Source organism: Odoribacter sp. AF15-53, from assembly GCF_003479425.1.
Taxonomy (GTDB): Bacteria; Bacteroidota; Bacteroidia; order Bacteroidales; family Marinifilaceae; genus Butyricimonas.
On sequence record NZ_QUHC01000003.1, the window covers coordinates 1 to 57,671 of the forward strand.

Annotated in this window: 45 protein-coding genes and 1 tRNA gene (1 of these 46 running past the window's edge); 19 read left to right on the top strand and 27 right to left on the bottom strand. The window is 42.7% G+C overall.

Annotated elements, in window-relative coordinates; genetic code table 11:
* Positions 1-273: arginase family protein (locus DWW52_RS08150; RefSeq protein ID WP_199691973.1), on the top strand; the 273-nt coding region annotated here is incomplete at its 5' end.
* A gap of 151 nt (positions 274-424) precedes the next feature.
* Entirely contained in the window at positions 425-1,447 is a 1,023-nt protein-coding gene (locus DWW52_RS08155; RefSeq protein ID WP_118715003.1) for a deoxyhypusine synthase, read from the top strand.
* A 66-nt stretch (positions 1,448-1,513) separates the two neighbouring features.
* On the opposite strand, the gene DWW52_RS08160 is transcribed toward DWW52_RS08155, so the two are convergent.
* Positions 1,514-1,807: a threonine/serine exporter family protein gene (locus DWW52_RS08160; RefSeq protein ID WP_370449499.1), complete on the bottom strand. Its 294-nt coding sequence runs from the start codon at positions 1,805-1,807 to the stop codon at positions 1,514-1,516.
* Between the two features lie 19 nt (positions 1,808-1,826).
* On the opposite strand from DWW52_RS08160, the gene dinB reads away from it, so the two are divergent.
* Entirely contained in the window at positions 1,827-2,903 is a 1,077-nt protein-coding gene (gene dinB / locus DWW52_RS08165; RefSeq protein WP_118715333.1) for a DNA polymerase IV, read from the top strand.
* A 224-nt stretch (positions 2,904-3,127) separates the two neighbouring features.
* On the opposite strand, the gene DWW52_RS08170 is transcribed toward dinB, so the two are convergent.
* From DWW52_RS08170 to DWW52_RS08185, 4 genes are all read right to left on the bottom strand, one after another.
* The gene (locus DWW52_RS08170; protein WP_118715004.1) at positions 3,128-3,673 is read right to left on the bottom strand and encodes an NADPH-dependent FMN reductase; all 546 of its coding nucleotides are present in this window, start codon (positions 3,671-3,673) and stop codon (positions 3,128-3,130) included.
* A 1,051-nt stretch (positions 3,674-4,724) separates the two neighbouring features.
* The gene (speA, locus tag DWW52_RS08175) at positions 4,725-6,617 is read right to left on the bottom strand and encodes a biosynthetic arginine decarboxylase (protein ID WP_118715005.1); all 1,893 of its coding nucleotides are present in this window, start codon (positions 6,615-6,617) and stop codon (positions 4,725-4,727) included.
* Positions 6,618-6,766: 149 nt separating this feature from the next.
* A complete protein-coding gene (locus DWW52_RS08180; protein ID WP_118715006.1) occupies positions 6,767-8,230 on the bottom strand; it encodes a hypothetical protein in 1,464 nt (487 codons plus the stop codon).
* A 196-nt stretch (positions 8,231-8,426) separates the two neighbouring features.
* Positions 8,427-8,499 (bottom strand) — tRNA-Pro (locus DWW52_RS08185).
* Positions 8,500-8,591: 92 nt separating this feature from the next.
* Between DWW52_RS08185 and rbfA the strand changes: the two genes are divergently transcribed.
* The 9 genes from rbfA (at position 8,592) to DWW52_RS08230 (ending at position 16,698) form a co-directional block, all read left to right on the top strand.
* Positions 8,592-8,930, top strand: a complete 339-nt coding sequence (rbfA, locus tag DWW52_RS08190) for a 30S ribosome-binding factor RbfA (protein ID WP_118715007.1) — start codon at positions 8,592-8,594, stop codon at positions 8,928-8,930.
* Positions 8,931-8,942: 12 nt separating this feature from the next.
* Entirely contained in the window at positions 8,943-10,151 is a 1,209-nt protein-coding gene (locus tag DWW52_RS08195; protein WP_118715008.1) for an FtsX-like permease family protein, read from the top strand.
* A 13-nt stretch (positions 10,152-10,164) separates the two neighbouring features.
* On the top strand, positions 10,165-10,989 hold the full coding sequence (locus DWW52_RS08200) for a peptidylprolyl isomerase (RefSeq protein WP_118715334.1): 825 nt from the start codon (positions 10,165-10,167) through the stop codon (positions 10,987-10,989).
* Position 10,990: 1 nt separating this feature from the next.
* On the top strand, positions 10,991-11,407 hold the full coding sequence (locus DWW52_RS08205; RefSeq protein WP_118715009.1) for a VanZ family protein: 417 nt from the start codon (positions 10,991-10,993) through the stop codon (positions 11,405-11,407).
* Between the two features lie 62 nt (positions 11,408-11,469).
* A complete protein-coding gene (locus DWW52_RS08210) occupies positions 11,470-12,411 on the top strand; it encodes an aldo/keto reductase (RefSeq protein ID WP_118715010.1) in 942 nt (313 codons plus the stop codon).
* A gap of 74 nt (positions 12,412-12,485) precedes the next feature.
* On the top strand, positions 12,486-13,508 hold the full coding sequence (pheS, locus tag DWW52_RS08215) for a phenylalanine--tRNA ligase subunit alpha (protein ID WP_118715011.1): 1,023 nt from the start codon (positions 12,486-12,488) through the stop codon (positions 13,506-13,508).
* A gap of 79 nt (positions 13,509-13,587) precedes the next feature.
* Complete coding sequence (locus DWW52_RS08220) at positions 13,588-14,448, top strand: N-acetylmuramoyl-L-alanine amidase-like domain-containing protein (protein ID WP_118715012.1); 861 nt, start codon at positions 13,588-13,590, stop codon at positions 14,446-14,448.
* A gap of 112 nt (positions 14,449-14,560) precedes the next feature.
* Positions 14,561-15,157, top strand: a complete 597-nt coding sequence (locus DWW52_RS08225) for a penicillin-binding protein activator LpoB (RefSeq protein WP_118715013.1) — start codon at positions 14,561-14,563, stop codon at positions 15,155-15,157.
* A gap of 71 nt (positions 15,158-15,228) precedes the next feature.
* Positions 15,229-16,698, top strand: coding sequence for a COG3014 family protein (locus DWW52_RS08230; RefSeq protein WP_118715014.1), 1,470 nt, complete (start codon positions 15,229-15,231; stop codon positions 16,696-16,698).
* 113 nt (positions 16,699-16,811) lie between these two features.
* On the opposite strand, the gene DWW52_RS08235 is transcribed toward DWW52_RS08230, so the two are convergent.
* The 6 genes from DWW52_RS08235 to DWW52_RS08260 form a co-directional block, all read right to left on the bottom strand.
* On the bottom strand, positions 16,812-18,422 hold the full coding sequence (locus DWW52_RS08235) for a PKD-like family lipoprotein (protein WP_118715015.1): 1,611 nt from the start codon (positions 18,420-18,422) through the stop codon (positions 16,812-16,814).
* Positions 18,423-18,433: 11 nt separating this feature from the next.
* The gene (locus tag DWW52_RS08240; protein WP_118715016.1) at positions 18,434-19,117 is read right to left on the bottom strand and encodes a DUF4843 domain-containing protein; all 684 of its coding nucleotides are present in this window, start codon (positions 19,115-19,117) and stop codon (positions 18,434-18,436) included.
* A gap of 3 nt (positions 19,118-19,120) precedes the next feature.
* Positions 19,121-20,644: a RagB/SusD family nutrient uptake outer membrane protein gene (locus tag DWW52_RS08245; protein WP_118715017.1), complete on the bottom strand. Its 1,524-nt coding sequence runs from the start codon at positions 20,642-20,644 to the stop codon at positions 19,121-19,123.
* 18 nt (positions 20,645-20,662) lie between these two features.
* On the bottom strand, positions 20,663-24,064 hold the full coding sequence (locus DWW52_RS08250) for a SusC/RagA family TonB-linked outer membrane protein (RefSeq protein ID WP_118715018.1): 3,402 nt from the start codon (positions 24,062-24,064) through the stop codon (positions 20,663-20,665).
* Positions 24,065-24,561: 497 nt separating this feature from the next.
* Positions 24,562-25,533, bottom strand: coding sequence for a hypothetical protein (locus DWW52_RS08255; protein WP_118715019.1), 972 nt, complete (start codon positions 25,531-25,533; stop codon positions 24,562-24,564).
* A 232-nt stretch (positions 25,534-25,765) separates the two neighbouring features.
* A complete protein-coding gene (locus DWW52_RS08260) occupies positions 25,766-27,139 on the bottom strand; it encodes a dipeptidase (RefSeq protein WP_118715020.1) in 1,374 nt (457 codons plus the stop codon).
* A 297-nt stretch (positions 27,140-27,436) separates the two neighbouring features.
* On the opposite strand from DWW52_RS08260, the gene DWW52_RS08265 reads away from it, so the two are divergent.
* On the top strand, positions 27,437-28,375 hold the full coding sequence (locus DWW52_RS08265; RefSeq protein WP_118715021.1) for a ribose-phosphate pyrophosphokinase: 939 nt from the start codon (positions 27,437-27,439) through the stop codon (positions 28,373-28,375).
* 66 nt (positions 28,376-28,441) lie between these two features.
* Here DWW52_RS08265 and DWW52_RS08270 read toward each other — a convergent pair whose 3' ends face one another.
* Positions 28,442-29,053 carry a DUF6266 family protein gene (locus DWW52_RS08270; protein WP_118715022.1) on the bottom strand — a complete coding sequence of 204 codons (612 nt, stop codon included), beginning with the start codon at positions 29,051-29,053 and terminating at the stop codon, positions 28,442-28,444.
* Between the two features lie 4 nt (positions 29,054-29,057).
* Positions 29,058-29,384, bottom strand: a complete 327-nt coding sequence (locus DWW52_RS08275) for a hypothetical protein (protein ID WP_118715023.1) — start codon at positions 29,382-29,384, stop codon at positions 29,058-29,060.
* Positions 29,385-29,891: 507 nt separating this feature from the next.
* Here DWW52_RS08275 and DWW52_RS08280 point away from each other — a divergent pair.
* From DWW52_RS08280 to DWW52_RS08300, 5 genes are all read left to right on the top strand, one after another.
* A complete protein-coding gene (locus tag DWW52_RS08280) occupies positions 29,892-30,584 on the top strand; it encodes a hypothetical protein (protein ID WP_118715024.1) in 693 nt (230 codons plus the stop codon).
* A 33-nt stretch (positions 30,585-30,617) separates the two neighbouring features.
* Complete coding sequence (locus DWW52_RS08285) at positions 30,618-31,073, top strand: hypothetical protein (RefSeq protein WP_118715025.1); 456 nt, start codon at positions 30,618-30,620, stop codon at positions 31,071-31,073.
* Between the two features lie 145 nt (positions 31,074-31,218).
* Entirely contained in the window at positions 31,219-32,067 is an 849-nt protein-coding gene (locus tag DWW52_RS08290) for an O-antigen ligase (protein ID WP_118715026.1), read from the top strand.
* Between the two features lie 293 nt (positions 32,068-32,360).
* Positions 32,361-32,702: a hypothetical protein gene (locus DWW52_RS08295; RefSeq protein ID WP_118715027.1), complete on the top strand. Its 342-nt coding sequence runs from the start codon at positions 32,361-32,363 to the stop codon at positions 32,700-32,702.
* 507 nt (positions 32,703-33,209) lie between these two features.
* The gene (locus DWW52_RS08300; RefSeq protein WP_118715028.1) at positions 33,210-33,929 is read left to right on the top strand and encodes a pirin family protein; all 720 of its coding nucleotides are present in this window, start codon (positions 33,210-33,212) and stop codon (positions 33,927-33,929) included.
* A gap of 65 nt (positions 33,930-33,994) precedes the next feature.
* On the opposite strand, the gene DWW52_RS08305 is transcribed toward DWW52_RS08300, so the two are convergent.
* The 14 genes from DWW52_RS08305 to DWW52_RS08370 form a co-directional block, all read right to left on the bottom strand.
* Entirely contained in the window at positions 33,995-35,455 is a 1,461-nt protein-coding gene (locus DWW52_RS08305) for a DUF3868 domain-containing protein (RefSeq protein WP_158582527.1), read from the bottom strand.
* 10 nt (positions 35,456-35,465) lie between these two features.
* Positions 35,466-36,047: a DUF3575 domain-containing protein gene (locus DWW52_RS08310; protein ID WP_118715030.1), complete on the bottom strand. Its 582-nt coding sequence runs from the start codon at positions 36,045-36,047 to the stop codon at positions 35,466-35,468.
* A 12-nt stretch (positions 36,048-36,059) separates the two neighbouring features.
* On the bottom strand, positions 36,060-38,213 hold the full coding sequence (locus DWW52_RS08315) for a hypothetical protein (protein ID WP_118715031.1): 2,154 nt from the start codon (positions 38,211-38,213) through the stop codon (positions 36,060-36,062).
* An 8-nt stretch (positions 38,214-38,221) separates the two neighbouring features.
* Complete coding sequence (locus tag DWW52_RS08320) at positions 38,222-40,168, bottom strand: fimbrial protein (RefSeq protein WP_118715032.1); 1,947 nt, start codon at positions 40,166-40,168, stop codon at positions 38,222-38,224.
* A gap of 10 nt (positions 40,169-40,178) precedes the next feature.
* Positions 40,179-41,624 (bottom strand): DUF4906 domain-containing protein, encoded by a 1,446-nt coding sequence (locus DWW52_RS08325; RefSeq protein WP_118715033.1) that lies wholly within the window; start codon positions 41,622-41,624, stop codon positions 40,179-40,181.
* Positions 41,625-41,630: 6 nt separating this feature from the next.
* Positions 41,631-42,497 (bottom strand): FimB/Mfa2 family fimbrial subunit, encoded by an 867-nt coding sequence (locus tag DWW52_RS08330; protein WP_118715034.1) that lies wholly within the window; start codon positions 42,495-42,497, stop codon positions 41,631-41,633.
* A gap of 117 nt (positions 42,498-42,614) precedes the next feature.
* The gene (locus DWW52_RS08335; protein WP_118715035.1) at positions 42,615-43,811 is read right to left on the bottom strand and encodes a hypothetical protein; all 1,197 of its coding nucleotides are present in this window, start codon (positions 43,809-43,811) and stop codon (positions 42,615-42,617) included.
* Between the two features lie 354 nt (positions 43,812-44,165).
* On the bottom strand, positions 44,166-45,608 hold the full coding sequence (locus DWW52_RS08340; protein ID WP_118715036.1) for a sodium:solute symporter: 1,443 nt from the start codon (positions 45,606-45,608) through the stop codon (positions 44,166-44,168).
* A gap of 92 nt (positions 45,609-45,700) precedes the next feature.
* Positions 45,701-46,024 (bottom strand): DUF2149 domain-containing protein, encoded by a 324-nt coding sequence (locus DWW52_RS08345; protein WP_118715037.1) that lies wholly within the window; start codon positions 46,022-46,024, stop codon positions 45,701-45,703.
* The gene (locus DWW52_RS08350; protein ID WP_118715038.1) at positions 46,024-46,623 is read right to left on the bottom strand and encodes a MotA/TolQ/ExbB proton channel family protein; all 600 of its coding nucleotides are present in this window, start codon (positions 46,621-46,623) and stop codon (positions 46,024-46,026) included. Before DWW52_RS08350 ends, DWW52_RS08345 begins: the two co-directional genes overlap by 1 nt.
* A complete protein-coding gene (locus DWW52_RS08355; RefSeq protein ID WP_118715039.1) occupies positions 46,623-47,321 on the bottom strand; it encodes a hypothetical protein in 699 nt (232 codons plus the stop codon). Before DWW52_RS08355 ends, DWW52_RS08350 begins: the two co-directional genes overlap by 1 nt.
* A gap of 2 nt (positions 47,322-47,323) precedes the next feature.
* Positions 47,324-51,793 (bottom strand): cobaltochelatase subunit CobN, encoded by a 4,470-nt coding sequence (locus tag DWW52_RS08360; RefSeq protein WP_118715040.1) that lies wholly within the window; start codon positions 51,791-51,793, stop codon positions 47,324-47,326.
* A gap of 13 nt (positions 51,794-51,806) precedes the next feature.
* Entirely contained in the window at positions 51,807-54,038 is a 2,232-nt protein-coding gene (locus DWW52_RS08365; protein ID WP_118715041.1) for a TonB-dependent receptor, read from the bottom strand.
* A gap of 72 nt (positions 54,039-54,110) precedes the next feature.
* Entirely contained in the window at positions 54,111-55,139 is a 1,029-nt protein-coding gene (locus tag DWW52_RS08370; protein ID WP_158582528.1) for an HmuY family protein, read from the bottom strand.
* 384 nt (positions 55,140-55,523) lie between these two features.
* On the opposite strand from DWW52_RS08370, the gene leuS reads away from it, so the two are divergent.
* Positions 55,524-57,671: the 5' portion of a leucine--tRNA ligase gene (gene leuS / locus DWW52_RS08375; RefSeq protein WP_118715043.1), read on the top strand. 624 nt of this gene lie beyond the right edge of the window; the window shows 2,148 of its 2,772 coding nt (coding positions 1-2,148); its start codon is at positions 55,524-55,526; its stop codon lies off the right edge, out of view.

Genomic DNA, 57,671 nt, shown 5'->3' on the forward strand with positions numbered 1-57,671 from the left:
TACATGGTATCCCAGAAACTGCACGACAACGTGTATATCACCATAGACCTAGACGTTTTCGACCCGGCAATCCTTCCGTCTACCGGGACCCCGGAACCAGACGGACTCTATTACAGAGAAGTATTAAACTTCCTCAAACTAATCAACGAACGTCACAATATTATCGGTTTGGATGTAGTAGAACTTTGCCCCAACGAGATCAACAAATCATCCGATTTTCTCGCCAGCAAACTGATCTACCAAATCCTGAGCATGAGATATCAAAATCAATGATACATTTTAGATTGATGATTTACGATTGATGATTCAAAAAACGTCAGCCTTGTGCGGCGGGAATTTAAAATCTAAAATCTAAAATCTAAAATCAAGAAATTGAGTCAATAAGGTCCTCATATTGTACCTTATAATTATTAAGATCATTAAAATGGAAAAGAAAGACTTATTAAAAGACACTATCAAACACATCGACATCAAGTCGTATGACTCAACCCAATTAATCGACGCGATGCGCGATATGTCATTCACCTCTCGCGATACCGCCAGAGCAACCGATATCCTAATGATGATGGTTGGAGAGAAAGAGTGTACTAATATTCTTACCATTGCCGGAAGTACAAGTGCTGCCGGATGTATGCAGGTTTACGTGGACATGGTTCGTAACAAAATGGTTGACGTGGTGGTTTCTACCGGAGCGTCTATCATCGACATGGACTTGTTCGAGGCCCTAGGCTACAAACACTACAAAGGACACCAGGATGTGCCTGACATGCAATTGAGAAACCTTTACATTGACCGTATTTACGATACGTTCATTGACGAGGAGGAATTACAAGCTTGCGACCACACGACCTACGAGATTGCAAACAGCTTGGAACCCCGTCCCTATTCATCGCGTGAATTTATCTGGGAAATCGGGAAATGGTTACATGAAGGACACGCCGTGAAAAAAGACAGCTTGATCCAAACTTGCTATGAATGTGGTGTGCCCATTTTCTGCCCGGCATTCTCTGATTGTAGCGCGGGATTCGGTATCGGTAAACACCAATGGGATCACCCCGACAAACACGTGTCTATTGATTCTGTAAAAGACTTCATCGAACTGACCCAAATCAAAATCAAGGCAGGAACTACCGGATTATTCATGGTTGGTGGAGGTACCCCAAAGAACTTCGCACAAGACACTGTTGTTTGCGCAGAAATCTTAGGTTACGACGTGCCGATGCACAAATACGCTATCCAGATCACCGTGGCAGACGTTCGCGACGGAGCTTGCTCTTCTTCAACTTTGAAAGAAGCTTGTTCTTGGGGTAAAGTTGACGTTACCTACGAGCAAATGGTTTACGCCGAAGGAACCACTGTTATTCCCGCTATCGCAAGTTACGTTTATCACAACGGACCTTGGAAAGAAAGAGAATACAAGAATTGGAACAAATTATTCCAGAAATAACAGAAAGGGCTGCTTGACAGCCCTTTTTTATTACCCGTCACTTTTGACTCCTTCGTAAAAAACGCGTCATCGAAATTGACTGTTTATGGAATATAAACAACGGTAATGCCCCCCGATCACCAAAACAGCCAAAACAAAGAAAATCGTCAACCCGTTGCGGAAAATCTCTACAATCAAGTTGGGGAGAATTTCCTCATCTCCCGTCTGCATAAAACAAATCAAAGCCAAAATAGTCTTGTAAGCATACATTCCCGGGATCATCGGCAACAAAGAGGAAAATGAAAAGACTTCTGCCGGACAGTGAATTAGCCGGGCAAAATAAATACCATATACATCAAAATTCGAGAGAATATTGTATATTTACTCATTGAAACAAGAGATGGAAAACAGAAAAATCATTCATATCGACATGGACGCCTTTTACGCCTCCATCGAGCAACGTGATCATCCGGAATACCGGGGGAAACCGCTTGCCGTGGGAAGGCCGGAAAAGAGGGGTGTCGTGGCTGCAGCCAGCTACGAAGCCCGTCGTTATGGTGTACGCTCTGCCATGTCCTCCATGAAGGCCAAACAACTGTGTCCGGATTTGATTTTCGCCTCTTCTCGCATGGAATACTACAAATCCGTATCCATGCAAATCCACGAAATCTTCCACGAATACACCGATATCATCGAGCCTCTCGCCCTTGACGAAGCTTTTCTGGATGTTACCGAGAACAAAAAAGACATCCCGTTAGCCGTTGACATCGCCAAGGAAATCAAGAAAGAGATAAAAGAAAAATTAGGTCTTATCGCGTCTGCCGGGGTTTCCTATAACAAATTCTTGGCAAAGATCGCTTCCGACTACAAAAAACCGAACGGTCTTTACACCATACATCCCGACCGGGCCCCCGCATTTATCGCCAAACTCCCGATCGAGGCTTTCTGGGGTATCGGCAAAGTTACAGCCCGTAAAATGCATACCTTGGGGATACACACGGGCGCCGACCTCAAAAAATGTACGCTAGCCTTCCTTACCCGGAATTTCGGGAAAGCCGGAACCCTTTACCATGATTTCGCCAACGGCATAGACCCTAGAATCGTCACCCCCGAACGCATTCGTAAATCCGTTGGTTGTGAAAGTACCTTTGAAAACGACTTGGTAAACTATATATCCGTCATCATCGAATTATACCACGTGACGACAGAATTAATCAATCGTATCGAAAAGTCTGATTTTAAAGGCCATACCTTAACACTAAAAATCAAATTCCACGATTTTACCCAGAAGACACGTAGTGTCACCATGGCACACGAGCTACGTACTCTCAATGAAATCCTTCCCCTAGCAAAAAAATTACTCAAAGACTTAGAGTTAACACAATTCCGTATTCGACTATTAGGGCTCTCTGTATCAAATCCTTTTGAGGAATTAACCACTGACGGTCCTTTACAATTAAGCATTAATTTTGATTAATTATGAAACCTTTATGGTTTATTGCCGTATATAGGCATGTATTTTGAATATAAATATGATGTAACCGAAACTTAATAGATAAGTGACACGGTTACCATAAAAAACCGATACATTTGTATCGGAATTCAAAAGAGAGACTTCGATTTTTTTTCATAAATTTGTTATTGGTATTTTGGGTCCCCGCTGAGACAGCGCGGACCATTTTTATTTTAAGACGGTCTCTCCTAGTCCTTGCCGATTAACCCGATTAATTCATTGATCATCGGCTTCGCTAATTTTTCACTTTGTTCTTTATTCACGGGTATTCCGGATTCCTCGAACTCTTTCGCGGCATTCACGACAGTATACACTACCGGAGCCACCAACGCTCCCAACTTCAATAATAATGTTTGCACGCGCTGCACGGTTGCTATTCCCGGAGTCATCCCTGAAGTCACGGATACGACTCCAACAGGCTTATGTACCCACTCCTTATAATAAAGATCGATCACGTTCTTCAATGCTGCCGGGAAATCGGCATTATATACAGGAGAAACAATAACCAAACCGTCAGCTTTTTTAAAACGTTCGGTAAAATCCACCAATTCCGAAGACGGACTTTTCTGAAAAGCAAAACGCTCGTTGAAAAGGGGGAAATTATACTCTTTCAAATCAAGCACCTCCACCGTTAGCGGATAATTTGCCGGAATGAATTGCTCCAAGAATAACGCAACCCGGTGACTCAGTCTCCCATCCCTAACGCTAGAAGAAATAATGGCGATATGTTTCATGATCCGTCTTGTAAATGTTAAAATCGACCTGTAATCTGAGTACCAATTTAGGAAAACTTTATAAAACAAAAAAATATTTCTCGTTATAAATACCCCAAATTAACACTCCAAACCTCACAATTTTCATACAAATCAAACGAAACGCATCAAAACTCCCTACACGAGCCTCATATGACTCAAAGGCAATATTTCAAGTAATTTATATATACACCAAAAATAAACCTAGGGATATTATTCCCTAGATTTACTATAGTATTACCACGAATTTTCATTATTTGTATTCGAACACATATTTTCAAGCTGAAACTATTCATCCGTATCTCTAACTGCTCCATTAGAATTAGGCATAAACTCTTCACGAAAAATTATTCACCGAATTTTAAAAGACATTCGAAAAAAAATCAGGATTCCCTTATAAAATTTGATCTATTATAAAACCTTTACGATTTCACACCGTATACTCAGGTACATTTTGCAAACAATTCCGAGTAACCGAAAGTTAACAAATAAATAACACGGTTATAAAGAAAAAACCGATACCTTTGTATCGGGTTTCAAAAGAGACTTCGATTTTTTTTCATAAATTTGTTATTGGTATTTGGGTTCCCGCTGAGACAGCGCGAACCATTTTTTATACCGAGAGCTAAGATAGAAAACGTTTGCAATCCAAAAAAGGATTTTCTCAACTTTAATATTGTTAAATTTTAATCTCCATCCGAATTAACACTTTCGATTATCCATATTTCAACTATCAGATTTTTCATTTCGTCACGAACACAAACTGAAAGCACAGCCAAACAAAATCCATTTATTACTTAAATACAACAACTTAATCATCTTCAAGCAACAACAAATCTATATCTAAAGACTTCGTGACAACACTTGAAGTGTAATAAATATATAATCTTTTTTCTTTCACCTTACTTTTTCCTCATTTTTTCACTTTTAACAAAATTCCGATAAAAGCACAATCAATGTCACACGTATTTCTCAAAATAAAAAAGCCGTTTCCGGAGTGGAAACGGCCTTACATTTATACTCATATATCATATCACTCCAAATAAGTGTACCCGTACAAACCGGAACGATAATTCGAAAGGAATTCCCGTCCCTCTTCAGCCGAGATAATACCCTTCTTCACGGAAGAAGTTACCCAGACTTCCACCGTACGGGCCATCTTCTTCGGCATAAATTGCACGTATTCAAGCACATCAGCCACGGTCTCTCCCTCAATCACCTTATCAATCATATACTCGTCACCCTTCACCTTGATATGAACGGCATTCGTGTCACCAAACAAGTTGTGAAGATCTCCCAAAATCTCTTGGTAAGCTCCCACGAGGAACACGCCTAAATAATAAGGTTCTTTCCCGTTCAACTCGTGTACCGGAAGGTGGTACGAAAAATTACGAGTCGAAATAAAATTATCAATTTTCCCGTCCGAATCACAAGTAATATCCTGAATGGTTGCAGATTTCGTCGGTTGCTCGTTCAAGCGGGCAATCGGGATGATCGGGAAAATCTGATCAATCGCCCAAGAATCCGGCAAGGACTGGAACAACGAAAAATTACAGAAATATTTATCCGGCAACATCTTTGAAATCTTCTTCAATTCATCCGGGGCATGCTTCGTGGCAACTGCCATATCATACACGTCACGGGCTACAGACCAGAATAAACGCTCTACCTGCGCACGGGTGAACAAATCAATCAACCCGAGATTAAATAACCCTAGCGCATCCTCGCGAATTTGCATTGCATCGTGCCACGTCTCGATCAAACGAGGTTGGTTCAAATTCTCCCACAAATCGTACAACTCCTTCACCAGCTCGTGAGCGTTCTCGGCAATTTCTTCGTTCTCATCAAAAGCAGGTAAACTCGTGCTGGCAAGAGCCTCGAAAATCAGTACGGAATGATGGGCTGTCAGAGAACGTCCCGACTCGGTAATGATATTCGGCTGTTCCAACTCATTTTTCTCGCAGGCATCAACCAACGCGGACACGGCATCATTCACGTACTCTTGAATCGAGTAGTTCATACTGTTACCACTTGTGGCCGAACGCGTCCCGTCATAATCAACCCCCAAACCACCGCCAATATCCACGAAGCTTATATTATATCCTAAATTCTTTAACTGAACATAGAATTGTGACGCCTCTTTCAATGCCGTTTTGATGCGACGGATATTCGTCACCTGACTACCGATATGGAAATGAATCAATTTTAAACAATCCGTCATCTTGTTCTTTTCCAAAATATCCATAGCTTCTAGCAATTCGCTCGAATTCACGCCAAACTTGCTAACATCACCCCCCGACTCTTCCCACTTTCCACTTCCCGAACTCGCCAGCTTGATACGAATCCCAATATTCGGACGAATTTTTAACCGTTTAGAAATAGAAGCGATATTTCTCAATTCATTCAATTTCTCGACAACTAAATATATATTCCGTCCCATCTTCTGGGCCAAAAGAGCCAACTCGATATAATTCTCGTCCTTGTAACCGTTGCAAATAATCATGGCATCGTCGTCAATATCAATCGACAACACCGCATGCAACTCCGGTTTAGAACCCGCTTCAAGACCAATGTTATACTTGGTCCCATGACTGACAATCTCTTCCACGACAGGACGCATCTGGTTCACCTTAATCGGATAAATTATAAAGTTCTTACCCGTGTAACCATATTCCGTGGCTGCCATCTGAAAGCAACTAGAGATTTTTTCGATCCGGTTATCCAGAATATCCGGGAACCTCAATAATATCGGGGCCGATACATCCCTCACCTGAAGCTCCTCCATCAATTCCTTAATATCTATTGTCGGTCCCCCCACTTTCGGTGTTACCGTAACGTGTCCCTTCTCATTAATCGAAAAATAGTTCAGCCCCCAACCGTTAATGTTATACAGTTCTGCTGAATCGTCAATGCTCCATTTTCTCATTTCTATTCTATAAGCGCTTTTAAAGTTGATTGGTTCCGCAAATCTACAATATATTTTCAATATAACACGCTTAAATGCCTGTGAATTCGAAGCTACTCCTCAAAAAGCCTTCTAATTAATACTTCACGCTTCAATAACCCCGCAGGCGCTTACATTTTTTGGATTTCTTGAATACCCTCCCTAGTGATCACCAAACGATACCGCTTGTATTCCACCTGATCCGCATGCTGCAACTGTGTCAAAAAATTCAGGTAATAAACTTTATCCCCATTAATCGGGACATAACCCGTTTCACCCTCCGGCACGTAAAGCTCGTAATCCCGCTCGTCCATCTTCTGCACGAAACTCCCCACGTTAAACCGAAGAATCTCGTTTACCCCGGCAATATCATACTGGCCATACTGATCCAACGTTTCCGCATCAAGTTGTATCCACTTTCGATAGAGAATGATCTTCTCACCCGCGTAACGGTTATCCGCCGCCAATAAATCCGTACGGGCCCGACGTTCAAGAATTTCTTCCGGCACTTTATTTTCCGATATGAAATCGACTCCGTCTTTGATCCACCCGACCACGTTCTCGTTCATGCTAATCGTCGTTTTCCGGTCAAAATAGTTTTTCCCCAACCGATGCGCAAAATAAAAACGCATCAATTCCTTGATTCTATCTTTTAGCATATAACTCACTACTAGCGCCACGAATAACGGCATCGTGAAATTCCCGTACTTCTTTTGAAACGAAAACGCCACCATCGTGGCAAAAATCATGGAAAGGCCTGCCGCAATACTATAATAAATCTGCTCCACCAACACCCCGTCCTTCTTCTTGGAAGATTTCAGAAACAAATCGCTCTCCGCGTATTTTTTCAACATCCCCCTCCGGTAAATCACTGCCCGGTTGCGATCGACGCTTTCAGTCTCTGCCACAAGATAACCGTTTATCTTTTTGTAATCAATCTCCGAACGTATCAACGCCATCAAACGTTTCACTTCCCGCTCATAACACACGGGATCGTTCTCTTTTAATCCGTCCAGCAACTTAAACGTGTGAAATTCCACCAGATTCGACAAGTATTCATCCCCGAAAGAGAAATAATTCAGCGCTTCTCTAGGCATTCCTTCCACGTTAATTATCTTTTTCAAATCCCGGTATCTCCTGACAATCAAACGCACTTCCTCGATATACTGGTCCACCATATCCCCCCGCTCGTTCCCCTCCACTTCATGATGAATCGCCTCGCTCGCCTTACCCCGGAGAGCACTTTTCAGAATCGAAGTAAACATCTTGATTTGATACTCGTACGCCTCTAATGACTCTTTCGATGTATCCGTCACCAAATGCAGGAAAGCCTCTTCCAGAAAGACAAAAGGAGTCCACTCCCCACCGGCAATCTCTTTCAGGGAATAAATCGGGGTAATTAATCGCACATTAGATTTCACATCTTTGTAAAACGCATCCTTTGGATAAGTCGTGGCATTTATATCCAGACTATGAGGCACGAAAAACCACGTGTTCATTCTAAACTCGTTCTTTTCCACCTCTCGATCAATATGGTAGCCGATCTTAAACTCCACGGAATACTTATCGTGCAACTTTACCTGAATATCTATCATATCATCAAATTACAACGCAATATATATATAATTTTCCAGATATTCATACTCTCTTCACATCAACCTTTTCTTCATTCATTAGGCGTTATCCCAAAGATAACGCCACGGAATAACTACCTCTCCTCCCTAATTCATCTTAACCGTCAAGAGTAAAAACAACAAAAGCCCTGAAAAATCAGAGCTTTTGTAATTTAGGTCGAGATGACTGGACTTGAACCAGCGGCCTCCACGTCCCGAACGTGGCGCGCTACCAACTGCGCTACATCTCGTTTCCGTTTTGCGAGGGCAAAGATAATAAAAGTATCAATTATAATCACTATATTTGTGAAAAATTTTATCGTATAAAATATTTTTCTTCAGAATGGACTCAATTAGACAGAATAAGGTAGGGCGTTTAATCCAACGGGATTTAAGCGAAATGTTTCAAAAAGAGTGTAAAGAATTCACGGTGGGTGCCATGTTATCCGTTACAGCCGTGCGAGTTAGCCCGGACATGTCTTACGCGAGAGTGTATCTCAGTATCTTCCCGTCGAACCTAACGGACAAGGTGCTGGAGAGCTTGGCGGAGAAAAATAAAAGCATCCGGTTTATCCTTGGAAAAAAGATCGGAAAGCAAACACGAATCATCCCGGAACTCAAATTTTTCGTGGATGACAGCTTGGATTACATCGATAAAATCGACTCGCTCTTGAAACAATAGCACCATTTCACGATGAATCTATCGATATTCATTGCTCGGAGATACCTGTTCTCAAAAAAGAAACAGAATGCCATAAACATCATTTCCATTATCAGCATGGTGGGGGTTGCGATTGGTACCACGGCTCTTATTGTCGTCCTCTCCGTGTTCAATGGAATTGATACACTCCTCACGGAAGCCACCGATACATTTACCCCGGACCTCACGATTTCACCGGCAAAAGGGAAGTTTATCGAGACCGACTCTTCTTTATTAGAGAAGTTAGCCAAAATACCGGGAATCGCATCTTACGATCCCGTTGTGGAGGAAAATTCTCTAGTAAAGTTCAAGGATAAACTGGTACCCGTAGTCGTAAAGGGTGTTGACTCGACTTACGCCGACCACGTCAATATCCGGCAATCGGTCATTAGCGGGATTTACACCCTGGAGGAAGAAGGGAAGCCCACGGTGGTCATGGGATACGGCATTGCCGCTGCCCTGAAAATCCGGATGGGATTATCTTCCCCGGTTACTTTTTATTACCCGGATCGTAAAGCGTCTTCCGCATCCAGTTCTGCCTTGAATAATCTCCAAATTTACCCGCTCGGGATATTCTCGGCACAACAGGATATTGACGGGAAATACGTAATCACCGGAATAGAAACGGCAAGAGAACTATTCGGAGTTCCGGGACAAATCTCTAAAATAGAGATCAAACTACAAAATCCCGATCAGGCAATCTCGCTGAAAGAAGAATTGTCCCCACAACTGAAACCGATCTACAAAGTAGAAGACAAGTACGATCTGAACCGATCTTTTTATGCCATGATGAAATCCGAAAAGCTAGCTGTTTTTCTCATCTTGCTATTTATCCTATTAATCGCGTCGTTCAATATTATCGGCTCCGTATCCATGTTGATAATCGACAAGAAAGAAGATATCGGGATATACCGGGCTCTTGGAATGACAAAAGAGAAAATAATCTCGATTTTCAAACTGGAGGGTAACCTGATTACCGGGTTTGGCGCACTGATCGGGCTGATCCTTGGAACGCTTCTCTGCCTTTTACAAGAATATTACGGTTTTATTACCCTCGGCAACGGGAGTTACATTGTCAGTGCTTACCCCGTCAAGGTGATAACCTCCGATGTTTTGATCATCATGATCACAGTGATCTCTATCGGTTACATTGCCTCGTACTTTCCGGTAAAATACCTTGTAAACAAAATCGTTAAACCATAAAATGATCAACACCATGTATAAACTTTTAACGCTCTCACTTTTATCCCTTACACTGGCTTTTTTTTCCATGACTTCCCAAGGTCAGGAAAAAAAGCATGTTGTTTTGATTGAAACAAACATGGGAAACTTAAAAGCAAAACTATACAACGACACCCCGTTACACCGGGATAATTTTATCCGTTTAGCAAAATCCGGTCATTATAACGGAACATTATTCTACCGGGTCGTAAAGAATTTTGTCGTGCAAGGCGGGTCTTCCGACAGTCGAAACGCCATTTCTGGACAAGCTATCGGTTATGGCAAAGGGGTCACGATCGACGCGGAAATCAAGCCACACCACTACCACAAGAAAGGAGCCCTAGCCGCCCCCCGTCAACCGGACCGGGTGAATGTATTCAAAGAATCGGACATCGCCCAATTCTACTTCGTGGTCGGGAAGAAATACTCGCCGGAAGAACTGGATCGCATCGAAAAATCAATAAATGTCCCGATCATGAAAGCCATTCAAAAGAAATATTACACGCCGGAGAAAAAAGCCATGCTTGACACGTTGAGAGCACAAAAAAAAGTTCCCGAATTCCGGGCAATTGCCGAAAAAATTAAATCGGATATCGCGTTTGAATGGGCCAACAATACCGAAAAACTCTACATGGATGATGAGAAACGAAAAGCATACACCACAATAGGCGGGGTTCACCACTTGGATAAAGAATACACGGTTTTCGGGGAACTGATAGAAGGCTTCGACGTGCTCGACAAAATAGCCGCCTTATCCACCGACAAACAAGACCGCCCTTTCAAGGACGTGAGAATAATCAGCGTAAAAATAATTGAATAACATGATAGCACGCAAACACACTTTATTATGGAGGAATATCATTTGGGCAGGAGTCATCTTTTTCTTATGCGCTATTCCATCAGATTCGATACCCGATCCTAAACTAAATATCCCCCAGCTTGACAAAGTCGTTCATTTTGGAATGTTCTTTATCATGGCGATCTTCCTGTGTAGCGAACTTCGTTACCAAACTCGATTATCCCTACGAGCCGTCTATTCGATTGCCATCGGGTTCAGCTTCGTTTACGGGGGATTGATCGAGATTTTGCAATTCAATTATTTCCACCGTGGAGGAGAATGGTGGGATTTGGTTGCAGACGTACTCGGGGCCGTTGTCGGCTGCTTATTATATCCCACGGCAAAACAACAAAAAGATAAATTCGTCACCTATTTATACAAGAAGCTAAAAAAAGGGTAAGAAAAACAACCCTTCCGCGATAAATCTCGTTCATGAAAATGGAACAATAAAGCTACACGTTCATGAAAACTATTACATTTAGAAACGGGGACAAGATGCCCCTCTTCGGATTGGGAACTTATCAATCCAAAACTAACGATCTGCATGATGCCATTATCAGCGCGATCAAAGACGGTTACCGGATGATCGATTGCGCCGCTTATTACAAAAACGAGAAAATCATCGGGGATACCTTACAAGAAGTCTTCAATGAAGACCTCGTAAAACGGGAAGATTTATTCATCACGTCCAAATTATGGAATAACAACCATGCGCCAGAGCACGTGGAAGAAGCCTTGCGAAACACCCTGCACGACCTTCGACTGGATTACCTCGATCTATACCTGATTCACTGGCCGATAGCGTTGAAACACGAGATAGAATACCCACAAAAAGCGTCCGACCTGTTTTCCTTGGAAGAATGCCCGCTCATAGAGACTTGGAAAGCCATGGAAGAGATGCAGGCAAAAGGACTATGCCGCCATATCGGGGTGTCAAATTTCAGCATACCCAAATTACAAGAACTGATTGCCGGGGCGAAAATAAAACCCGAAATGGATCAGGTGGAAATGCATCCCTACCTCCAACAAAAAGAATTACTTCAATTCTGTCAATCTGAAGGTATTCTCATGACAGCCTACTCCCCGCTCGGACGTAATCTCCCAATAAAAGACAAACCGGGACTAACACGAGAACCTATTATCGTGAACTTAGCAAAAAAATATAATTGTACTCCCGCCCAGATTATTATTGCCTGGGGAGTGCAGCGAGGGATCGTGATTATCCCGAAATCAGTTCACCCTGAACGAATAAAAGAAAACATCAATTCGCTGAATATCAATCTTTCAAAAGAAGATATGACACAAATCGCCACGCTTGATTCCCACACCCGAATGACTGACGGTTCCGCTTGGATTTTCCCCGGAGGTCCCTACACGATGAAAAATATTTGGGATGAAAAATGAAGTTCTTCAAAGAATTGAAATGTGTGAGACTTTTTTATTAACTTTGCAACCCAAGGATTTCAAATTTTGAGAAAATGTTAGATAAGATTAAACAACTCCGTGCTGAAATAGCCGAATTCCAGGCAAAGAATCTGGAAGAAGTAGAACAGTTCAGAATCAAGCATTTAAGCAAGAAAGGTACAATTGCTGCTCTATTTGATGATTTCAAAACCGTTCCCGTGGATCAGAAAAAAGTCATGGGCCAGGAATTGAATGAACTGAAAAACACGGCTTTGGCAAAAATAAACGAGTTGAAAGACTTGCTATCTAACGCAGAAGAAAGTTTAAGCGGTATTGACCTGACAATGCCGGGAGACCCGTTAAAACTGGGAACCCGTCACCCTTTGGCTATCGTGAAAAACGAGATTCTGGCGATCTTCAATAAACTTGGATTCACCATTTCCGAAGGACCGGAAATCGAGGATGACTGGCACAACTTCTCGGCATTAAACTTCCCGGAAGAACATCCGGCCCGCGACATGCAGGACACGTTTTTCATTCAGAAAAACCCGGATATCGTGTTGCATACCCATACTTCGTCCGTACAGGTAAGAGATATGGAAGCCCACCGTCCCCCGATTCGTCTGGTTACTCCCGGAAGAGTATTCCGTAACGAGGCAATCTCCGCACGGGCACACTGTATATTCCACCAAATCGAGGCGCTTTACATTGACGAAGATGTATCTTTTGCCGATTTGAAGCAAACCCTCACGTACTTTGCAAAAGAACTTTTCGGTCCGGACACGCAAATCCGTTTACGTCCGTCCTACTTCCCTTTCACCGAACCGTCGGCAGAAATGGATGTATCCTGTACACTATGCCACGGGAAAGGTTGCAACGTTTGTAAAGGCACGGGTTGGCTGGAGATTTTGGGATGTGGAATGGTTGACCCCAACGTTTTGGAATTAAATGGCATAGACAAGGAAAAATATACCGGGTTCGCCCTCGGTATGGGTATCGAGCGTATCACGATGTTAAAATACGGCATCAAGGACATACGCCTCTTTTTCGAGAACGACATCCGCTTCCTTGAACAGTTTTCGGCCGCAGGCAAATAATATATAAACACAACACAAGAGAGATGAGGATGCCGTTCACTACGGCTCCTCATTTTTTATTTACAACACACACATTACCATGAAAAATTTCATCCTCTTGTTTTTACTAACTTTCTCGACATTCGCATGCGCGCAGACTGATTCAATCTCACAAGAGGATCAGACCCTGTTAAAGCGTTTTTTTGAATATGCCAATCAAAATAATATATCCAAACTTCCCATCAATGAAAAGATTTCCGCCATCGGGCGTTACTTTATCGAAACCCCTTACGTGGGAGGGACTTTAGACATAAACAAGCAAGAGCAACTTGTAGTAAACCTCCGGGAATTCGATTGCGTCACCTTTGTTGACAACGTGCTCGCACTGGCTCTTATGGACAAATACGATAAATCGAACCTTCCGCAATTTCTGACAAATCTGAAAAAAATCCGCTACCGAAACGGGGAAATTACCGATTACACGGCCCGACTGCATTATTCTTCCGATTGGCTACACGAAATGGAACATTCGGGAATCATCGAAAACATCACCAAAGAAAAAGGAGGCATCCCGTTCACCAATAAAGTATCCTTTATTTCCCAGAACTGGCAAAAATACCCGGCCTTACAAAAAGATTCTTCACTTGTCAAGAAAATGACCCGTATAGAAAAAGAAATCAATGCCAGAGAATACTACTATATCCCGAAAGAAAAGGTGCTTCCATTCGTCGGGCAAATCAAGACTGGCGATATCATATTGATTACCACGCAAAAAAAAGGTCTCGACACCTCGCACGTGGGTATTGCCGTCGAAGAAAACGGACAAATATATTTACTCCACGCCTCCATTTCAAGTAAAAAAGTAACATTAACGGAAGAGACACTTCCCGAATATTTACAAAGAATAACCTCCCATTCCGGAATAATGATCGGACGACTCGTTAATTTTAAATCTAATTAACATCCATATGCGTGCCAAATACGTATATTTGGTAGGTTTATTGTAATAACTTTAATAAAAATCACATGAATCCTAATCGTGGAAACTGAATAGAAACTTAAAACAACGGAATATGAGAAGAATATTTATCGGAACACTGGTTGTCTTGGCCATTGCCTTAATCAACGGATGCGCGAACCGGAAAATTACTCGGGTAGACCCGAATGAAACCATTGATCTCAGCGGACGCTGGAATGATAGTGACTCACGACTTGTTTCCGAAGAAATGATCGGGGACTTACTGACCTCGGCCTGGATTCCCAAATACTTGAAAGCAAATGACAAGCGTCCCGTGGTTGTTGTAGGACTTGTTGAAAACAAAAGTCACGAACACATCAACTCCGAAACTTTCATTAAGGACGTGGAAAAAGCCATTATCCGTGACGGGAACATCCGTTTGGTCGTTGCCGGGGAGAAACGAAACGAATTGAGAAAAGAAAGAGCGGAACAACAGGACTACGCTTCACCCGAAACTACCAAAAAATGGGGAAAAGAACTCGGGGCCGATTTCATCCTGCAAGGAACGATCAACAGTATCGTGGACTCGTACAAGAAACAAAAAGTCGTAACCTACCAGATTGACCTGCAACTCACAAACATCGAGACAAATGAAGTCGTTTGGATGGGAGACAAGAAGATAAAGAAACAAATCAGCGACAAAGTTTTCTAACAAGTTTGTAAAGTTTATAAGGTTCATAAAGTTTATAAAGTAATTCCCCAAAAGTTTAAGACCTTGAAAAAATGAAAAACATTCATTGTTCATACTTTAAAAGAAATACAATCGGGATTCATAAACCTTATGAACTTTATAAACTTTACAAACCTTATAAACTCCTCGGGCTTATCCTCGTCTTTCTCCTCTCTGGATGTGCCACTTGGTATCAACGGACCGCGGAATTTCAATCGGCCGTCAACGTGGGTAATTTTGAGAAAGCAAATAAACTATTAGATAAGGACAAAAAGCAAGCCACGGGTAAAAATCGCATCCTTTATTATCTTAACAAGGGATACGTAGAATTCATGCTCGGCAACCCCACCAATAGTAATCAATATTTCGAAACCGCCGAAAACCTGATCGACGAGTACCACAGCAATGTTGGAGCGGAAGCTGCCGCCCTGGTAACGAACCCGGAAGCTCGTCCTTATCGACCGGAAGATTTCGAAGTCATTATGATCAATTTCTACAAGGCTCTGAATTATCTCGACCTGAACGATATGGAAGGAGCCTTGGTGGAAGTCCGCAAGATAAACATTAAACTCAATCAACTGAACGACAAATATCCCGACAACAAGAATCGTTATCAACGGGATGCTTTCGCCCATCTACTAATGGGCTTGATTTACGATGCCTCCGGGGATGACAACAATGCCTTTATCGCCTACCGGAATGCTTACGAAGTTTATCAATCCGATTACGTCAAAAACTTCGGGGTAAAAGCTCCCGAACAACTGAAACAAGACCTCATGCGCACGGCTTATAACTGTGGTTTCACGGCAGAACTAAAACAATACGAGAAAGAATTTAACCTCAAATACACGCATACCCCCACCCCGGCAAACGGTCAACTTGTATTCTTCTGGCTAAACGGGATGGGCCCGGTGAAAGCGGAATGGAGCATTAATTTCGTCAAGCAGAAAAGAGGTGACGGAGCCATTGTTTTTCACAACGAGGACCTCGGACTCACGTTCCCGTTCTTTTTAGGCTCGGGATACAGTGACAACGAACGCAAAAGCATAGCCGACCTGCAAATGTTACGGGTAGCCTTCCCGAAATACACGGAACGTCCCCCCCTTTATGCCTCCGGATCACTCGTAACAAATGCTCACACGTACCCTTTGGAGTTAGCCGAGAACATCAACGAGATTGCCTTTAAAACCTTGCGGGATCGTATGGTTCGGGAATTCTCGAACTCTCTTCTCCGGGTTGCCGCCAAAAAAGGATTGGAATATTCCGCCCGCAAACAAAACGAATGGCTTGGTTTAGCTGTCGGCATTGCCAACAGCCTCACGGAAAAAGCGGACACGCGTAACTGGCAAACTCTACCCTATTCCATCTCTTACACCCGTCTTCCCCTATCTGGCGGGCAGAACAACATCACGCTTCAGCTCAACGCCCGCAACGGTTCCAAGCACACGGAACAATTCTCCATCGAAGGCGGGGGACGTAAAACCCGTTTCCACATCTTCCAAACGATGGATTCCAAACAATAATATGATTATACTTTTACCATTACACAATGATTCTCTTTTCTCTAAAAAACTCCCCCACCTTACAAACGTAAAATGAAGGGAGTACCGAAAGTGACAATAATTCAGACTTGTTATCAATAACCTTTTATATTTACATCACATATTTCATCAAAACCAGTATATTCCCGGACAAGCAACACCCTCCCGGACAAGGGATCCAACTCTATACTATAAAGAATTCCTGAACCGGAAGTTCCTCCATACGTACCGACCACCATTTCCACGTTAGATTTATAATACACATCATTGTTATTTCCGGAGAAAATATCTGGTTTCAATATTTTCATCATGGTAATATTACCCTCAAACCGAACTTTTGCATTATTTGCTGTCATCAAGGGTTCTGGCCGAATAGTTTTTCCGTTGTCTACCGAGAAACGATACACTCCTTCCGATGTTGCAAAATAACACATATTCATAAAAGTACTCCCAAATGCCCAATCAATCACACGATTATTCTTTACGTCTTCCACATGCATCAAGTCATATTTGAATTTCGGTGTCTCCGGGGCTGTCTTCACTGAAACATCCATCTCCACCATGAAATACTCGCCACCATCATTCTTCATCACGGCAAGCACGTGATCACCCAATCCACCAAGATCCATGTGAATCAGATCAGCCTTCATATCGCCGGGATTAAATGGAATATTTACACTCCCAGCTCCAACGGTAGCATCCAATTCTAGAAACTTATTAAAACTATTTAATCCGGCGCTTCCAATGATAGCAACAAAACCACGTTTTGCCCGGTCAAACAACAAGGCCCGAAGAACATCCTTGTAAGTGTGATGAGAAAAAGGCAAAATACGAGGATCAAAATCATATTCATAATCGGCAGTTGCATACAAAGGCACGGCAAACAACACTTCTGTCGAAGTTTTTTTGAACACGTCCCCGCCATCAAAGGCCATAAACGACATACTGTTGATCACCACGTTCTCCGGTTTCCCTTGATTTAAACCACCATTAAACAAATCATTCCAACTCCCGTTATTCAAAAGACTTTTGCTATGGGCCAAAACAGCCCCCTTATCCGTGGCAGCAATCACGAAGATATTCTCAGGATACCTATAAGAACTCTTCGTGCAATTCTGAATGATCCATTGTCCCCGCCCATCGATTCTTTCACCCGCATTAGCGTTCGAATAAAAATGCGGGTAAACTTCCGGAATAACAGAAGATTCCGGCTTAACAATTTGGAATTCATCCGCCACGACAATCCCGATATCCGATGAGATACCATCACCATGAAGTACCATCGCCCCAATATGACTCAATTGAAAATCAAGTTTCACGCTTACCACTTCCGAGTAAAAATGGCGCCCCGTACTATTCTGAGTCACGTTCAGACGTAGCGAATATGTCCCCTCTCCCGGTAATAACGTGTCGTTATAGAGACAGGTATAATCTAATTCTTTCCCTTTATACACGGGAAAATAACGACTCCAATAATTATCACCATCCTTCCCGTAAAACTCCCACTCGTAAATCAAATCAGTTTCGGGAATTGTTGTCTCGATCGTCGGGGATATCTGCAATTTTTCTCCAAAAAGACAAGAATAGGTTTTACTTGGTAGCGTAATTAAAAGACTATCCAAGGACTTGTAATCGTAATTTCCCTTGTCGTCATAACACCCGTATAGGAGAAACAATGTTAAAAATATAATATATAATTTACTCATAGCTAACCTGTTTATTTACTTCCTGATTCAAATTGAATAACACTCTCGTCTTCAGGATTATATTTCACGTTGTTATCCTTGCAATAACGATTCAACTTATAAATAGCAATTTGCACGTCATCATCATACCAACTCTTCACGTTCTCAAAAACCTTTGTGGAATCTAATACCTGATAAATAATCTCCAATTTCTTAGCGGAATATTCTCCAAGATGATACTTATCCCACCAAGACGGTTGTGTCCACAAGTTTGACACGATCACGGCACCGCGCAAGTAATCCTCCTCACCGACCTCGAATTCCTCAGAAGCGACCACCTCGAAACTCAACGTGTCATTCGCCATATCGAGATTATCTGTCTTGTACACTTTTATCAATGCATCCCCCCTCTTCTTTCCCGCAGGAATAATTGCCGACACGATCTCATATCGCGATCCCGGATTTGAAGGACTTCCCCCCAATCCCTTGATAGCTATATGACGATCAACATCAGCCAAGCGTCCTGCTATCGTAATTCCTAACTTCACAACCCCTTCCGTCGTGCCTTCTGGCTGAGTCGTGAAAGAAAAAGAAACAGTATCATTCCTCATGTAAAAGCTAGCCCGCGGCTTAGCACTCCATATTTCAATCTTACTCTTCGAACATGCTCCCGCCACAAAGAGCATAGCAGTTATTATCCATATATATCTCATCATCTTCTATTTTTTCATAATTCTTTCCGCCCTTGCCGTTGATTCCTCCACATCGGGAATCTTAAAAGTAAAGAAATCAGTGTTCGTCATGTATTCTGAAAAATCAGTGATAGAATTACGCTTATAGTAAAACCACAATTGTCCCTCTCCCCAAAACTCTTTCCAATACTCTTTGCGAATCTCCTGTAAAAGTTCCTCACGTGATATCGACCGATTCAATGGAAAACTTACCAACCCACGATTCATCCGCACCTCTTCCAAATAATCCACCCCATCCGAAGTTGAAGGTGCACATTCTGCTGCAATGTAGTACATCTCCGACAAACGGATCAAGGGTAATCGCTCCTGAAAATAGCGAGCAACAATCGCATTTTGATAAAATTTCGCAATCAGGAAATAATTCATGTAGGGCTCGAACCAGTACTGGTAACGCACGTCAGCCGTATTCTCCTCGTACACCGCAGATCGGTCCTCGCTTGAAGCTCCCAATCTCGTATCAACAGTAGAAAAATCTTCAAGTCCTCCCTGAATATATCCATCCATACAATCCTTCAAATCCGTAATATTCAACGCAAAAATATGTTCCGTTGCAAAAGTCCGATCTTGATTTCGAAAATTATTTGCCGTATTCACGTCTCCAATATGGATCAAATTCTCCTTTAGAACCCACGGGAATTTTGTCTCCTGATCACGAATTACCTCCTGCGCACAAAGTAACGCATTTTCCCGGTCACCTTTCCACAAGAATATTCGAGCCATCGTGGCCACAGCAGCATAATAATTAAATCGAAAACGACGGTTGTGCCAAGTCGGAATCTTATCATCTGCTAAAAATTCGCCGGAAGGCAAAGAAGCTAAACAAGAGGCCGGTGTTGTTCCCAAACGAATCGGATCATTGGACATCAGGGTCTTGGCATTAGTTAAGTCGGACAACATTGCCGAAATTGCATCTTCTTGCGTAAATAACGGTGTTACAGAATGTGTCAAATGTGTCACATAAGGAATCGACTCCTTATCTTTGCCAAGTGGATAAGCTGCCGCAAACAAGCGCAACAACTCAAAATGAAGAAACCCCCGCAGTCCCAAGGCCTCGCCTTTTATAAGATTATAATTGTCATCCGAGAACACATATTTATTCTTGTCAATCGTCTCCAATAAAGAATTCAAATTCGCAATCTGCGCGTACATATTACTCCAAACATCTTCCGTATAGTTCTCATGCCAATTCGCTGCATTCGTATTCGAGGGATCGGCATAACTATACCGATACCAATAGCCATTACCGGTAGTTAATGTTAATTTATAATAACCCGCCAGTACATCTGCCATATCGAACGTAAGTTCCCGCCCATACAACGATTTATCGCACAACTTGGCATATACACCGATCAAAGCCTCCCCGTAACCATTCTCACTCTTGAACAATTCAGAACGGTCCAATTCAGAAGAAGCATTCACGTCCAGCCAGTTCTCACATGCCATGCACAGGAACACAGACACCGTTATCATTATGATACTCAATCTTTTCATGCTCTTATTGTTTATGATTTAAAAAGTTGCTTGTAACTCAAACGAAAAATTTCGGGCAAATGGATAAGATGTCCCTCGTTCAATATCAACACTCGACACGCGTAGCAATTCATTCATATAGAAAGAGACCTTCAACCGGTCCAAAGCAATCCGCCGGATCCACGATTCTTTTGAAAACTCATATCCCATATTCATAGAAGAAATATAAAGCTCGTTATTCTTTTGAATGAAACGGGAGGTAGGCCTCGTGTAGCTGGAATTTCGAGAATCGAACACCGTTACCCGGTAAGGAGCCACATCCCCGATCTTTTGCCAAGCCTTATGTATCCGACGATCGAGATTTTCCAAGCCGGTCACGTTTTCCACACGAGAGATCAGCGACTGGTTATAAAGATCTCCTCCCAACTTATAGCTGCACGACACAGACAAACTAAACCCCTTATACCCGGCATTCACCCCCAAAGAACCACTCAATTTAGGAGAAGAATCTCCAATCACAACCTGATCAGCTGCACTCCAAGTGTAATCGCTCTTGCCATCTTTCGTTAAATACATTTCCCTTCCCGATGCCGGATCAATACCCAAAGAACGCATTCCCCAAATGGCTGTCATAGAACACCCTTCATAATATAATGTAGCCGGTTTCGTGAAACGATTAATATATTTCTTGATCACCTCCGGAGAGCTAATATCTTCGTTCCCCCCATCAAAATATTTATAATTGTTATTCTGCTCCTCATTGCTATTCTTGAAAATATCATATATTTTTTTGATCTTGTTGTCATTATGTAATCCCGTGGCCGACAAGGAAATATATGCACTTCGTTTGTCATCACGCCAAGGGGTAATCTGCAAAGAGATCTCGTACCCACGATTCTCGATAATACCCAAATTTTCCATGTAATTCCGGAAACCTGTCGAAGGAGGTATCGAAATATTCGAAAGCAAATTCTCTGTACGTTGAATATAGTAATCCGCCCGGAGAATCAAGAAACGCTTGAGGGACAAATCTAACCCGAAATTGTAATCCTTATTCTTCTGCCACTGTAACTCATCATTGGGAATAGCCACCAACTGTGCCCCTATTTTATCACTATACGTATAGTCGTAATACTTATAACGAGCTCTAGATTGCGAAGGATCCAAATTTTGGTTTCCCGTGTATCCCAACGAAGCACGTAACTTTAGATTTCGAATCCATTCGCTCGCCTCCAGAAAACGCTCGTGGTGAAGGTTCCACCCCACGCCTAGTGACCAGAATGTACCCCAACGACTATCTTTTCCATAGGCAGAAGAAGCACTTCTTCGAAGCGAGGCATCAAAAAGATAACGATCGGCATATGAATAGTTGAGAGCTCCGATAACACCGATCTCCCGCAATTTACTATTACTCCCCCGCGGTTTACCATTTTTCTCGTAATTTGTTCCGAAAGAAATATCATCCATGTAATCGTTACCGAATCCTTCCGCAATTACCGTCGTTGACATTGCTTTCGAGGTCGACACATTCCATGTCACGTTGGCAAAAAGTAAGTGATCTCCAAAAGTTTTATTAAAATTCACACCCGCTTGCAAAGACACCCGCTCCGAAGCCTCATCTTTCTTCGAATACTGTCCCTTCCGATCGCTCATCCCATTCTTGTCATAATTAATAAATTTCGTGTGACTGGCCGGATAAAAAACATCCGCACTTCCCTCCCTGCGAGAATACCCAAAACTCCCGATCACACGGAAAGCCTCGTCAATACGCCAGTCTGCCGAAAAATTATCCTGTACCTCCGTATAACCGGACTTATCTTTCGTATTCAACGTTGCATTATAAAGCGGATTATAATAATGATATTCGTAAACATTCTCATCACTTTCCCCTTTGTGAACCGTGAACTCTTTGATCAAATTCCCGTCTTCGTCATATGGAGCCCAATAAGGATTCAATGATGTATACTCTGAAAAATTTCCATAAGGTGAATTCCTCGACCAATTTCGAGAAAACTCTATCGTATTCCGAAATAGAAGATTTTTATATGAATACGAGAGTGTCGTATTGATGTTCAATGTACTACGATCTGATTTTTTCATCACACCCGCCACATTGTTGTAATACAGGCCAAACTGGTAACGCATTCGCTCATCCCCACCCTCTAATGTCACGGAATGCTTATTGCTGAATCCCGTACGAAGGGGTTTTGAAAGCCAGTAAGTATCTACCCCTCGCACAACATCGTCATACACTTTCTTGTATGAATCATAAGCCGTAATCAATCCTCTCGAAGGCCCGTACATGCCAATCTGTACCTCATACGCCAACTTCTCCTCGGCATTCATCAAATTATAACCGGTCAAATCAGGTGCTTCTATCCCGAAATCACCGGAATAATACACCCGTAATTCTCCCGATTTTGGACGAATAGTCTCAATTACGACCACGCCATTTCCGGCTTTCGAACCGTAAATTGCTTTTGCGGCAGCATCTTTCAACAAAGTAACGCTAGCCACCCGGTTCATATCAAGATCATACACTTTCTCGAGAGTTGTCTCAAAACCATCCAAAATAAACAAAGGTTGATTCGGATTATTCTCATACTCTCCCTGCAAATTGGGGAATGAAGTCTGTCCCCGCAATTGCACGGTAGGCATACGGTTCGGATCACTGCCATATTCCAAATTTTCTATAATTTGAAATGCAGGATCCAGATTCTTCAAACTCTTGATCAAATTTTGATTCCCAACCCGCAAAATATCTTCCTGCTTAAAGGTTGCAGCCGAACCTGTAAAACTTTCCATCCGGCGATTGAACATTCCCGTCACAACCACTTCATCAATCTTTGCTTGTTCCTCCTGCAAAGTGACATTGATCTCATTATTCCCAGAATAAACGATCTCCCGGGGAGTCATACCCACGAAAGAGAATTGCAGCACGAGCCGCTCCGTCCTTCCCGGTACCGAAATCGAATACGCTCCATCCAAATCCGTCGCCACGCCTAAAGGCATACCCTTCACTTTTACCGTCACTCCCGGTAAAGGCTCTTTCTTCTTATCCGTCACTTTTCCAAAAATCCGAATAACAGGATCTTGTTGTTTTAAAACTCGCTTCCGGATAATAATCACATTTTTCTTAAACTCGTACGACAAGCTCGTATTTTCCAAACATCTGTCCAGAATATCCTGTATCCGAGCCTGTTTTACATCCAAACTTACACGCGGAACAATTTGCACGTCTTCCGAATTATAAATAAACACGTAATCGGTCAACTGCTCGACTTTCTTGAATACTTCATCCAACGGAACACGGGACAATTTCAAATCCACCTGAATCGCATCCTGCGCACGTAACGAAACATGGCAACCCAAAAACACCCCCACCAATAGAGCCAGTAATTTCACCTTTCCCCTCACGTGCTGAACCCTTCGTTTTTTCATAACTTCAATCAACTTATTTATTACTTAAAAATTTTGACTACTACAATGAATAAAATTCATTTATTAACAAACGTCAAAAGTATATGATCAGTTTATCACGAACAATCCCTAAAATAAGGTATAGTTTCAAGAATATATCACGATATTTTCACCCCGGTAAAACACAATCCTTTCCCTAAACTTTCCTCACCCCCATCTCTCGCTCTAACACACTCTCCCAAGTAACAAATTTACTTCAAAACAGAACCAATATACAAGCAAAATTGAATAACAAATCAATTTTATCGAAGATGAATGCTCGATAAATGCAGGATGAATGCTCGATGATGATAATGAACTACAAATTGACTCTATACAGGATAACACGAGAAGCTAGCCTAGCCCATGTGTTACCCTAGTCTTATTACAGGCCGGAGATATTCCCGCCACACGTAAATCTTAAATAAAACTTTCGGACTTTATCAGGAGGCAAGCGATAATCGCCTGCCCTCTGAATATCAATTGATAACTTCAAAAATTCTTGCCTTAAACGCCCCTTCTTCCAGATACATGCTCATAGAAAATCCTCGTCCTCCCATGGTAAATCCATATTCTCCACCTATAGGGTATTTCACTTTTTTCCATACATTCTCCCGAGGATTATATCCCCAACGCTCATTCCCCCATAAATACACGAAATCCTCCCCGTCCTTATTGATCACGAAAGATGCAGTTAGAGACGAATGTAGCTTCTCGGTCTCATCTTTGTCATACCAAATAGGTTGACTTTTCCACGTTTTAAGTTCCGGATCAAACTTTTGCACATCATTTGCTCCATCTCCGAAACAAACATAACCATACCCGTTAGCGACAAAAGCATGAGCACCCGCACGGGCATAACCAATATTCGTCACTTGTTTCCATCCTGTTACAGGATCAAATTCATAAAAATCTGACAAACGATAGGCATTTTCCGAAAATCCTGTTCCCACATACCCTTTTCCACCTATTGAAAAGGCAACGGCACCCGCCCGTGATTCCCCCGGGAACTCAAACGCAAGTAACTCCCAAGTTTTCGAATCGCTATCATACACGTAAAAATCATCATAGTAATGCATTGGATCCGTTTTACCCGCAGTATAACCTAAACCAACGTAGGCTTTATGCCCGATAACAAAAGCGACAGCTTCTTCACGACTTCCACCCGGGTATTCGACTGCAACTTGTTCCCATGACCGAGATTCCGGTACATAGTAATAAAAATAACTATTCTTTCCCATCAAAGGCATATATCCCAGACCAATAAACGGGACATCGTCAATCGAAAATATCAAAGCATTATTCAACCCGATTATGCCCAACATAGAAACCGAATCAACAGACAATTTCGGCAAATTAGCCTTCATATCTTTATCACTATCATCATCATCTTTGCAAGAGAATAAAAATATCATTCCCAAGCATAAAATAAATAAACGTATTCTATTCATTTTGCACATTTTATATGAAATATTTAATTATCCCCAATCATCCGGATGAACCGCAATGAATCTCCTTCAAAAATCACAAACGTAAACGCCATATATCACGATATGATTACACCGTGACAATATACAGATAAAAAAAACAAAAAGTCTCCTATTTCCTAATATTTTCAGGAAAAAAGCGACCCTCGTTCTGCAAATGCAAAACGAGGGCCATAACAATTTATAAAAAGAAAATTTATTTCTTCATGATTTCTCCGAAATACTTGTAGAATAACGGAATTGTCGTGATTCCATTATAGAATTGTTCCAGCGGATAGTTTTCGTTCGGAGAGTGGATTGCATCTGATCCCAAGCCGAAGCCCATGAGCACGGATTTAATGCCTAATACTTCCTCGAAAGTAGCGATGATTGGAATACTACCTCCCGAGCGTACCGGAACGGGTTGTTTCCCGTAAACTTCCTCGTATGCTTTTTCAGCAGCCTTGTAAGCCGGAAGATCAATCGGGCATACATAAGAAGGACCTCCATGCAAGTAATCTACCTTTACTTTCACATAATCCGGTGCGATAGATTCAAAATATTCCTTGAATAATTTTGCAATCTTCTCGTGCTTCTGGTTCGGAACCAAACGGCAACTGATCTTGGCGTATGCTTTAGAAGGCAGTACAGTCTTGGCACCTTCACCCGTGTAACCACCCCAGATACCGCAAACGTCAAATGTCGGGCGAATACCCGTGCGCTCGTTCGTGGTAAATCCTTCTTCGCCTTTCACTTCTTTGATATCCAACGATTTCTTGTAATTTTCGAGATTGAAAGGAGCTTTCGCCATTTTAGCACGTTCCTCGGCACTTACTTCCAACACGTCATCATAAAATCCCGGGATCGTGATATGGCCTTTCTCATCCTGCATATCGGCAATCAATTTACACAACACGTTAATCGGGTTAGCCACGGCACCACCGAAAATACCGGAATGCAAGTCGGCATTCGGACCGGTTACTTCAACCTGCCAGTAAGCCAGACCTCTCAATCCCGTCGTGATAGAAGGGATATCCGGACCGATCATGCTGGTATCGGAAACCAAGATCACGTCTGCCTTCAACATATCTTTATGTTCCCGACAAAATTTCGGAAGATTCGGAGAACCGATCTCTTCTTCACCCTCGATCATGAATTTCACGTTACAATTCAATTTCCCGGATTTTACCAGATATTCAAAAGCTTTCGCGTGCATGAAAGCCTGACCTTTATCATCGTCAGCACCACGAGCCCAAATCTTACCGTCTTTTACAACCGGTTCGAAAGGCTTGGTTTTCCACAAATCAACCGGGTCTACCGGCATCACGTCCATGTGACCATATACTAATACCGTGGGAAGAGCAGGATCAAGTATTTTCTCCCCGTAAGCCACCGGATTACCATCTGTTTCATATACTTCTGCCCGATCAGCCCCGGCAGCTAACATGATCTTTGTCCATTGTTCGGCACAACGGTACATATCCGGCTTGTGCTCGGACAATGAAGAGATTGAAGGGATCCGGATCAACTCGAATAACTCGTTCAGGAAACGTTCCTTGTTTTCTTCCACGTACTTTTTGATTTCTTCCATCTATTTGAAAATATATTGATTAATAATTAATAAACATGCTTTCACCGTGTAAATATAATATATTCCGACTAGCGGATCAAACAATCAGCGTAAAAAAAACACCCATTGTTTGATCCGCTAGTCGGGTTACAAGTTACAAATTAGCAAGTTACAAGTTATACACCATAAACCCACTAACACCTTAACCTGAAACTTTCAAACTTGCACTCCCATGAGAGTACAAATATTTTCGATTTCAATTCTCTATCTGCGATTAATTTCCTATTTTTGCCAAGTGTTTCAACTAATGAATTAGATATGTCAAATCTTCCCGAAATTAAAGTTTTCGCCGGAGAGAATAGTCAATATATCGCAGAAAGTATTGCTAGTTCTCTTGGGCTGGAACTCGGTAAAAAAACGTTTACGAGATTTAGTGACGGAGAATTCGTCACGTCATTCGACGAAACGGTGAGAGGTGAGCACGTGTTTATCGTGCAATCCACCTTCCCGCCCAGTGATAACCTCATGGAGTTACTCTTGATGATCGATGCCGCCAAAAGAGCATCTGCCTACAAGGTAATCGCCGTAATCCCCTATTTCGGGTTTGCGCGTCAAGACCGGAAAGATAAACCGCGTGTTGCTATCGGAGCAAAACTAGTAGCTAATATGCTACAAGCTGCCGGAGTAGACCGAATTATCACCATGGATTTACACGCCGACCAAATTCAAGGATTCTTCGATATTCCCGTGGATCACCTGTACGGTTCTACAGTCTTGATCCCTTATATCAAATCTTTAGGATTACGCGATTTTGCCATCGCCTCCCCAGACATCGGTGGAGCCAAAAGAGCAAATTCTTGGGCAAAATACTTTGATTCAGGTTTGATCATCTGCCACAAGACCCGTATCCGGGCAAACGAAGTTGCCGACATGAAAGTGATCGGGGATGTAGAGGGCAAAAACATCATCGTGGTCGATGACATGATCGACACAGCCGGAACAATCTGCAAGGCAGCCGATATGCTTATTGACAATGGAGCTGCCAGTGTACGCGCCGTAGCCACCCATGCAGTCCTCTCCGGTAAGGCATACGAAAATATCGAGAAATCAAAACTGACGGAAGTAATCTTTACCGATTCTATTCCTCAGAAACAACCTTGTGCGAAGATTAAAGTATTACCGATCGCTCCCATGTTTGCCGACACGATCCGCAACATCTACGAGCACAAATCGATCAGTGATCATTTCCTCATGTAATTTCTTTTTTCATGATATTAAAAATGGCACCCTGGAAAGAGTGCCATTTTTAATATCCTCAACTTTTCAACTGTTAACAGTCAACCGTCTACTGTTCGATGCCTTCCTCTTATCCTTCGACAACATGAAAGCATAAATCTCCAAATTCTCCTTTACCCATCCATCATCCAAGGTAATTACCGTCACGCCACTCTCTTGACGGTTCCGACAAGGTTCCACGATGATTTGGTTACTCGTTTTCTCGTAAACCACCACGTACAGCACGTCCGTCGGATTAGCCAACACCGACCAACGACTTTGAGCCTCCTGAGTAATCGTTATCACATCCTCGTTCAACGACACGGTCAGCATCCCATCCTGTAAGTTCCCTTCGGCACACACGATTTTTTCATAGTCAATCGTGGGGTTATACTCCTCGTCAACCATCACGGCTTTCATATTTGCCTTCACGAAGGCATTATAAAACGTATTTCCACCCTTTCGTCCCGGGAAACCAAGTTCCGCCACCGGAGCAAAATACAGCGAAGTCCTTTGTAACGCTTTCATCTTCGCCCGTTGCGTCAACTGCCCCGGAGTCCTCGGGTTACGTATCGTGTTTCTCTTTCCCCGGGCAATACTATACCCGTTTGCCACCGATTTTCTCACATCCCCCAATACAAATGATTTAAACAAAGCCATAATCTTAAAATTTAAAATGCACGAGATCATACAGCAATCCCTCTCCGTTAAACGCTCGCATATTAGCTTTCAGGAAAAGATTATACCCCGAACGATGCTCTGCCACTCCCAACATCTGCCAAATACGGGCCAACCATGTCTGCCGGATAACCCCGTAAAAAGTAGCCGTTTTCCTCATCCGCTCCCGGTAATACAACTGCAACTCGGAACGACAATCCTTCATCTGTCCCGGGGTCGTTCGCGCATAAAGACGATCTCCCACTTGATAGTAAATAACACGTCCCAACTGCCCGGACAAACGATTAAATAAATTTGAATAACAACGAGCCATACTTGTCTCCTTTCTTGATTAATAAAACTTCAGTCGTGGTTAATTTATCATAATCTCCGCAAATATGTCTACATAAATAATTTCTAAATACATCAATCATTATAAAAAAAATAAACACTTCTTGCATAATCCTTTTTGACGAGATATTTGTATTTGTAATAAATTAACAACTATACGTATGAAATATTTTTTTAAAACATCATTCGTTTTGTTAGCGAAATGTATTTTCCTCTTAGGATGTACATTAACACCCCTCGAGAATGCACTAGAACTCAGCGGGAATAATAGGCAAGAACTAGAAAAAGTATTGAATTATTTCTCTTCTAAAGATCCCCCTTTAAAACTAGAGGTAGCTCAATACTTAATCGAGAACATGCCAGAACATTACTCTTTTGCTAGTGAAACATTAAATAAATATTACAATTATATAGATTCTTCTTTTTCCAAATACTCTTATTATTACCGATGCTACCTCAAAACAATACCATTACGAAATGCAGAATCACGATGAAACTTGAACGAAAATACGATATACAAAACAGAGCAGCAAGAATATATCGATATACTTTTTCTAAACACCCTATTCCAGAACCAAGAAACGGTGAATACATCCCATGGCTACTCTTAAACCCATTTCAAAAGAATGTCACATCATATTACTTACCCGTTAGTGACGTAACCATCCCTCTTATCACGCAAAATGATACCAGAAACCGATATGCATACTTATCCATCTTCAACAATAAAAAATGGGAGGCGATCGCTTTCTCGGAAATAAAAAACGGGAAAACAACCTTCTCTGAAATGGGTAGAGGTGTTATATATTTACCTATTATATACAATGGAGAAAAAATTGCCGCATTTAATTACCCGTTTATTTTAAATTCAAACGCTGACGTACAAGCTTTATCATTAAAACAAAAGGATAAAGCAAATAAATTAACATCCAACGAAGAAAATGCTCTGTGTAAAATGAAAGCAGCCATATACCGATTTTATTCTCATGTCAAAATAAAAGATGGAAAATATTCATGTTCACTAACTAATGCTCGAGAAATAAACATCTCCAACCAACTATTTTCAACTTTACAACAAAATCTCGAATCAGGAAATATCTGGATCGAAAAATGTAAGAAGGAAAAGAAAGAGGTCATAATTCCTGAAATCAATGAAGAATACCTCAATTCCTTGTTAAAATAAATAGAATGATAATATCAACAAATTGAATGCAATATGAAATATTTAATTTTTATAACTTTAATTACTTTCTTGTATAGCTGTAATAATTCAGATTCTCAAGATCTTTTACCTATCATTACAAAAACTAAAACAAACGGACAAAAAGTAAAGAAATATTTAGATAATGATACGTTTCTAGATGTTGACGTACAAGCTTTATTAAAACAAAAATGCATTCCATCAAGTAGATCAACACTCAATGAAAAAGATGCTTTGTGTAAAATGAAAGCAGCCATATACCGGTTTTACTCTCATGTTAAAATAAAAGATGGGAAATACTCATGTTCACTAACTAATGCTCGAGAAATAAACATCTCCAACCAGCTATTTTCAACTTTACGACAAAATCTTGAATCGGGAAATGTCTGGATCGAAAAATGCAAGAAAGAGGGGAAAGAGATCGTAATTCCTGAAATCAATGAAGAATATCTCAATTCCTTATTGCAATAAATAAAAACAAAAAGGGGGCTCGTGAAACAGCTCCCTATCCCCCCTTTTACTTTTGCAAAATCTGCATTTATATCTTTAATACACAGCAGAATTAAATAAAAAAAAGACAGATAAACATGAGTAATCATTGAATAATTCATAGACCATGAAAATCATCTTTATATTGGCTTTTTTTATAAGTATATTTTCTTTTTCAAAAGAAAATATCGATTGGTGTATCATTCCGAATATTGTTACTACATTTTCATTTTTATCTATAATTACAGCCTTTCTTTTATGTAAGAAAAAAGAATTAACAATAACTCCATGGTTTATAATTACTACCCTCTTTACAGGTATTTTATATCTCATAGGAAATAAATATATTTACTCACAATATATTTTATTATCAAGCATAATTACATTTTTAATCTTTTTAAAAGACAACTCCCACACGAACTATTTTTCAGAAATTCAATTAGCCCGAATATTCCCGTTTATCCTTGTTGTTGAAGCAATATTCGGTATCATGCAATTTATACAAACAGGTCAACCCATGCAAGTAAAAGGACATTTTGACAATACAATTGGTTTTACCTCATCATTATCTTTTAGTATTCCATTCTTGCTATATTTAACAAAACACGATACCAAGATTTTCAAAAAATATGCGCATTTTATGTTAGGTATTATATGTATTGCTTTATTTCTAGCTTGTTCTCGTTCAGTTCTTGTAACTTCCTTTATCATAATCCTCCTTTACCAACATCTACATTCAAGTTGGAACCAACACAACACGATAACACGGTTAGCATACTACTTGTTATTCATTGGAATCGCCTTTGTAGTATTTCAATTAAAACAAGATTCTGCAAATGGCCGTTTACTAATTTGGAGTATAGCGTTAAGCATGATATGGGAACATCCCTGGGGCTATGGGATTGGGGGAATCGCTCGAAAATACATGAACTATCAAGCCAAATTTTTGTCTCACGTGCAAGATCATACTGGTTAAATCTATCAGACAACATACATTGCGTGTTTAATGAATATCTAAGCATAGGTATAGAATTAGGTATCGGATTCATGTTATTGGCATTAGGGATATTCGGGTATATTATTAAAAGAATTCTCATCGAAAAAGATGAAGAGAAAAAATTGAATTTGTTATTATTATTCACAATTTTGTCAACATCATTATTCTCTTACCCTCTACATTACCCTGCTTCATGGGTTGTAATTGGTTATTCTGTCTGCCAATTACTACCGACCTCCCAATAGACTTATTCTTCAAAATTCATTTTTGTAATGAGATATAGCATTATTCTTTTACTCTTACTTTTTCCACTTTATCTACGTAGAGAATTACAGTATCAAAAACAATGGTTTTGTACAGCACAAGAAGTATTAAGCAAAGACAAACAAGTTATTTTCAACATTTCCCCTCAGCTTTACTCCAGATTAAAAAATTATCCCATGTTCTTATACAATTACGGAGCAGAATTACATTACGCTAAAGAACCCGAATTAAGTAATAAAATTCTATATAGATACTTAGAAAAAGTGGCAGATTATGATGCATGGATTCTTATTGGGTGTAATTATTGTGAAAAAAGCGAAAATCATAAATCAAGAAACAAGCAAAATTAAACAAGCTGCAAAATCATATTTAGACATCAATATGTATAATTCATTCTAATTTCAAAAACGGAAAATATCTCTAAAAACATTTTCTCTTCAATACTCCCTCTATCCATTTTAGATTTAGAGATTTTTGATTGATGATTTCATTTTTTGTTTCATTCTAAATTTCTATTTGAGAAAGTTAAGTTACTTCTAGTCTTCGGGAAGAAATACCAGCTCCTCCCCTGTTTATAGAGGAGTTTGAAGATGAAAACAAGCATAACCTACATATACTGCAAAGTGGTATATAACTACTTAAAAAACAAACCGACAATACAAAAACACCACACAACAAGTCTCTATAAATCATCCAATTATCAATACAAAACAAGTATATCTATACCATATATTAGCACAATTAACCTTTATATTTACTTTTACAACCATTGCATGCCCCCCTCCCTACTTCAATATCCAAGAAATAACTTTAGCGATACTTTTCTCGTATAATATCATATATTAATAAATAAGGTTATGAAAACAATATTACATAAAGCCGAAAGTCGCGGTTTCTTCGACCACGGATGGCTAAAAACCCATCACACATTCAGTTTCGCAGATTATTATGATCCTCAACGCGTTAATTTCGGAGCCCTGCGGGTTTTGAATGATGACCGGATTGAAGGCGGAACCGGATTTGACACTCATCCTCATCAAAACATGGAGGTTATATCCATACCGCTAAAAGGTGATTTGGAGCATAAAGACAGCATCGGGCATAAAGACACGATCAAAGAAGGTGAAATACAGGTCATGAGTGCCGGAACCGGAATCCTGCACAGTGAATACAACCGGAATGATGAAAAACCGGCTGAATTCTTACAGATTTGGGTTTTCCCGAATAAAAAAAACGTTCCTCCGCGGTATGAAAATGCCGTTATCTCCGATCTGATCCACAAGAATGAAATTAGTGAAATCGTGTCCCCTTATCCCGGAAATGGCAAAGGATTATGGATTTACCAACAGGCGTGGTTCTCTATTGCCGATCTGGACAAAGATTCTTTACAAATCTACAAGATGAAATCAAAAGACAGCCTGGGAGTTTATATTTTCATCATAGAAGGAGGTATCACAATTAAAGATATTGAGCTCAAACGACGGGACGGGGTCGGGGTGTATGACACCGAAGAAGTGGAATTCAAGGCAACCGAGAAATCTCGTGTATTACTTATCGAAGTTCCACCCCATCATTAATATAGAATAAATAAAGCCGTATCATCATTGGTGATACGGCTTCTTTTTATTCCCTTTTTCCTCGATTATCGACTATTTTTCAATTTCTTTTCTATTTCAATTAAATTATCCTGCGCCTCCCGGTTCCCTTGACGTGAAACTTCGGTTAACACGCTTTTCGCTTTATTCAATTCTCCCGTAAGCATGTAATATACCCCTAGATTATTGACATACTCCGGAACATCCTGTCTAGCCTTATCCAGGTACTTCCTCGCCTGAAGAGTATCTTTCTGGGTTAACGCTATGGCCGCTGCGTTCAGGTTTGCCGTTGGGTCATCAGGATACGTGCGAACCGCTATTTCAAACACCTTTTGAAACTCCTCGCTTCCCTTGGGATAAGAATTGGCGATCCGAAACATCTCGTCCAAACTCAAATATTGCGGGTTAGTTTCAAGAAGTTCTTTTCCCTCCTCCACGCTCAGGTTCCTCACGTTGTATGATACGAGACATTGAACTTTCCGGAGTTTAGGATAAAAACAAGTCAACATTTTACGATAAACCTCTCCATGGTCAAGACCCTTCAACTTATTTTTTCGGAGGTTAACATCATCAATATCTTCTATTATTGCCATCACGTCCCTTCTATCTTTCAACGTCGACATCTCGACCAGTTCAAACAATCCATCCCAATTCTCCTCCCCACTCTGCACGTGGTACACATCCGACGGGAAAGATATTCGTTTCGCGAGATATTCTTTCAAAGCCTTGGCTCTCTCGCAAGCCAGCCACTCGTTATGCACCACACTTCCTTCCGGTGAGGCATATCCCGTTATATCAACACCCGTAACCTGAAGATTTTTATCCGAATGAATTTCATCCAAAAAAGTCGCGATCTTGGACAACTGGACCCGATTATTCATATAATCCGGTAAAATCTCTGTTTTCCCGACAGGGAAATCAAGATATACTTCCCGTTGCTCGTTTCGTGTTTTTACCAATTCTGCTTCCGGTTGAACAAAAGAAATCACGGGTACCATGATATATTCCGGGGGAAGAACGATCAACTCCTCGTCAATTTCCTGAACATGTCCTCCACAACCGCATAAATCTTCCACGATACTCAAATCGGCCTCCCGCATCCAAGACTCGTACGGGATAGCAAGAGAATAATCCAACTCGGTTTTTGTATCCCGCCCGGCCCGAAGTGTTCCATATGGCAATTCTAAACCGGCTTCCTCTTTATCAATTGCCATGGCCCTGGCATAAGCTTTATGTTTCATCGTACCGTTTACCAGTATGAAAGGCAATTCCACACGATGTTCACCTTCCGACAGGACAGGAGTCAACGTAAGCGCCCGATCCCTGTCAACGTGTAAATTTGCCATATCTATTTGCATTCTCACTTGCAACATATCATCCTGCCGCCTCAATTCGACAGAAGTAATATTAATCTGCCCCTTGTATATCTGTTGTTGTGCCATTAACGGAACATTCACCATCACTAGCATACAAACAACAAATATGTTATACATTATATTTTTTCTCATAACCGTCATTTTACTTGATAATATAAATTAAATTAATCCCTAGCTTCGTTGGTCCCACGTAATTCCGCCTATCATCCTTTAGCTTGGGACCGCATTTTTCACACCTGTATTTATCATACTTGATATGAGCGTATCCGAGACCGATCGTTCCTTCCAGACTCCAACGCTTGTTCAGAATCCAATGGTAACCGTAAGCAATACCGGCCCCGAACAAATCCCCCTGGTAACGCTTGTGTTTCCACCCAAACATCTCGATCCCGCACATATTAAACTGCGCGTAAAAAGCGTGTACGCCAAAGAAATGTCCATTAAACCGATCACACAACCAATACCGCAATTCCGGCTGTACCAGCCAATGTTTAAACTTTTTATTCCCCGACCAGTTCCACGGGTTGTAATTTCCCGAGATATCCATCGTGAGTTTTCTCGACAAGGCAAATTCCACCCCCAGATTCGGAGTCACCGTTGCCCAGTAAAGCGCATTCGTCTTGACTGCCAATACGGGCATATCAGGAACTTTATGCTTCTCTTGTCCCATGACACTCATCATCGACAAAAGCATTATATTCAGTAAAAGAATCTGTTTTTTCATCTTTTCGTTCTTTTATTTTAAATTAATCGTGGGTTGTGCCAAAAGTTGCCCCACGGAGTAAGACCCGTAATAATTTTTCCCCCCGTAATAGACCCGGAAAGTAACCGCGTCTGAAATCTTTGCCCCCAACTCGATATTGAAAGAGTAAGTACTACTCGTCGAAGTATAAAAATTGCTGACAATCGTGTGATCAGAGGAATAGACAAAGAATTGTTTTATCGTATAAATATCATTAACCCGTATCGCACCGTTAACAGGCACCGCCTTTCGAATAAGGTTATCATAGTACACGGTAGTACTTCGAAATCCCGGGGCGGATATCACGATATCCTCACTACTGATAGCCTGCTTCGACACGAATTGAACACGCTGTTCCCCAACCGGGGCAGAAGCATATTCACGTTCATAACCATCATCAACTTTCACCCACCCGTTATCAGTCGTGGAGAGATTACGTGTTGTAATATGTACTTTTAGCGGGTAAACCGGGGGCATATCCGTCAATTCCGGTATCGTGAAATGAAATACAGCCGTTTTATTCATCCCGTAATCAACCATATTATCACCATTAACCGACACGTTCGTGAAATAACGAGACTGTAGTTTCACGTATGCCGTGTGGAAATAATCATTCTCGATAGTTATCGTCTCGTCACTATTCTCGTAACTCGTTTTAAAACTCAGACTTTTCTCTCCCGGCTCCTCCGCCCAATACACGTACTTATAAGTTCCGTTCCCAAATTGTATTTCCATATTTTTATTCGGATCAACCGGATAAAGATTATTGGTCGAAATAACACACTTCACGGGAAACAAATACTTCGGGATAGACGACGGAATGTTAAATTTCAATGTCACATTCTGATCTCTTTCCGTGTATAAATCCGGGGTCGTGGATGCCGGCAAAAAGCTATACAAAGACGTGGATGTCACCGTGATAATTCTTGACAGGACCCCGGCCTTCACCAAAATCGTCGCCGTATTTTGTCCGGATATCACCTTTGCCACATCGGCTGAAATCAAACCACTACCCGCATCATAAGCCAAATTCGTCAGAATATGATTAGGATCCTCAATAATGGACACATCTATCTTACTATCAGAAGCCGTTCCATTTTCCGTGTAATGGGCAGACACCCTCAACTCTCCTCCCTGAATAAACAACAAGTTCAATTGCCCCACCGTCAAAGTATGATTCGCATTATCAGAAATCGTTGGCGAATCTTTAAAAATCTCTGCATAGATATTATTGGACGGTTCCGCATCTTTCGCATCATTGAAAGAAATACTACCGCTCGCCTGATCACTAAAAGACTCTATCACCACTCGATAATGATAATTACGCACGATAGGATAGGGTTTCTTGTCTGCATCCAAAAACTGAATCTTGTAAAACTCCTCTTGACTATCGCCGTCTAATTTCCCTTTCACGATTACATAACACTGGTCATTAAACAAATTCGGATTTTCACTCATAAACTTCGGTGAAAGATCACATTCGTCCACGGTCTGATCCATTTTCTGAAGCGATCCGAGGGGAAGAGTAGGAGTATTTTCCAGAATAACAAAAGGCGAGGGCGTTTCGGAGGGATTAAACGGAGCCGTGGTCCCCATCGTGGCCATATTACACAAAGCGTACCCGGTCACGCTGAAATTCGAAGCGTTATTTTCCACCGTTACTTTCGCTTGATTCCGGTACAAAACCACATCCAACGTGTTCGCCCCTGCTACCAATTCCCCGCGTCCCCAAAACACCAACAGATTTCCATTCAATACCGGAATCAATTCCCGCTCGTCCTTTTGCAAAGCCTCCCGATCATTATAGGATGCTATCTGATCACAATTCGCGATAAAATGAATAATTCGGGTATCCGCGGGAACCTGAGCTTTAAACGTTCCTTTACCGATCCCCCCGTCTTCCGTTGTTACCAAATCTGTCGCGTGTACACGTGCAAGAAACAACCCTTTAGCGTCAAAAGCCATCAACCAGACATCATTAATGGCATTCTCGTATGACACGCTTCTCGCTTGCATGGCATTGTACTCCGGGATATAAAGCGAAATGTTGAGAGACATCCCTTCCTCGTTCAACTTTTCCCATTTTCCCGGCTCATCCGTACAAGAAAGCACGATAATGATTAAAAAAATATGTATTAACTTTTTCATAATCCATCTTAATTTACTTTGACATCCCTGACACAACGTACAGAGGCTTTCAAGGAATCGAAACTGGAATTAACACCCACTCTCGGATCCATAAACTCCACGGCACTCGACTGTCTTGCACTCCAATACCAACTTCCTTCAAGAATTTTTTTTACCTCACATAAACGGATATTCTGAAGGATATCAATCATATACAATTCGGCCAACGTCGGCATCCGCCAATCCGAATAAGTCTCGCCTGTTGTCTCATCTCTTTCAACATAAGAACTACATTTATCTCTGGAAAGAACATAATTTGAAGCTGTAGTGGTCCCGTGTTGCGAAGCAAGCATGAAACGGGGAGAGATCATCCTGTTATTCTCTTCCGTATCTATCGTGTTACCATTCTCATCTCTCCGAGGATACCCTAACACGGCATTATTCCTGATATACGAGGCATAAGATGCTCCCAACGCGGAATTTGCCGCCATGTGACTGTAACCGGATCCGAAATCTTCATCGAACTCATCCGGATTAGGCAGGGTCGAAAAATCCGCCACGAAAGAATTAATGACAAACATTTTGTTATTATTTTGTCCTTCACTTCCACCCGGGGCATCCGCAGAGATATCGTAACCGATATACAAGGCCGGAAATTGTTCCACTCGCACATTCTGAGTCATCCCCGATTCATTCGTAACCGTGAATGTAACCACTTTTGACACGAAATTATTCGGGAGAACACTATTAATCTCGATATTTCCGGCTTTCGCATCTTTTGTCCACTCGATATTCACCCCGTTACCATCGGAGGCAACCCCGTTGACCTGTATATTACTTATCGACACGGGAGTTGAGGACTGAAAAGTCGTGGTGAACTTCGTACTGTTCGGCATCGTAATCCGAGTATCTTCAACATACAGGAAATTAATTCCTTCCACGCTCACAAGTACGTCTTTTGTTGTCCAATCTTTTATGGTGTATTGCGTGGATAACTCCACGGGCGTTTTAGGGTCAGGAGAACCCAACCGATCCACCTGCACGGAAATATCATAAAGATAATTCCGTTGTAATTTATATAGTGTCTCATCCGTTCCTTCCGCGGACAAACGATAATTCACCGGAATCCGGTAATAACTATTTGTATACGTCAAAGCACCATTTGTTACCGGGATATTCACGAGAATATAAGTTTCGTCATTCACGTCATCATTCCAATCATTGGCATAAGAGTACATCACAAAAGCGACATCCCCATCGGCCCCAACCATCGTGCTTGTGAAATCGGGCATTTCCTGTAAATCCGGTACAAACGAATTCCCATTCTCCAATACCTGACTACTCGCGGCGTATCGTATCAACTTCTTGCTCATCGCGAGACCCGTTGCCACGGAATACCCGTTTGCATAGGAAAGCTTCACCCGAATTTTTGATGCGGCCCGTTTTAAAGAAACAGGTATTTCTTTATTCACGACAACTCCATCATTCAGTATCATCGAATGAACCCCGTCCATCAAAAAAACATCTTGTTTCACATCAGGATTTAATCCCGTCACGGACAAACCTTTTAATGCACTTAATGCAAGTCCTTTATCCGGAATACTTCCTGAATAATTCGCTAGAACATAGGTTTCATAATTGACATTCGTTTCAAATTCTTCCTGATAAACATTCAGTTTCGTGCTGTATGCATTAACACCGGTTAACGCTGGAGTGGGCACGATATGCTGGTAAAAAACGCATTCATCCCCTCCCTCTTTATACATGAACACGTCCAATGTCGTTATCTTATTTTCATTCAGGTCATCATTTCCTACTTCATTTGTCGCTCTTGCCACAGACGCTTTCTTGAAGAAAACCTTCACGAACACATCCCCGTCCTGTTTCATGTCAGAAGATTCCAATTCATTTTGCGAACAAGACGAAACCAGATACATCACGAACAACAAGAGCCATATTATATTATATCGTTTCATAACCTTATTTTTATTGATACCCCACTTGCGTAATCAGTATGTCCGTATCATTATCTCCCGGGAATCTCCGAGTGGTGCCCTGTAAAGGATTAATCTTCAATTTCTCCCCGTCAACCGTGATGTACATATAAGTACTTCTTTCCACCCCACTCCAACTCTTGGTCGCACCCACTTGAATAAGACACTCTTTTTCCCCGGCAATCCCCTTGGAAACTGCAACCGGACCTCCGTTTGTACTCTCTTTATTGAAAAAGAATTCCAACCCGTTTGTTATCGTTGCCGTCCATACAGCCCCCGCGGGTGCTATCAACTTAAAACTATAACTAGCATAAGAAGTTTCACTTACGGGTACATTATCCTTCACGTAAGGAAAATAAACAACTCCCGTTGTCGCCCCCGCGTCATTTCCCTCGTAAGCATCAAACACGTAATCCCCCTCCGTAACCTGGCTCCCGATCTGGGATTCCGACACGGTCCACGGTAACGGAATAATCTTCAAGAACAATTCATTATCCGGATGCTCGAACATGGCAATAATTCGGTAAACCGTATTTTGGTTCAAACTATATTTATCCGAAATCTGCCCGTTATCCGTAATATAACCTTTATATTTAAATTCTTTTCCATTAATCTTTATCGTAGCCAACAAATAAGGAGTAATCCTATCATCTTTCTCGGCAGAAGCTGCAATATTTTGATAACTATAAAAAGATGCATGAGCATTTTCCGGAACAATCACACTCACGTCCGAAGGCATATTCTGCAAGATCATATCGGTCGTCATCACGCGCTCCTCCCGATTCGTCACGACCGGAGAAATCATATCACGTCCCTGATACTCGCATCGGCTATTCATCACCTGATTCACGAACTCAAGAGAAACAAGCTGCACGTCATCATCTTTCAAATCATTGTTTTTAAACACGTAAACATCCAGACGAGCAACCAACCTTCTCATGGGAATCTCGGCCTCTGTTAATGGCCCATTAACCGTAACCTCTTTCCTTCCGATCATCAACACCGATCCCCCGAGAAAACTATTACTCGTCACCGTCATATCATCCAACATCTTCATCGTCGTGTTCTCGTCCAAGGTAATCGAAAGCGATTTATCCGTTCCCTCGTAATTTCCGACAGCATAAACAATCTTCGGCAAGGCGGAGACCGATACTACCCGTTGATACTCGCTAATGGCCTCCGGCGTGATGTCAGGCAAAAATTCCGAGAATTCACAGGTCCCATCCGATTGATTGAAAACATATATAGCTAGACTAGAAAACTTTCCGTCATCTCCCTTTATCAAACCGTCTGTTGCAGCCCGAGCCGTGAAAGACAAAGACAAACGAGCGTCTTTATCCGGTTTCACGGGAACATTCTCGTTTTTATCACATGCCGCAAACAACATGATCATAAAAAGTGCCCAAAGACCTGTCCGTATATTATTACTTCGCTTCATAATTCTCTAATTATATCCGGGTTTTATCTCCTCCTCCTCCCACGCCGTCACCGTAACACTCAAACCGTTCACTTTAAAACGAATACCGACAAAAGCTTCATTAATACCGTTCACGGTAATGTTATTCCTCTGCATAAAATCTTTCAGACTCAGATTATATATAGATTCTCCCGTTTCCGGGTTGACCAAATTGACAAACACGTCATTATCATCATGAAAACGCAAGACATTAAAATTTGCCACGGACTTCCCGGTAGTTGATTCACTTTGAACTATCGGGTAATAATGCTCCTTCTCGCTTGAAAAGTTACGGGCAAAGTCTACCGTCGGACTCAAATTACCGATCTCAACCTGCAAAGGTATCGTAGCTTCATTCTCCACCCCCACAATTTCCACCCGCATCTTTATATGAGAGCTATTAAAATAAACCGTATCCTGCTCCCAACGATCACCATGCACGACAATATCTTTCATCCCGAAATACAAACTATCATTCGTAGTGATCACCTCTCGCGTAAAATAATGAGGTGCTGCCACGGTTGCCGAGCCCAAAGAGGTATGATTATTCATCTGTGTCATCTCGTTAGCGTTTCCCCAGCAAACCAAATGATAGCTCCCGTTCGGTAAATCCAGCATCGTCCCTTGCGAGAGCCGAAGCTCATCCCGATCGAAAGTGCTTGTTTGCACCAATGTACCCGATTCATCATACACGTACATATTTACACGCTCAATCTTCTGCGGGAATATTTCCGTATTGAAATCTCCCAGATAACTGAAATAAACGTATATGCCGCAATCATCCAAATCTTCCTTTATACATGCAGAGGAAAGAATGAGGAGGAGTAAACTCCCTATTATTTTAATTTGTTTCATCTTTCCGTATATTGATTTTCAAGTGTGTGTCTCATCTCTCCCCCTGTGTAAGGGGGAAGTCGGAGGGGGGAGAGAGTTTCAAATAGAACTTTTGACACACCCCCTTGCAATTAAAACTTATTGAGCGAAATCGAAATCCGGAATAATTGTCTCTTCGGCCCACGGTTCAACTGTCACGTGAACCAACACGTTATACTGGACATTACTCAAATCATTATCAAGCATCGGAACCACCTCGATATCCATGTTATAAATTGTTCCCGGTTTGAAATCAGCAGCCGTCATTTCCGTGTTAATCCCTTTATAGAACTTGACAATATTTCCAAATCTATTAACGATATTCGGATTAAACACATCAGTATTTGTTGATGTCATACCCGTCACTACAACATTTGCGAGATCCAGGTGTATATTAGGTAAAGCCGTTCCGGGGAAGAAATTGAATGCGTAACACTTACCCTCTGTCTTTAAAGGTAAATTTTGATAAACTCCATCCGAATAATTTATATAACTTGCATAAGCAGAAGCATCCAATGTCGAAGACATATCAAAAAGCCATTTTCCTTCTTTTATATGATCCACGAAAGTAGTATTCCGATACAACTCTTCAAGCGTTCCCGGCTTACTGTATTTATAATAAAAATCATTCAAGTAAATACCTTTTAAATCAGCCGTGAATCCCGTCCAAGAAACCGTGGCCGTTTGTTCCACGCCACTTATCTCCCGGCCAAATTCAAAACTTCCCGCATTCTTAAAAGTGATACTTTTTATTTGTAAACGAGCCACAATCGGGACAAGATTCACATTTGCCGTGTAAGTTTTTCCGGAAGTCGGGTCCGGATTAATCGGTTCATCATTTATCGGAGTTAAATCTTCATCTACCCCGTAATACATCACGCCCGATCCTTGTTGCTTATCAAGACTTGTCGTGATCACGTTATCCACGACATCCGTCCCCGGATTCCCGTACACGTATACCTTTGATACCGATTTAGGGACATTAATGAATTTAAGGCCTTGATCAGAAGTCGTGAGTTTTACCCAATCTGAATTCAAATCCGTACTCTTATCCACTTGCCGAGAAACAATCACCGTATTACTGGCATCCGTGATATTGATGCAAACACTCTGTATATCCTTCGTATCTTTTGTTAAGATATCCGTAGGACCGCTAGCTCTAGATGTTGATAAACCTTGTAAGGAAACAGACACGGCAACCGGATCATTTCCCAATTCGTCATACTTTTCGTTATCATTGCAAGCTAATAAACCAACGCTTGCCAAAAGCGCAAAAAAATAATAGCTGATCTTCATAATTTTAAATCTTTTCTTCTAGTTGTTTTTTAAATTTAAAAAAATACCCGTTATAACCATCCCTTCCCGAGGAGAGATGACTACAAATAAATCTTCGAATATTCTTTATCTGAGGGATTTTACGACATTATTTTAAATAGGTTATATTTTTACGCATTTTATTAGAATGATTTTAAATTGTATCATCTATCTTTATTAAAATAAAGTCTAAAATACATTCCATATATTACCTACCTTGTGTATTTATTTTCATCATTTCGATATTTTCCCTGAAAAGTGATATACTTTTACAAACCTCAAAAAACACGGGTAAAGCCCCTTCCTCCCCCAATCAGTAGAAAATATTTCTGTATATCACCATCGCTCGTTTGTTCGGATTGACAACAATCCGAGATAACAAAGCATACCGTTAAATAACAAAATTTCGAATCCGAACTTGTAACCGAACAACAATTGCTCGGAATAACAATTAATCACGTAAGATAAAATCGGTGACACCACGCACACGATCGGGAGATATTTCTCCCGTACTCGGAATCTCGTCGTCAAGCCAAAAGCAAAAAGCCCCAAAAGTGGACCGTACGTGTAGCCCACCGCTTTAAAAAGAGCGGATATAACACTCGAATTATTCAACTCCCGGAAAAGAATGACCACGAAAATCATTAACAACGAGAAAACGACATGTACCCCGATTCGTTTTCTTTTACTCTCTTTATTCCCGGGATCAATTTTCAGAAAATCAATGCAAAAAGAGGTCGTCAACGAGGTTAATGAAGAATCAACCGAAGAATAAGCCGCTGCCGTGATTCCCAACAGAAAAAACAAACCTGCCGTCGTTCCGAAATAATTCAATGACAAGAAAGGAAACACGTCATCCGATTTTCCCGGCAAAATAATTCCCTCCCTTTCCGCGTACAAGTAAAGCAACGCCCCCAACATCAGGAACAACACGTTCGTCACCAAAAAAAAGAAAGAAAACGTGAACATATTCGTCTTGCAATCCCGCAAAGACCGACACGTCAGATTCTTTTGCATCATATTCTGATCCAGACCGTTCAAACAAACCGTGATAGCAATACCCGCCAAGAACTGTTTTATCGTGTTTTGTCCCGATCGCCAGTCAAAATCAAACACTCTCGACAAAGGACTCTCTTTAATTGCCGCCAAAGCCGAAGAAAAATTAAAATCCAGCGCTTTATTTACAACATACATCGTCAGACCGACAGATATCAGAATAAACAACGTCTGCAAAGTATCCGTCCACACGATCGTCTTGATTCCTCCTTTCACGGTATAAATCCACACGAAAGCAATCGTGATAAAAACCGTTACCGCGAAAGGAATACCTACCGCATCAAAAAAAGCCAGCTGCAACACCCCCACGACCAGAAACAACCGGAAAGAAGCTCCGATCAACTGAGACAGAATAAAGAAAAACGAACCTGTCAGACGAGCCTTTTCTCCGAAACGAGTTCCTAACCAGGAATAAATAGAAACCAGATTCAATTTATAGAACAACGGCAACAACACCACGGCAATCACGATATATCCCACACAATTACCGAAAACCAGCGTCAGATACGTCCAATGCGTGTTGCCCACCTCTCCCGGTATAGAAATAAAAGTAACCCCGGACAAAGTTGTCCCGATCATCCCGAACGCAACCAGATACCACGGGGAATTGCGATTCGCCGTAAAAAAAGATTCGCTGGTTACTTTCCTCGTCGTGATGAAACCGATCAGAATCAACACCAAGAAATAAGCCAACAACACCGTCAAAACTAAAGTCGTGGACACTACACAATTATTTTAGATTCCACGACAAATATAATATAAAAGTTTAGAAGGTTATCCCAAAAGTCTGCTTCTCTTCAATAAACTCCCCACCTTTACTCCGGAACATATATAATCTCACCGTTCTCAAGCTCGTAGGCGATCCCCACCTTTTTCCCCCTCTTCCCGGAATTATCCTGATTTTCAGAGGGAGTATAGCGATTAATCTTTTCTCCCTCCTTGGTTATAATTTCCATGTTCTCTTTCCCCGGATTCTTCACCATCGTAAAATCCTCCGTGGACAACATCTCGGTCATATTATATCGCGTTACCAAGGCAACCATCAGGGCCACGGCAAACACCATAGCCACGTCGAACAGATTGGATACGGCACTAATCGGGTCATTATCCTCTTCCTTCTTCAATAGATTACGTTTCATTACTTCTCATTTTTTTCATTCAACACCTCTACCAGACACTCCAGATTAGTCATATCCTGCAAATACCAACGTTGTTTCACCTGTTGCGTCAGGAAACCGATCGCCCCGGCCACCAAACCGATCACCGTCGTGGCGAAAGCCACCTGCATATTATAAGCCATCGAAGCGATATCCCCCGTGGACAAGCCCACTAACGCGGGTCCCATCGGAATCAAGGTTCCCATCAAACCCAAAATAGGCCCCAACTTCGTCAACGTCTTGGATATCGCCAGATCCTTATCTGCCGCGATCTCGAAATTCGCCAACAATCGCTGCACCTGTGCCTTATTTTGTTGTTCGGCTAAAATCCGTTTCATAAACATCACCACCAAAGAATTACTTTTCTCCGGCAACTTCTCTGCAAACTGATCTATATTATTCACGTGCAACGTCTCCATTTGCTCCCGGATCAATTTATCCGTCTTACGGATAGAAACATATTGCCCGAAAAAGCTCCCCACCAGCAAAAGCGAACGAAAAAACAATAAAATCAATAACACGATAACAGGAACCAACAACCCGGTTGATATCCAAAACATAATATCAGAAATCGCATTCATTATCTTCTTAATTTAAAAGTTAGTTTTCTTTTTATTACATACACAATCCACCCCAACACGGCACCCGCCACGAAAAGCCCGATACATCCCGACAAGGCTCCCCAATCCACCCGTGTTGTCCCGTCCACGGCCGTTCGCCCGTTCACGGTAGCGATAATTCCCAATATCGCCGCCAAAGCGTTTGTCAGGAAAAACAACTCCAAACGCAACTCCGTTTCCGGCAACAACCATTTGACAAGCCAACGTCCCAGGGGAATAACGACCACAACGAACCCGGCAAACAACCAAGCGATCAGATGAAACGATACTCCCGGGAAAGTAAACACCGCCTGGGTCAACCCGAAAAACAAGACCGGGAAAATCAGTACCCCGGGAAACCAGTACAACACCCGATAAGCCCACATCATACGTCGTTTCACCGGAGAAAAATTCGCCACGTGAACCGAGAGCAAGCAAAAAGCCATTTGTAGAGACAATTCTATCGTCAAAATAACAGACGTATCCAACATCAACTGGTTATTGGACAACCAATCCGCGATCTGCATCTTCGATTGCTCGATAGCATAAGGCCACATCAGCAACACGAAAATAGCAGCGATACCGGTAGCGGCTCCCACCGCCACCGGTTTCCAAAAAGTCTGTTTCAACAAAAAATTAAATGCAGTTAATAGAATTAATATCAAAACAATCGTATCCATGATTACATTCTGTTTTTACGCCTTCTTCTCATCAGGACAGCCAAACCGACCAACACGACTATCACCCCGCCTACAATCCACGGCGTACTCACTTGATTCGTACGTTTCCGGGTTTCCGAAGCAATTTCGTCTTTCTTCATCACCATACCCTTAGACTGATCGACAGCAACCTCCCGAACCTCCTGAATACTACTCCGGTATTCCTTCGCCGTCTCGGGAGTCGCCTTAGACGCGATAAAATCACGCAATTTGGCATTATCGCAAACAAATCCCGAACAAGCCGGTTTATATTTCTTGACTAAATCCGTGTGTAACTTCGACAAATCGGCCAACTGCTGGTCACTTGCTTTCCACATCCCCTTGCGGGCAGTCTCCATCATCACCGCCGTGATCTCCTGCAAAGCCGCGGGACTCTGTTTCTCGAAGAAATCCTGTACTCCCAGATTAAATTTATCCTTCACGTACACGTTATAAATCTCGTCCCACATCTCGTTATCAATCACCGAAGGCTTCATCACGTTCCACCCGTAAGTATTCCGGACAATTTCGGCAAAACCAGCCGCCGAAGTAGCCTCACCCTTCATCTTTTCCTTAATATAAGAAGGATTGAAAATCGTGGTTCTCGACTCCACGCCGATAGCCTCCTTCACCTCCTGCATCTTATTATTATTCCGGTTACGATAATCGCTCAGATAAGCATCCGGGTCCTTTCCCGTCACGTTACGAACCGTCAGATTCAATCCTCCCATAAACTCGTACACGTGATCGAGACTCAACGCTCCCCACGTATTACTCTGACGAGGTTGAATCACCACATCCGTACGAGTCAATGCGGCCTCGAAAGCAAACTGTTGGAATTTCTCCCAGTTCTTCTCGCTACCGTAATACGCTCCCATATTATTCAGATAAGTTGCCGCAATCTCCGACTCGTCTTCCCAACGGTCTCCGGCATCCACCATCCCCGTGATACCCGTTCCGTAACCGCCATTCGCACCCCCGAAAACCCGGAAAGTTGAAATCTCCCGGGCATCTTTCGGGGAAATTCCTTTATCAATCAACGTCTTTTCAGCTTCAAAAACACCCGCAGCGACTTGATTCTCATACTGATCATCCCTTGCGGCGGCAGCCATCTCCACGGCCCGGTTCACCAAGAAAAGACGAGAAGCCGCAATATCCCGCAACTGTCCGGAAGTCTGCACAACCACGTCTATCCGGGGACGCCCCAACTCGACAGAAGGAATCAATTTCAAATCGCTCACCCGACCAAAAGCATCCCGCACGGGTTCCACGCCAAGCATATACAACACCTGAGCAATCGTGGCCCCTCCCGTTTCGATAAACTCCCCGGACCAAAGCGTGTAACTAACCTTTTTCGGGTATTCCCCGTCATGTCGTTTCCGGTACATCTCAATCGTACTCTTTGCCAACTGCACTCCTTTCTCCCAGGCTGATTCCGTCGGGGTCTCCTCCGCGTTAATTGCGAAAAGATTACGTCCCGTCGGCAACGTGTTCGGATTCACGATCGGATCACCTCCGGGCGAAGGAGCCGTGTACCCGCCATCCAGCGAATTCATCAACGCTTCCAGTTCGGCCGCCGGACTTTCCCGCAATGCCTGTTTATAATTATTCACGTTCTTCAGCGTCCGTTCTACTTCCATGATCGCCAAAGCCTTGCTTACCTCTTCCTTCGAATACTCCTTCTCCTTCTTCCCCATCATGGCCTTCATCATGGCACTCATATCCGGTTTTTCTTCTCCCGACTTCGCCATCGAAGCCTTCATCTTCTCCAAAGCCTCTTTCGGGGCTCCCATCTTCTCGGCCATCTTCATCATCTCCTCGGAACTTTTCCCCTTTGCCATCTTGCCCATTTTTCCTTGCATCATGGCACTCATATCCGGATTCTCCTCCTTTGGCTTCGACATGGCGGCCTTCATCTTCTCCAAGGCCTCTTTCGGGGCCCCCATCTTCTCGGCCATCGCCAACGCTTCTTCGGGAGTCTTATCTTTTCCCAGCTGCTTCATCATCCCTTTCATCATCCCCGACATCCCACCTTCCTTATGTTCGGTTTTCACCGTTGACTGTTTTGCCGCAGCAGCCATCATCATAGCCATCATTCCCTTGGGAGCATTCCGATCCTCGTCAATCTCCCGCGCCTGCGCCAACTCCTCTTTCGTAATACCGGACACCCGACAAATAAAATCATCATTCACATTTTCCCGGCCATCCAGCAACCTACCCACCAATCGCTTCGCCGGGTCCAAATAACGCTCTGTAAAAATAGTTTTACGCTTCAAAACATCAGCATCAGCCTTCCCTCTCAATCGATCCAGCCCGTACAACCCGTAAGCGATCGGGTCGGTTGCCATCGAATAAACGGAAGACTCTATCCGGGCTGCCTCGTAAGGAACTCCCATCGTGTACAACTGTCCGGTAATCTTCTCTGCGGCCAATTCATCCGCAAAATTCTCGATCTTCAACACTTCCTCCTCCGTGTACGGGGTGGTCAAGACGCTATCCAACCCCAGCTCCCGATGCATGCCTAAAGAAACAGCCAACTCCTTCACCGCCAGAGAAGCTTGCTCCACGTCCTTCGGGTTAGCCGTACCCTTTTCCGGATACAACTTCTGATTATATACTTTTATCTTTTCCGTCAAATTCCGGTAAATACCCCGCACGTTACTTTCCATGAACGGAGGAGTCAGATAAGACTGTAACACCCCGTATCCCCGACGTTTCGCAATCATCCCTTCACCCACATCACCGATAGAATAGATATAAAAATGAGGTACACTACCCACCAATCGATCCGGCCAATCCAGATCACACAAAGCCGCCTGCTTCTTGGGAGTAAACTCCAGACTACCATGCGTCCCGAAATGAATCATCGCGTCAGCCCGGAAACCATACTGCATCCACAAATAAGCCGCAATATAAGAATGAGGTGGAGCCTCATCCGTCCCGTGTACGATCTGGAAGGCATTATCGCCTCCCCCGGCAGCAGGCTGCGGCATAATCACCACGTTCCCGAAAGCAATCCGGGATACTCCCAGCTTGCGGTCCGCCGAACTCATATATTCTCCCGGGAACTCCCCAAAAGCAGCAACCACTTCCGCGTACTTTTCCGGGCGTAATGCCTGTTTCACCCAACTCTCGTACTCTTCTTTTGAAATCAACAACGGGTGACTCTCCTTCATAAACCGATCCACCACGCCGTTAGCGTAAGTACCAAACACGGCTCCCTCGGCCATGATCATCTTCTCCAACTCCTTCGAACTCGCCGGAAGACCTTCCACGCAATACCCATCCTCCTTCATTTTCTTCAACAGATTATACAACGAAGGCACAACCTCCATCCCCGCCGCGCTCATAGCGCTCTGCCCCGGTCCCTTGTAGTAATAAATAACCACCTTCTTCTCGCTATTCGGCTTCTCCTTCAAAGCTAGGGTTCGTTGTATATTTTCCACGTAAGTCTTCAACCTGGAAGGCACCGCGAAAGAGTGACGTAAACCGTCCTCATCCTCGTACTGCGCGAAAAGAGCCGAAGTGCGGATAGCCCCATCAATCTCCGGGGTAACAATACTCTGGGACATGAAACCGCCGGACATCCCCATCGGATCACGTTCCCATTCCTCCACCAGACTATTCACCGTCAACGGCGAAAACAACAATATATTATGCTCCTTCAAATAACCCACAACATCATCGCCCAACCGCCCATGTGCCATATTGATCATGGCATCCGGGCCGATCTCCCGGACGAAATCAAGCAGACGCCGAAGAGACAAAATCGGGTAAACATTATACCCCACCTGTTCCAAGGTATCAATCAACCCCGTCGCATCAGCCATTTGACCTGTCACCACGATTTTCTTCGCTCCCTCCTTGTACAGCTGTTTACTTTTCAGATACTTCTCGTACTCCCCGACGGAAATAAAATCAAGCTCGTCCCCCGACTTATCCACATCCACGTGATACAAGACATCCGAAGCCCTTTCAACCGGAGCCTCCGGTTCCTCCACCGAAATCACCTTCTTATCAATATTCTTCCGGATATAATTCAACAAACTCTTATAATTCCGTCTTCCGCCACTACCCAGATAACCGCGTATCGCCACCTGATCAACAGAATCAATCGTGCATATATTATTTGCCGGGTTCGTCGCCATGCTCGTGTACACGGGTACACCCTTATCAGCAGCTTTCTGTATTTGCTGACGCTGTTCCTCCACGACACGTAACCCCATTCCATTCACAAACACCATATCGAAACCGGACAACCGATCCAACTCCTCCACGGGCACCTCCTGCAATTTAATAAACGAATTGTCGTTCGCTTTCGCTATACCTCCCATCGTGATCGTTTGGAAATTCACGAAAGCAATCCTAGTCGTACCGAACCACACCTTATATCCCCACACACCCAACAAGATCACAATCAAAAGACACCCAAACGCAAGCCATTTCTTTTTCATCAGTATACTTATTTTATAATTTGAACAAATCAGCCAGATTCACGGACAACGTACCGGTAAACCCGATTCCCCGTTGCGGGGTAACAGATTGATCAGCCGTCACGTTCTTATCTTTAAAATCAAACAAGTTATCAACCCCGGCCGTAAAACGAAAACCTCTCGGGAAACGCCCGCTTAGATTCAGCGAGCAAAACGTCCGGCTATCATATTCATTCTGCACGTACCCGTTACCACTCTTGTACCAAGTCTCCACCGAAGACATCCAACGGCCATTCAAGGCAGCCGATAACGTGACCTTACCCATCGTCTTGGAATAATTCGCCGTGAAAGTCAAGCTATGCGGGCGATCGCTCGCCATATTATAACCGTCCACCTTGGAATGCGCGTCAATATAAGCATAAGCGCCTTTCAACATCAACCCATTCTTGAAACGGAACTGCACCATCGCATCCAACCCCGTCCTCGTGGCATCAGCCGCGTTATAATATTGCTGATTCTTCCCGTCCGAGGTCAATCCCAACCCGATCTCGTGGAAATACCTCGTGTAATAACCGGATACCGAACCATTAAAAATTCCCTTCGTCACCTCGACAGAAAGCGTTCCCTGATGACTGATCTCCGGGTCCAAATCCTCATTCCCGTAAATCATAAAGAATCCCTGACCGCCCATATCGTACTCGCTATGCAACTCCTTTAACGAGGGAATACGGAATCCCATTCCGTAACCGCCGCGCAAAGACAACACCCCATGCCTGTACATCAACGAAATCTTCGGGCTAGCATGGAAACCGTACTTCGAATGACAGTCCGAACGCACCCCGGCCAGAAGACTAAACGAATCACTCACCTTATAATCCTCCTGTAAATACAACACGTACGTCTGGGCGTCAAACGTCTTCCCAGAACCGTTATCAAACCAGTAATGCTGCAATCGCTGCGTGTTCACCTCGATCCCCGCCGTCAAAATATGCTTCTCGTGCAAGTACCCCGTGTAATTCAACCGCACGTTATTCGTCTGATCCCCGAAAATCTTCTCCGTGGGACTCGACTTGTACTCTATCCTTTTCTCGTAATTTTCAAAAACATAAGAAAAATCCAGGCTATGATTATCATTGATCGTATAATATATCTTCGGATTTATCTTGTACGTGGAAAACACGTCCTGCTCCTTCTCCTGTATATAATCAAGCACATGATTATTATAGTACGTCCCGTCCAACGATATGCGGAATTGCTCGTTAAACGTGAAACTCAATTTCTGATTCACAGACCAAACCTCGAACCCTTTCACACTCGTCATTCCCCTGGTTGCCGTATCCGCCACCACGGAATCTCTCCCGTGTGAATCCTTGTAATGCGTGTACGAAATCTGCCCGTTTTTATCTTTTAACGCGTAAGCATCCCGTATGCGATAAGAGAGTGAGGTCAACGCCGAAAACCGCCCCTGTTTCGTCCCCAAGGACAAAGAATACTTCCCCTCGTCATTATTACCGTAACGGGCAGATAAGTTTCCCGTGAAAGGACGATTGGCATCTTTTGTGATAATATTCACCACTCCCCCCATAGCCTGCGAGCCATACAGGGTTGACATCGGCCCCTTCACCACCTCAATCCGCTCGATATTATCAATATCAATCAAAGTATAATCAATATTATTACTGGAACCTTCCCCGGATATACGCTCCCCGTCCAGCAAGAACAACACGTATCCCCCGGCAGACCCCTGAAATTTCAATTCCGGTAAACCCGAACCGTGGGCCAACCCGAATTGTAACCCCGGCATCTCGTATTCCAATAAACTCTGCAAATCCAAGGGATTAATCTGCTGGATATCCTCCTGAGAAATCACACGCGTAAGCACAGGCACATCTTTCAACGGCTTCAACGTACGGGTGCCCGTGATCACCACTTCATTCAGAGCATTATCACTCGGTTTCAACGTAAATCGATACAAACTATCCATCCCAGGTGTCACCTCCACTTCTTGCGGGGCATACCCCATAAAACTGATCCGCAACACGCATTTCTTCTTCGTCGTTAACTTAATAGAGAATTCCCCGTCCGCATTTGTCCCGGCTCCCACCACCGTACCCTTCACCCACACGGAAGCTCCGGGTAATGCTCTGCCTTTCTCGTCCACGACCACTCCTTTTAATTCAACAGAAGGGGCTTCCCTCGTGTTCTCGTCCGCCCTCACATAGGACGCTAGAAACATTAAAAACAATATTAATAATCCGTTTCTCATCTAATTCCATTTTACGGCAAAAACCGTAAGAGATGTCAGAATCCTCTTACGGTTGATAAATCATGAACAAAATTATTTCAGAGGGAACTCGTAATCAAATGCGGCATAAACCTTCACATTCTTATCATTCGAATAATCCGTGAATTTCACTTTCGCATATTGCCCGTCAGCGGTCCTCACCACGAACACATTACTATTTAACTCGTAAGTATAAGGAGGCATCGACCCCGTGGGAGTAGCCGTTACCCAACCACACAACACCTCGTTCAACTTCGTGGTCTGGTATCCCACGAAACCTTCCATCATCTTCGACATATCCACCATCACCTGATGACCATCCGTGTCCGTCGCAAAACTCTCGCCACTAATAGAAGAGGCCGTTACTAAAGCCAAATCCGTCGTGTTCAATTTCACGGCAGCCCCGCCATTCGTCTTAACATCATATTTGTGAAAAGCAATATCCCAGGCAAAAGAAGTCTCGTCTCCTTCCAACATATAAACCTTATTATCCCGATCTTTCACCGTATAAGTTCCCGTGATCGCCATCGGCATACCTCCCGGTTTAAAAGTAACCTTAATTGAGGCCGCACTTCCGGCTGCCGCACCTATCTCACCACTAAAAGTTACTTCATGATATACCGTGATCTCCCCTCCGTTAACAACATCCACATCGGTAGGAACTCCCGTCAACACCCATTTATCTCCATTTTGCTTTATGGTAGCCTTGGCTGACAACGAGTAAGGATCAACCTCTCCACTCATACTGAAACCTAAACTATCCAAAGAAAGTAAAACCGTATCCGCGGTCACCGTCGAAATAATCAACTTCACGTCTTCCTGCCCCCCGTAAGAACTCCCCATAACCGAAATTCCCAGATCTCCCGTGTATATCCCGGTAATACCCCCTTCTTGGGATTTCACGTTAAGCGTTTTCGTCTCACCTGTCTTAAAATTGAAATACGTCCAGATATCATAATCATGAGCATCAACCACGGCTGATTCTCCATCCCAACCACCACCATTATCATCATCGGAACAAGCCGCAAAACAAGCACCCAACAATATTAGTCCACATACAACAAACCAATTTACTTTTTTCATTATAGTAAGTTTTAATTTAACAGACATTTTAACGTCGCAAAGATAAAGTCATGTATTTCACTCAACAATCCCTAAAAATGATGAAAAAACAATCCCGACATACGCCATAATGGGGATACGATTCAAACATTCCCCTTAAAAATCCTGCTACAGAACAAATTCCCCTATAGGAAACGAGAATAACAGACTTATGCTCAACTGATGTGTTCTACAAAATACTCTCCATAACAAATCGTGAACTATTTTAGGAAATAACATGCATCAGACTGTTGATTAATTTTTTAACGAATAAGCGAAAAATTAGTATCCTATTATTCCCGGAATTAATATAGAGTAATTTTTATTATCTTCGCGATTCATTTGGAAAACTAAAAAAGGATTAACATGGAATATAATTTCAAGGAAGTCGAAAAAAAGTGGCAAAGCTACTGGCAAGAGAACAAAACTTACCGGGTGGAAGTCGATCCTTCCAAGCCCAAATACTACGTGTTGGATATGTTTCCTTACCCATCCGGGGCCGGGCTACACGTGGGACACCCGCTCGGGTACATCGCTTCCGACATTTATTCCCGTTATAAACACCTGAAAGGCTTCAACGTGCTGCATCCCATGGGTTACGACGCGTACGGTCTGCCTGCGGAGCAATATGCCATCCAAACCGGACAACATCCGGCAATTACCACGGAAAAGAACATCCAACGTTACCGGGAACAAATGGACAAGATCGGATTCTCTTTCGACTGGGACCGTGAAATCCGTACCTGTGATCCGGGATATTACAAATGGACCCAATGGACATTTATCCAAATGTTTAATAGCTTTTTTTGCTACGACAAGCAAAAAGCCATGCCCATCGCCGAACTGGTGAAAGCTTTTGAAACGGCCGGGACAAAAGGTTTAAATGTCGCTTGCAGCGAAGAATTAAATTTCACGGCTGAAGAATGGAAAGCCAAAACAGATAAAGAAAAACAGGAAATTCTTTTGAACTACCGGATGGCTTACCTAGCCGACACGATGGTAAACTGGTGCCCGGAACTGGGAACCGTGCTTGCCAACGATGAGGTGAAAGAAGGTCTGTCACTGCGAGGAGGATATCCCGTGATACAAAAGAAAATGCGCCAATGGTCTATCCGGGTTTCCGCTTACGCTCAAAGATTACTCGAAGGATTGGACAAAATCGATTGGTCCGAATCGCTAAAAGATATTCAACGCAACTGGATCGGTCGCTCACAAGGTGCGGACGTGAAGTTCGACGTGAAAGGCTCCGACCTGAAACTGGAAATATTCACAACTCGTCCCGATACAATTTTCGGGGTTAGTTTCATGGTGCTGGCTCCCGAATCCGACTATGTGAAACCGTTGACCACGCCCGAACAGGCTGCTGCCGTTGCCGAATACCTGGATTACGTGTCAAAACGCACGGAACGGGAACGCCAAACGGAAGTGAAAAAAGTCACTGGAGTATTCACCGGTTCGTATGCCATCAACCCGTTCACCAACGAGGCGATACCTATCTGGATCAGCGAATACGTGCTTTCCGGCTACGGAACCGGGGCTATCATGGCCGTTCCGGGACATGACAGTCGCGACTACGCGTTTGCAAAACATTTCAACCTCCCGATCATTCCCGTTATTGACGATGGAGAGGGACACGATATGTCCGAAGGCTCCTATGACGCCAAAGCCGGTAAAATGATCAATAGCGGTATTATCAACGGCATGGAAGTAAAAGAAGCCATTGCCTATATCGCCGGGGAGGTCGAGAAAAGAGGTATCGGTAAGAGTAAAATCAACTACCGCTTACGGGACGCTATTTTCAGCCGTCAACGTTACTGGGGTGAACCGTTCCCCGTGTATTACAAGGACGATCTTCCCTACATGTTGGACGAATCCAAATTACCGTTGGAATTGCCCGAAATTGACAAGTATCTCCCGACGGAGACCGGAGAACCGCCTCTGGGACGGGCCCAAAACTGGAAAACAGAAGAAGGTTATCCCCTGGAACTAAACACGATGCCCGGTTTCGCCGGATCATCCGCTTATTTCCTGCGCTACATGGACCCTCGCAACGATAAAGCTCTTGTTGACAAGGATATATGTAATTACTGGAGGAACGTTGATCTTTACCTGGGAGGTTCGGAACACGCCACGGGACACTTGATTTACGCCCGATTTTGGAACATGTTCCTGTATGATCTGGGGATTGCTTGCGAGGAAGAACCTTTCAAGAAATTAATCAACCAGGGAATGATTCAAGGACGTTCAAACTTCGTGTATAGAATACAGGGTTCGAACACGTTCGTGTCCGTGGGATTAAAAGACCGGTATAAAACCACGGAGATTCACGTGGATGTAAATATCGTCAAGAATGACGTGTTGGATTTAAACGCTTTCCGGGCCTGGATGCCGGAATACGCCAACGCCGAGTTTATCTTGGAAAACGGGAAATACATCTGCGGTTGGGCGATCGAGAAGATGTCCAAATCCATGTTCAACGTGGTAAACCCCGACACCATTGTCGAGGAATACGGG

Bases quoted from the DNA above. Each gene is read 5' to 3' on its own strand.
- DWW52_RS08155 (WP_118715003.1), top strand. From the start codon at position 425: ATGGAAAAGAAAGACTTATTAAAAGACACTATCAAACACATCGACATC.
- dinB (WP_118715333.1), top strand. From the start codon at position 1,827: ATGGAAAACAGAAAAATCATTCATATCGACATGGACGCCTTTTACGCC.
- DWW52_RS08170 (WP_118715004.1), bottom strand. From the start codon at position 3,673: ATGAAACATATCGCCATTATTTCTTCTAGCGTTAGGGATGGGAGACTG.
- speA (WP_118715005.1), bottom strand. From the start codon at position 6,617: ATGAGAAAATGGAGCATTGACGATTCAGCAGAACTGTATAACATTAAC.
- DWW52_RS08180 (WP_118715006.1), bottom strand. From the start codon at position 8,230: ATGATAGATATTCAGGTAAAGTTGCACGATAAGTATTCCGTGGAGTTT.
- rbfA (WP_118715007.1), top strand. From the start codon at position 8,592: ATGGACTCAATTAGACAGAATAAGGTAGGGCGTTTAATCCAACGGGAT.
- DWW52_RS08195 (WP_118715008.1), top strand. From the start codon at position 8,943: ATGAATCTATCGATATTCATTGCTCGGAGATACCTGTTCTCAAAAAAG.
- DWW52_RS08200 (WP_118715334.1), top strand. From the start codon at position 10,165: ATGTATAAACTTTTAACGCTCTCACTTTTATCCCTTACACTGGCTTTT.
- DWW52_RS08205 (WP_118715009.1), top strand. From the start codon at position 10,991: ATGATAGCACGCAAACACACTTTATTATGGAGGAATATCATTTGGGCA.
- DWW52_RS08210 (WP_118715010.1), top strand. From the start codon at position 11,470: ATGAAAACTATTACATTTAGAAACGGGGACAAGATGCCCCTCTTCGGA.
- pheS (WP_118715011.1), top strand. From the start codon at position 12,486: ATGTTAGATAAGATTAAACAACTCCGTGCTGAAATAGCCGAATTCCAG.
- DWW52_RS08220 (WP_118715012.1), top strand. From the start codon at position 13,588: ATGAAAAATTTCATCCTCTTGTTTTTACTAACTTTCTCGACATTCGCA.
- DWW52_RS08225 (WP_118715013.1), top strand. From the start codon at position 14,561: ATGAGAAGAATATTTATCGGAACACTGGTTGTCTTGGCCATTGCCTTA.
- DWW52_RS08230 (WP_118715014.1), top strand. From the start codon at position 15,229: ATGAAAAACATTCATTGTTCATACTTTAAAAGAAATACAATCGGGATT.
- DWW52_RS08235 (WP_118715015.1), bottom strand. From the start codon at position 18,422: ATGAGTAAATTATATATTATATTTTTAACATTGTTTCTCCTATACGGG.
- DWW52_RS08240 (WP_118715016.1), bottom strand. From the start codon at position 19,117: ATGATGAGATATATATGGATAATAACTGCTATGCTCTTTGTGGCGGGA.
- DWW52_RS08245 (WP_118715017.1), bottom strand. From the start codon at position 20,644: ATGAAAAGATTGAGTATCATAATGATAACGGTGTCTGTGTTCCTGTGC.
- DWW52_RS08250 (WP_118715018.1), bottom strand. From the start codon at position 24,064: ATGAAAAAACGAAGGGTTCAGCACGTGAGGGGAAAGGTGAAATTACTG.
- DWW52_RS08255 (WP_118715019.1), bottom strand. From the start codon at position 25,533: ATGAATAGAATACGTTTATTTATTTTATGCTTGGGAATGATATTTTTA.
- DWW52_RS08260 (WP_118715020.1), bottom strand. From the start codon at position 27,139: ATGGAAGAAATCAAAAAGTACGTGGAAGAAAACAAGGAACGTTTCCTG.
- DWW52_RS08265 (WP_118715021.1), top strand. From the start codon at position 27,437: ATGTCAAATCTTCCCGAAATTAAAGTTTTCGCCGGAGAGAATAGTCAA.
- DWW52_RS08270 (WP_118715022.1), bottom strand. From the start codon at position 29,053: ATGGCTTTGTTTAAATCATTTGTATTGGGGGATGTGAGAAAATCGGTG.
- DWW52_RS08275 (WP_118715023.1), bottom strand. From the start codon at position 29,384: ATGGCTCGTTGTTATTCAAATTTATTTAATCGTTTGTCCGGGCAGTTG.
- DWW52_RS08280 (WP_118715024.1), top strand. From the start codon at position 29,892: ATGAAACTTGAACGAAAATACGATATACAAAACAGAGCAGCAAGAATA.
- DWW52_RS08285 (WP_118715025.1), top strand. From the start codon at position 30,618: ATGAAATATTTAATTTTTATAACTTTAATTACTTTCTTGTATAGCTGT.
- DWW52_RS08290 (WP_118715026.1), top strand. From the start codon at position 31,219: ATGAAAATCATCTTTATATTGGCTTTTTTTATAAGTATATTTTCTTTT.
- DWW52_RS08295 (WP_118715027.1), top strand. From the start codon at position 32,361: ATGAGATATAGCATTATTCTTTTACTCTTACTTTTTCCACTTTATCTA.
- DWW52_RS08300 (WP_118715028.1), top strand. From the start codon at position 33,210: ATGAAAACAATATTACATAAAGCCGAAAGTCGCGGTTTCTTCGACCAC.
- DWW52_RS08305 (WP_158582527.1), bottom strand. From the start codon at position 35,455: ATGAGAAAAAATATAATGTATAACATATTTGTTGTTTGTATGCTAGTG.
- DWW52_RS08310 (WP_118715030.1), bottom strand. From the start codon at position 36,047: ATGAAAAAACAGATTCTTTTACTGAATATAATGCTTTTGTCGATGATG.
- DWW52_RS08315 (WP_118715031.1), bottom strand. From the start codon at position 38,213: ATGAAAAAGTTAATACATATTTTTTTAATCATTATCGTGCTTTCTTGT.
- DWW52_RS08320 (WP_118715032.1), bottom strand. From the start codon at position 40,168: ATGAAACGATATAATATAATATGGCTCTTGTTGTTCGTGATGTATCTG.
- DWW52_RS08325 (WP_118715033.1), bottom strand. From the start codon at position 41,624: ATGAAGCGAAGTAATAATATACGGACAGGTCTTTGGGCACTTTTTATG.
- DWW52_RS08330 (WP_118715034.1), bottom strand. From the start codon at position 42,497: ATGAAACAAATTAAAATAATAGGGAGTTTACTCCTCCTCATTCTTTCC.
- DWW52_RS08335 (WP_118715035.1), bottom strand. From the start codon at position 43,811: ATGAAGATCAGCTATTATTTTTTTGCGCTTTTGGCAAGCGTTGGTTTA.
- DWW52_RS08345 (WP_118715037.1), bottom strand. From the start codon at position 46,024: ATGAAACGTAATCTATTGAAGAAGGAAGAGGATAATGACCCGATTAGT.
- DWW52_RS08350 (WP_118715038.1), bottom strand. From the start codon at position 46,623: ATGAATGCGATTTCTGATATTATGTTTTGGATATCAACCGGGTTGTTG.
- DWW52_RS08355 (WP_118715039.1), bottom strand. From the start codon at position 47,321: ATGGATACGATTGTTTTGATATTAATTCTATTAACTGCATTTAATTTT.
- DWW52_RS08360 (WP_118715040.1), bottom strand. From the start codon at position 51,793: ATGAAAAAGAAATGGCTTGCGTTTGGGTGTCTTTTGATTGTGATCTTG.
- DWW52_RS08365 (WP_118715041.1), bottom strand. From the start codon at position 54,038: ATGAGAAACGGATTATTAATATTGTTTTTAATGTTTCTAGCGTCCTAT.
- DWW52_RS08370 (WP_158582528.1), bottom strand. From the start codon at position 55,139: ATGAAAAAAGTAAATTGGTTTGTTGTATGTGGACTAATATTGTTGGGT.